Annotated in this window: 34 protein-coding genes; 15 read left to right on the top strand and 19 right to left on the bottom strand. The window is 60.7% G+C overall.

Features of this window, described 5'->3' with window-relative positions:
- Positions 1-134: 134 nt before the first annotated feature.
- Positions 135-728 (bottom strand): HD domain-containing protein, encoded by a 594-nt coding sequence (locus RO069_RS12860; RefSeq protein ID WP_328188022.1) that lies wholly within the window; start codon positions 726-728, stop codon positions 135-137.
- A gap of 214 nt (positions 729-942) precedes the next feature.
- The gene (locus tag RO069_RS12865) at positions 943-1497 is read right to left on the bottom strand and encodes a hypothetical protein (protein ID WP_328188023.1); all 555 of its coding nucleotides are present in this window, start codon (positions 1495-1497) and stop codon (positions 943-945) included.
- A 236-nt stretch (positions 1498-1733) separates the two neighbouring features.
- Here RO069_RS12865 and RO069_RS12870 point away from each other — a divergent pair, with 236 nt between their 5' ends.
- Positions 1734-3086 carry a TrpB-like pyridoxal phosphate-dependent enzyme gene (locus RO069_RS12870; RefSeq protein WP_328188024.1) on the top strand — a complete coding sequence of 451 codons (1353 nt, stop codon included), beginning with the start codon at positions 1734-1736 and terminating at the stop codon, positions 3084-3086.
- A 71-nt stretch (positions 3087-3157) separates the two neighbouring features.
- Here the strand turns inward: RO069_RS12870 and RO069_RS12875 are convergent, their stop codons facing one another.
- On the bottom strand, positions 3158-5308 hold the full coding sequence (locus RO069_RS12875; protein ID WP_328188025.1) for a TonB-dependent siderophore receptor: 2151 nt from the start codon (positions 5306-5308) through the stop codon (positions 3158-3160).
- Positions 5309-5399: 91 nt separating this feature from the next.
- Entirely contained in the window at positions 5400-6323 is a 924-nt protein-coding gene (locus RO069_RS12880) for an AraC family transcriptional regulator (RefSeq protein ID WP_328188026.1), read from the bottom strand.
- Between the two features lie 77 nt (positions 6324-6400).
- Here RO069_RS12880 and RO069_RS12885 point away from each other — a divergent pair, with 77 nt between their 5' ends.
- The 4 genes from RO069_RS12885 (at position 6401) to RO069_RS12900 (ending at position 12109) form a co-directional block, all read left to right on the top strand.
- Positions 6401-6781 carry a CidA/LrgA family protein gene (locus tag RO069_RS12885; RefSeq protein WP_328188027.1) on the top strand — a complete coding sequence of 127 codons (381 nt, stop codon included), beginning with the start codon at positions 6401-6403 and terminating at the stop codon, positions 6779-6781.
- Positions 6774-7499: an LrgB family protein gene (locus RO069_RS12890; protein ID WP_328188029.1), complete on the top strand. Its 726-nt coding sequence runs from the start codon at positions 6774-6776 to the stop codon at positions 7497-7499. Before RO069_RS12885 ends, RO069_RS12890 begins: the two co-directional genes overlap by 8 nt.
- Positions 7500-7779: 280 nt before the next feature.
- On the top strand, positions 7780-9255 hold the full coding sequence (locus RO069_RS12895; RefSeq protein WP_328188031.1) for a diguanylate cyclase domain-containing protein: 1476 nt from the start codon (positions 7780-7782) through the stop codon (positions 9253-9255).
- 208 nt (positions 9256-9463) lie between these two features.
- A complete protein-coding gene (locus RO069_RS12900; RefSeq protein WP_328188032.1) occupies positions 9464-12109 on the top strand; it encodes a sensor domain-containing protein in 2646 nt (881 codons plus the stop codon).
- A gap of 38 nt (positions 12110-12147) precedes the next feature.
- Here RO069_RS12900 and RO069_RS12905 read toward each other — a convergent pair whose 3' ends face one another.
- From RO069_RS12905 to tmpT, 5 genes are all read right to left on the bottom strand, one after another.
- On the bottom strand, positions 12148-13707 hold the full coding sequence (locus RO069_RS12905) for a SpoVR family protein (protein ID WP_328188033.1): 1560 nt from the start codon (positions 13705-13707) through the stop codon (positions 12148-12150).
- Positions 13704-14999: a YeaH/YhbH family protein gene (locus tag RO069_RS12910; protein ID WP_328188035.1), complete on the bottom strand. Its 1296-nt coding sequence runs from the start codon at positions 14997-14999 to the stop codon at positions 13704-13706. The genes RO069_RS12905 and RO069_RS12910 overlap by 4 nt, the downstream gene beginning before the upstream one ends.
- A gap of 29 nt (positions 15000-15028) precedes the next feature.
- Complete coding sequence (locus RO069_RS12915; RefSeq protein ID WP_328188036.1) at positions 15029-16951, bottom strand: PrkA family serine protein kinase; 1923 nt, start codon at positions 16949-16951, stop codon at positions 15029-15031.
- Between the two features lie 356 nt (positions 16952-17307).
- Entirely contained in the window at positions 17308-19665 is a 2358-nt protein-coding gene (locus RO069_RS12920) for a DUF6351 family protein (RefSeq protein ID WP_328188037.1), read from the bottom strand.
- 170 nt (positions 19666-19835) lie between these two features.
- Positions 19836-20495 (bottom strand): thiopurine S-methyltransferase, encoded by a 660-nt coding sequence (gene tmpT / locus RO069_RS12925; protein ID WP_328188038.1) that lies wholly within the window; start codon positions 20493-20495, stop codon positions 19836-19838.
- 62 nt (positions 20496-20557) lie between these two features.
- Between tmpT and RO069_RS12930 the strand changes: the two genes are divergently transcribed.
- The 5 genes from RO069_RS12930 to RO069_RS12950 all read left to right on the top strand — a co-directional run bounded on the left by RO069_RS12930 (position 20558) and on the right by RO069_RS12950 (position 33201).
- Positions 20558-21487 (top strand): D-2-hydroxyacid dehydrogenase, encoded by a 930-nt coding sequence (locus tag RO069_RS12930; RefSeq protein WP_328188039.1) that lies wholly within the window; start codon positions 20558-20560, stop codon positions 21485-21487.
- Between the two features lie 363 nt (positions 21488-21850).
- Positions 21851-22324: a hypothetical protein gene (locus tag RO069_RS12935; protein WP_328188041.1), complete on the top strand. Its 474-nt coding sequence runs from the start codon at positions 21851-21853 to the stop codon at positions 22322-22324.
- Positions 22325-22400: 76 nt separating this feature from the next.
- A complete protein-coding gene (locus RO069_RS12940) occupies positions 22401-31376 on the top strand; it encodes an Ig-like domain-containing protein (RefSeq protein WP_328188043.1) in 8976 nt (2991 codons plus the stop codon).
- 14 nt (positions 31377-31390) lie between these two features.
- The gene (locus RO069_RS12945) at positions 31391-31693 is read left to right on the top strand and encodes a hypothetical protein (RefSeq protein ID WP_328188044.1); all 303 of its coding nucleotides are present in this window, start codon (positions 31391-31393) and stop codon (positions 31691-31693) included.
- A 167-nt stretch (positions 31694-31860) separates the two neighbouring features.
- Complete coding sequence (locus RO069_RS12950; protein ID WP_328188045.1) at positions 31861-33201, top strand: YihY/virulence factor BrkB family protein; 1341 nt, start codon at positions 31861-31863, stop codon at positions 33199-33201.
- On the opposite strand, the gene RO069_RS12955 is transcribed toward RO069_RS12950, so the two are convergent.
- From RO069_RS12955 to RO069_RS12980, 6 genes are all read right to left on the bottom strand, one after another.
- On the bottom strand, positions 33166-34224 hold the full coding sequence (locus RO069_RS12955) for an HDOD domain-containing protein (protein ID WP_328188046.1): 1059 nt from the start codon (positions 34222-34224) through the stop codon (positions 33166-33168). The two genes, RO069_RS12950 and RO069_RS12955, sit on opposite strands and share 36 nt — an antisense overlap.
- 140 nt (positions 34225-34364) lie before the next feature.
- Positions 34365-35111 (bottom strand): 16S rRNA (uracil(1498)-N(3))-methyltransferase, encoded by a 747-nt coding sequence (locus RO069_RS12960; protein ID WP_328188047.1) that lies wholly within the window; start codon positions 35109-35111, stop codon positions 34365-34367.
- 73 nt (positions 35112-35184) lie between these two features.
- A complete protein-coding gene (locus tag RO069_RS12965) occupies positions 35185-36534 on the bottom strand; it encodes an adenosylmethionine--8-amino-7-oxononanoate transaminase (protein ID WP_328188048.1) in 1350 nt (449 codons plus the stop codon).
- A gap of 561 nt (positions 36535-37095) precedes the next feature.
- Complete coding sequence (locus tag RO069_RS12970; protein ID WP_328188050.1) at positions 37096-37842, bottom strand: amino acid ABC transporter ATP-binding protein; 747 nt, start codon at positions 37840-37842, stop codon at positions 37096-37098.
- 12 nt (positions 37843-37854) lie between these two features.
- Positions 37855-38520 carry an amino acid ABC transporter permease gene (locus tag RO069_RS12975; protein WP_328188052.1) on the bottom strand — a complete coding sequence of 222 codons (666 nt, stop codon included), beginning with the start codon at positions 38518-38520 and terminating at the stop codon, positions 37855-37857.
- A 79-nt stretch (positions 38521-38599) separates the two neighbouring features.
- Positions 38600-39358 (bottom strand): transporter substrate-binding domain-containing protein, encoded by a 759-nt coding sequence (locus tag RO069_RS12980; RefSeq protein ID WP_328188053.1) that lies wholly within the window; start codon positions 39356-39358, stop codon positions 38600-38602.
- 97 nt (positions 39359-39455) lie between these two features.
- Here RO069_RS12980 and RO069_RS12985 point away from each other — a divergent pair, with 97 nt between their 5' ends.
- Genes RO069_RS12985 through RO069_RS12995 form a run of 3 tightly spaced genes read left to right on the top strand, consistent with a single transcriptional unit; the run spans position 39456 to position 41186 of the window.
- On the top strand, positions 39456-40172 hold the full coding sequence (locus RO069_RS12985) for a hypothetical protein (RefSeq protein ID WP_328188054.1): 717 nt from the start codon (positions 39456-39458) through the stop codon (positions 40170-40172).
- Positions 40173-40189: 17 nt separating this feature from the next.
- The gene (locus RO069_RS12990; RefSeq protein WP_328188056.1) at positions 40190-40765 is read left to right on the top strand and encodes a hypothetical protein; all 576 of its coding nucleotides are present in this window, start codon (positions 40190-40192) and stop codon (positions 40763-40765) included.
- 31 nt (positions 40766-40796) lie between these two features.
- Positions 40797-41186 carry a hypothetical protein gene (locus RO069_RS12995; protein ID WP_328188057.1) on the top strand — a complete coding sequence of 130 codons (390 nt, stop codon included), beginning with the start codon at positions 40797-40799 and terminating at the stop codon, positions 41184-41186.
- Between the two features lie 158 nt (positions 41187-41344).
- Here RO069_RS12995 and metF read toward each other — a convergent pair whose 3' ends face one another.
- The 4 genes from metF to RO069_RS13015 form a co-directional block, all read right to left on the bottom strand.
- Positions 41345-42214, bottom strand: a complete 870-nt coding sequence (gene metF, locus RO069_RS13000; RefSeq protein ID WP_328188059.1) for a methylenetetrahydrofolate reductase [NAD(P)H] — start codon at positions 42212-42214, stop codon at positions 41345-41347.
- A 12-nt stretch (positions 42215-42226) separates the two neighbouring features.
- The gene (gene ahcY, locus RO069_RS13005) at positions 42227-43621 is read right to left on the bottom strand and encodes an adenosylhomocysteinase (protein WP_328188060.1); all 1395 of its coding nucleotides are present in this window, start codon (positions 43619-43621) and stop codon (positions 42227-42229) included.
- Positions 43622-43817: 196 nt separating this feature from the next.
- A complete protein-coding gene (gene metK, locus RO069_RS13010; RefSeq protein WP_328188061.1) occupies positions 43818-45008 on the bottom strand; it encodes a methionine adenosyltransferase in 1191 nt (396 codons plus the stop codon).
- Positions 45009-45142: 134 nt separating this feature from the next.
- Positions 45143-46156, bottom strand: a complete 1014-nt coding sequence (locus RO069_RS13015) for an ArsR/SmtB family transcription factor (RefSeq protein WP_328188063.1) — start codon at positions 46154-46156, stop codon at positions 45143-45145.
- 194 nt (positions 46157-46350) lie between these two features.
- On the opposite strand from RO069_RS13015, the gene tkt reads away from it, so the two are divergent.
- Both tkt and gap read left to right on the top strand, forming a co-directional pair.
- Positions 46351-48351: a transketolase gene (gene tkt, locus RO069_RS13020; RefSeq protein WP_328188064.1), complete on the top strand. Its 2001-nt coding sequence runs from the start codon at positions 46351-46353 to the stop codon at positions 48349-48351.
- Positions 48351-49376: a type I glyceraldehyde-3-phosphate dehydrogenase gene (gene gap, locus RO069_RS13025; protein ID WP_328188065.1), complete on the top strand. Its 1026-nt coding sequence runs from the start codon at positions 48351-48353 to the stop codon at positions 49374-49376. The genes tkt and gap overlap by 1 nt, the downstream gene beginning before the upstream one ends.
- Positions 49377-49516 lie beyond the last annotated feature (140 nt).

Below are 49516 nucleotides of genomic sequence, written 5' to 3' on the forward strand. Positions count from 1 at the left end.
CTTGATAGCCGCGTTGCGCCGGCTCGATTTGGAGCCACCAAACCTTCGCCACCGCGCCTTGCTCTCAAGGCTCTCAGTGGCTCAGTAGATCAGCGAATTGACCGCACGGCACATCGACAGGCCGCAGGCCTGGATCAGGACATGGTCTTGTACAGTGAGCGCTTGGGCTTGGCCATCACCCGCTGCACCATCGGCTCAAAGAACTCCAGGGGCAGCACCTCACCATCCGGGTTGAAGGCGGGGGAGTCGTACTTGCTGACAAACTCCAGCGTCCGCTCGTAGTAGGGGTGATCCCGGTACTGTTCCCGCAGGTTGCGGTCCATGCCCAGGTGATGGAAGAAGTAGTAGCCCTGGAAGATGGCGTGGTGCTTGACCATCCAGTGATTCTCCTCGGAGATGAACGGCTCCAGGATGGCGGCGGCAATGTCGGCGTGGTTGAAGGCGCCCAGGGTGTCGCCGATATCGTGCAGCAGGGCGCAGACCACATATTCCTCATCCTTGCCGTCCCGGTAGGCGAAGGTGGCCGTTTGCAGGCAGTGGGTCAGCCGGTCCACCTTGAAGCCACCGAAATCGCCGTCGAGCAGCCTGAGGTGATCCAGGATCCGGTCCGGATGACCCTTGGCGAATTCCCGGTAGCACTGGCCGATCTTGTCCCAGTCCTCCTGGGTGCTCTCTTTCATGTCGGTGAAGGTGGCGCGCTCTTCCGCGCCGACGGTCATATCGCTCATGCCTTGACTCCTCATCAGTAGACGTCCTTTATTGTATTTGTTGGCGTTTGCCTGACCCGGCGTCGTGGCCGGGTGCATTGAGTCATCCCTGGAACACCATATAGCGAGTGTACGCTCGTTTTCTGTGAAAAATCCATTATTGCACAGGGGCAGGGAGAGGCAATTGGAGGATGGCTGGAAAAAGCCCCGCGCTGGCGGGGCCTGATGGTCAGCTTCAGAATTCGAAGGTCACGCCGCCGAGTACGCCGGGCTCGCCGTCATACACATCCAGTTCGGCGAACAGCTTCAGGTCGGGCTCGATGGCATAGCGGGCCGTGCCGGTGAGGCCGACATAATCCAGGTCCCCGGTGACCACACGGCCGCCAACACCCAGTTCCAGGTCATTCGTCAGTTGATGGCGAAGCCCCGCCCGGAAGCCCAGGCCGGTATCGTCCACGTCGCCACCGCGATCCCACTCGTATTCCTGGTACTCCAGGGTGACGCCGCCCCAGATATCGGTTTTGGCGTCCAGGCCATGACGGTAGCCGCCACCGGCGTGCAGGGCCGTCAGGTCCACGTCGTCGGTCAGGAACTTGAGGCCGCCAAAGGCGAAGATGTTCTCGTGCAACAGCACGGAACCACGGGTATCGAGCCCAATCAGGTCCTGCGACTCGAAATCCGGGTAGAGGGCCAGCCCGCCTTCCAGGTAGTTGTAGCTCAGGTTCTCGGCGAAGGCCGCCGCAGGCAGCAGCAGGGTGGCAGCCGCCAGTCCGCGAAATCCATTGTTCATAGTACGTCCTCGGGGTTGCGTTTACGGTCTTTGAAGGTCCGTGGGTCAATCCTGTTTCCGTTCGGAAACTGACGTCGAGATTAACAGAGCGCCGGGGTACGGTTGGCGAATATTTGGTAATGAAGTCAGCCACTAAAGGCCCGGGTAAATGGCGGGATGATCGATATGGGGCAGTTTCGGGGCGCGCCTGCTATGGTAATGTTCAGTATCCATCCAAGGTGGCAAGGACCTGAACAATGACAACAAAATACCTTCTTGACGAAACCCGCATGCCCAAAACCTGGTACAACCTCCAGGCGGATTTCCCGGAACCCATGGCGCCGGTGCTCCATCCGGCAACAAAGCAGCCTGTCGGCCCCGCGGACCTGGAGCCGCTGTTCCCGATGGCGCTGATTGAGCAGGAAGTCAGTACCGAACGGGAAATCGAGATCCCCGAGCCGGTGCGGGAGGTCTACCGCATGTGGCGGCCAGCCCCCCTGTACCGGGCCCACGGTCTGGAGAAAGCACTGGGCACCACCGCGAAGATCTTCTACAAGTACGAGGGGGTCAGTCCCGCCGGCAGCCACAAGCCCAATACCGCCATTCCCCAGGCTTTCTACAACAAGCAGGAGGGGATCAACCGATTGACCACCGAGACCGGCGCCGGCCAGTGGGGCACCTCACTGGCGTTCGCCGGCTCGCTGTTCGATATGGATGTGAATGTGTTCCAGGTGCGGGTGTCCTACGACCAGAAACCCTACCGCCGGGCGGTGATGGAAACCTACGGGGCGAAGTGCGTGGCGTCGCCTTCGGAGATGACGGAATTCGGGCGCAAGGTGCTGGCGGAGAACCCGGCCCACACCGGCAGCCTGGGCATCGCCATCTCCGAGGCGGTGGAGCTGGCGGTTCAGGACCCGGACACCAAGTATGCCCTGGGGTCGGTGCTCAACCATGTGCTGGTCCACCAGTCCATTATCGGGCTGGAATCCATGGAACAGATGGCAATGGCGGACACCTGGCCGGACGTGATTGTCGGTTGCACTGGTGGCGGCTCCAACTTTGCCGGCATCGCCTTCCCGTTCATGGGGCATGCCCTGCGGGGCGGGGAGAAGAGCCGGGTCGTGGCAGTGGAGCCCTCCGCCTGTCCGACCCTGACCCGGGGCAAATTCGCCTATGATTACGGCGATACGGCCCATATGACGCCCCTGACCAAGATGCACACCCTGGGCTCTGGCTTTACGCCACCGGGCTTCCATGCCGGCGGCCTGCGCTACCATGGCATGGCGCCCATGGTGTCCCATGCAAAAGAGCTGGGTCTGTTCGAAGCCACGGCCTATACCCAACGGGAATGTTTCGAGGCGGGTGTGCTCTTCGCCCGGGCCGAGGGCATCGTGCCCGCTCCGGAAGCCAACCACGCGGTCAAGGGCGCCATCGAAGAGGCCCTGCGCTGCAAGCGGGAAGGCACCTCCGAAACCATCCTGTTCAACCTGTGCGGCCATGGCCATTTCGATATGGCGGCCTACACCTCGTATTTTGCCGGGGAGCTGGGGGACTACGAGTACGATGATGCGGAACTGGGCATGGCCTTGTCCGGGTTGCCGAGCGTGTGACCGGCAGAAGCCTGCTTCCAGAAAAAAGCCCGCCGGTTGGCGGGCTTCATGGTTCTGGCCTTGGAATGAGGTCAGAAGGTATAGGACACCTTGGCCTGAACGGTCCGCTCCTCGCCAACCCAGCAGTTCAGTTCGTCGAAGCAGCTGTAGTACTCCTCGTTGAACAGGTTGTTCACTGACAGGCCGACTTCGGTTCCGCTGAGGCCCGGAGCCGCATGGCTCAGGTCATAGGTCAGCGCCAGGTCCACCAGGTTGGCGTCCGGTACCTTGCCGGCGGTGTTGGTGGCATTGAGTTCAGACTCGCCAATGTGGCGGAAGCCGGCGCCCAGGGTCAGGCCCGCTACACTGCCGTCGAAGAAGCTGTAATCCGCCCATGCGGAGAGCATCTGTTCCGGAACCCAGACGGGCGTATTGCCTTCCAGGCCGGTGTTGTCCTCGGTCACTTCCACATCCTGGTAAGTATACGCTAGGGAGAGCAGCAGGTTGTCGATGGGCTGGCTGGAGCCTTCGATCTCCAGCCCGCGGGAGCGGACTTCGCCCGCCTGGATCTTGTCGTAGGCGGTGCCGTTCGGGTCACGGGTCGGTACGTTTTCCTTCAGGATATGGAACAGGGCCACATCGATCCGGTGCCGGCTGTCCGCTGATGTGAATTTGGTGCCCACTTCGAACTGCTTGCCGGTGGAAGGATCGAACTCGTTGCCGTTGCGGTCGCTGCCTTCCAGGGGCTCGAAGCTCTCCGCGTAATTCACGTAGGGGGAGAGGCCGTTGTCGAACTCGTAGAGGGCGCCGGCACGGTAGGACCAGTTGTCCTGCTCCAGTTCGTTGTCCACCGGGGCGCCGTACTTGGTGCCTTCCTCGGTGCCCTTGAAGTCGTCCCAACGTGCACCACCAATCAGCACCAGCTGTCCGATGCGAATCTGGTCCTGCAGGTAGACCCCAAGCTGTCGCTTGCTCAGTTCGAAGTCAGAGGTGAGCTGGGTTCCGGACAGGTTCATATCGGGATCGATCTGGGTGTAGTCCGGATTGTAGAGGTCGATGGACGGAGCGCTGCCGTCAACACCGTAGACGTAGGTGTCTTCGTAGCGGACGTCGGAATCCAGTTCGATGTAGTCCACGCCCACCAGGACATTATGTTCCACGGCGCCGGTATTGAAGCGCCCGGATACCTGGTTATCCACCGTAAAACCCGTGGTGGTTTCATCGGTGAGGTAGGCTTCACGGTTCAGCGTGCGGCCATCCGCTTCCAGGCTGGTGCTATAGGTATTGGTCTGGTAGGCGTCGGCATCGGTGAACCGGAAGTTCTGCAGGAAGTTCCAGTTGTCGTTGAAGTTGTGGTTGATCTTGTAGCCGGCCATCAGCACTTCCTTGTCGAACTCGTTCCAGTTGGCGTCGCCGGAGAAGGCGTCCTGGTCGAGATGGCCGTTGGGGTTGTCTCCGAACAGTGTGGAGGCGGGCAGGGTGGAGTACATGCCCATTTCCGGATCTTTCTGGTAATAGAGATTGACGTTGACCAGGGTGTCGTCGGTGACCCGCCAGTCGACGGATGGCGCGAACAGGTAGCGTTCCTCCTCTGTCGTGGCGGCCTGGTTATCCTGGCTACGCCCGAGGGCCACCAGGCTGTAGGAAAGGTCGCTGTCGCCGATCTGGCCGGTGCTTTCGAAGGAGGCCTGTTTCAGATCCTGCGTGCCACCGGTGACTTCGATACGATTGAAGGATTCCGTGGATGGGCTCTTGCCAATCAGGTTCACCATGCCGCCCGGGGGCATACTGCCATACAGCGATGACGTAGGGCCCCGGAAGACTTCCACCTTGTCAACGGCAATCAGGTCGACCTGCGGCTGGAGGTTCCAGTCGTTGTACAGCAGTTGCAGGCCGTCATAGTAGTTCTGGTAGTTGATAAAGCCCCGGATGCTGAACAGGTCCAGCCGGTTGACGGAACCACCCCGCAATTCCGTGTTCACGCCGGGTACATAGCGCATGGCTTCCGCGACGGATTCCGAGCCGCGCATGTCAAGGGCGGTCTGATCGACCACGGTAATGCTCTGCGGTGTTTCCCCGGGTTCCAGGGCGGTCTTGGTGGCGGTATTCCGATAGGTGTCACTGTAGACCGTCAGCGGGGCCAGTTCGGTGGAGTCGTTATCCTGGGCCATGGCGCTGGGCACGGCGATTCCGGCAATGGCCAGCGACAGCAGGGAGCGATGGAAGAATGTCTTGGATGGCATGAACATTACCTGCATTGCGATGAAAATGGGGGCGTGTCGTTACTGCACGCGTCATGATAATCATTCGCATTGTATTTTGATTAACAGGTGTTCACTTAACCATTTGGTGCATGGGCAGGGTTTTGCCCTCGGCGGGCCGGATGGGTACCCAGTACTCGACGGTAATCTCATCCGCCAGTTCCGGGTCCGGTCGGGCGGGGTAGATTTCCAGATCGAAACCGTAGCAGCCCTGGTAGCCGGAGGCGGGCAGCCAGTCGCTGAGGAACCAGGACAGGGTCTTCTCCAGGTCTGTCAATGGTCCCTGGAAGGGCACCACGGCATATTCCTGGGCGGGTACCGTCAGCCGTGGCAGGTCAGGCAGTTGCTGCCAGGCGGATGCTTCGATACAGGCCCAGTAGGGGAAGCAGTGGTCGCCGGCATCGCCCGACACGTCCATCACCCCCATCCGGGCGACGTCCTTCGGCAGACTGTGGCTGGCGCCCAGGCGTTGCCACAGGTCCGGTATCCGCTGGGCAAAGTCCGGGGTGGGAGAGTAGATACCATGGATGTGACAGGACATGCCGACTACGTCGAAAGCCGGTCGTGACTCCACGCGTATCCGGGTCCGGTAGGGATTCTGGTGGAGCGGGGGCGCGGGTAGCGGTTCCACCGGAATGGGGGCCCGCAGGTGACAGCGGACTCCACGCTTGCGGTACTGGCCCGGAGAACAGCCGAAGTACTGCCGGAAGCTGCGACTGAAACTGATATCGGATTCGAAGCCACAGGCCAGGGCGATATCAAGTTGGCGGTCTCCGGTGCACAGCAACTGCTCGGCCGCCTTGCTGAGCCGGAGTTCGCGGATATAGTGGGCCACCGAGGAACCGGTATGGGCGGCGAACACCCGCTGGAACTGCCACCGTGACCAGCCGCCGAGGGTGGCCAGGGAAGCCACGGTCAGAGGCTGGTCCAGGTGGCTGTGGATGAACCGCAGCACCTGCTCAATTCTTGATTGCGGTGTCTGTGTATCCGGTACCATTAACGTCAGCCTGGGATAGGGACATCGGAAGCTGCATGATAAACGACAATGTTTCTCATTTATAATAGGGTCTGCCTATGATGTTTCTGAATGGAATTACCTGGCTCCTGGTGTTCCAGTTGGCGGGGGAGGTAGCTGTGCGCCTGCTGGACTGGCCAGTGCCGGGGCCGGTGCTGGGTATGCTGATGCTGTTTATCGTGTTGCTGGTGGCGCGTCAGGTACCGGCGTCCCTGGACACGGCTTCAACGGGGTTACTGGCACATCTGTCACTGCTGTTCGTGCCTGCGGGGGTGGGTATCATGGTTCACGCGGACCGGCTGCTGGCTGAATGGCTGCCGATTGTAGCGGTGCTGCTGGTGACTACCCTGCTGACCATGCTGTTTACCGCCGGGGTGATGCTGTTGGCAAGCCGATGGCTGGCGCCAGGTTATCAGCGGGAGGGTCAATCCCATGACTGAGCCGGATCTCGCCGATATCTGGGTCTATCTGTCCGCCTCGCCGCTGCTGGGGCTGACCATGACCCTGGTGGCCTACCTGCTGGCGTTTCGCCTGTACCAGCGCAGTGGCGGCTCTCCCATGCTGAACCCCGTGCTGGTGGCGGTGGCGATGATCATCCTGGTATTGCTGGTCACGGGTATTCCCTACCGGGACTATTTCGATGGCGCCCAGTTCGTCCATTTCCTGCTGGGCCCGGCCACGGTAGCGCTGGCGGTACCTTTGTTCCAGCAGTTGTCGAGGTTGCGCCAGCTCTGGCTGCCGGTGGCCATTGCCATCGTATCGGGCGTGGTGTTCGCGGCAGGCAGTTCCATTGCGCTGGCCTGGCTGTTGGGGGCCAGCACCGAGACCCAGCTTTCACTGGCGCCCAAGTCGGCCACGGCGCCGGTGGCCATGGGCATTTCCGAGACGATTGGCGGCCTGCCGTCGCTGACAGCGGTACTGGTCGTGGTGACCGGCATTGTCGGGGCGGTGCTGGGCACCCGCCTGTTCCAGGTGTGCCGCATCCGGGATGACAGTGTCCGGGGCATTGCCATGGGGGTGGCGGCCCACGGCATCGGTACGGCCCGCGCATTCCAGGTCAACAACACCATGGGAGCCTTTTCCGGCCTGGCCATGGCCCTGTCAGCGTTCGCCACCGCCCTGATCGTACCCTGGCTGGTGGACCTGATTGGACTGTGACGGTTCCGTAGGGCTTCGGGGCAGGGATGCAGCCGGATTGGTGCTGTGGAGAAATGCGCCAGACCAGGGGCTGGGTGAACGGGAACACTGGCAAACTGTAAAAGGCTGTGAAAACACTATCCCAGCATTTCGCTCGCGTCACAAACGGGCTAATCTCCTAAGTCCCACGTATTAATGATTCAAGCCCGGCACCTTTGTACGTCTCCTGGCGACTCTGGATCGACCGGGCTAGTCTGACAGACATAATAACAATGCGAGTAGTCGCTGATTGGAGTAGCGAATGGCAGGGGATGGTTTTAAAGAGGGCCTGCAGAGAAATCTTGGGACCTTACTCAATTCCTCGCCGGATTGCATTCTTGTCTGCGATGTGCGGACGCTGCAGTACCTGTACGTGAACCAGACCACCTGCGACATGACCGGGTACAGCACTGATGAACTGCTGACCATGACGGCCCCGGAGTTGACAGGGCAGTCCCCCGAGCACGTTCGCGCCGTCTATGAGAATGCCCGGCAGGCAGCGGAGAGAGGCTACACGGACGAACCCCGTTTGCTCGTGAACAAGACCCGATCACGCAGGGGCTGGTGGCAGGCCCATTTTCGCCATCGGATCATTGAAGGCCGCGAGGTGGTGGTCATCGTCTCCCGCGAGGTTACCCGCCGGTTGCTGGCCGAGCGGGCGGCCGCCCGCACCCAGAAGATCTACGCGGCCCTGAGCTCCACCAACGAAGCCATCATTCGCCTGTCCTCCCGGGAGGAACTGTTTCAGGCTGTCTGTGATGCGGCTATCGATAGTGGGGGGCTGACCACGGCGGCGATCCTGATGCCCAGGCCCGGTTCGGACATCCTGGAAATGAAGGCCATGGCCGGCTACGGTCGCGAGGTGCTAAAGGACACACTTATCTCGATTGATCCAGACAAACCGGAAGGGCGCGGGCTTAATGGAAATGCGTTTCGGACCCGTCAGCCATGCGTGTCCAACGACTACTTCAAGGACCGCCGAACCGGTCCCTGGCACCGGCAGATGCGTAGTCGGACGTTGCTCAAGGCTGTTGCCTCGGTACCCATCGTGCAGGATGGGGAGTCGATTGGCACGTTGCATCTGTGTTCACGGGAGAAGAATGCTTTTGATGAGGAGATTGTCGGCCTGCTGGTGAGAATGGCGGACAACATTGCTTTTGCCCTGCGCACCATCGAAAGTGAGGAAGAGCGCCGTGAGGCGGAGGAGAAGGCTCACTATCTGGCAACCCATTGTGGGCTGACCGGCCTGCCCAACCGGAATCTGCTGTCCGATCTGCTGGATCAGACCATTGCTTCAGTCAATCGTACGGGCCATAACCCTGCCCTGATGTTCGTGGACCTGGATAATTTCAAGGAGATCAACGATACCTGGGGCCATGATATGGGAGACCGGGTGCTTGAGAGAGTGGCGATGCGTCTTCAGGACATGTTGCGTGAACACGATGTGCTGGCCCGCCTTGGTGGCGATGAGTTCGTGGTGCTGGTGCAGGACATTGACCGTCGTGAGCACGCGGTCCGTGTTGCGGAAAAACTGTTGGAAGCCCTGCGGGAGCCCGTTGTCGTGGATAACCTGTCGCTGACGATCACGCTGAGTATTGGCATCAGTCTGTATCCGGACCATGGCAAAGATCATAAGGCCTTGATGAAGGCCGCCGACCTGGCCATGTATCAGGCCAAGGAACGGGGCAAGAACACCTGGGCGATCTCCGGCGACAAGGAGATAGAGAATTCCGCCTGATGGGGACTCCTGTTTCTCCGAAACGTTGAGGCAGTGCTCCCAGGCCCCGGGAGGTCTGTCACATTGCCGTAGGCGGCCCTGTACGCGGAAATTCGTGACGGATAGGGTGGTTTTGGCTGGAAAAGATTCTGGTCGTGGCAAGATCAGGGTTGGTGCGGTATCCCTCCCGGTCAATCCGGTTAATTGATCCCCCAAAGCAGGAGTAATGATGGGGCAGGATACAATTGATAACAAAAAGAATCAGGCGCCCGAGTGGGGTGTTTTACAGGCAATGCTTGGGTTTGGGGTTGACTGGATCTGGGAGCAGGATGCCAATGGACGGCTGATCCGGCTTGAGGGTCGCCATCTGGAGGGAGATGCCAGCGCCTCTGCCGACACCCTCCTTGGCCGTACCAGGCAGGAACTGGGCTTTGAGCCGGTTGGGGACTCCCTTGGGGAAGGTCCGTTGACGCCGTTCCGGAACCGGGTGCTTTCCCGGGTACTGCCCGATGGTGGCGTACGCTATGTCGAACTGGCCGGCGCACCGGTGCCGGATGTCGACGGGCATGGCCCGGGGCTTCGCGGAACCGGACGGGACGTCACCGCCGAGGAGCTGCGTCGCGCCATGACCGAACGCTTCCAGGCCACGATGGACGCCTCTCCGGACCTGATCTTCATTTCGGACCCGCAGACTCACCGCTTCATTTACGTGAACGATACCGCCTGTGAGGTGACGGGATATCAGCGGGAAGAGTTGATGAACCTCAAGGGCTATCATCTGACGGGCCGCACCCGTGAGGAAACCGATGAGCTGTTCCGGCAGGTGCAGTCGGCTGGACCCGAAGGTGTGACTGCCGAGCCGCATATGGCTGGCAGCAAGGACGGCAAACGCCGCGGGTGGTGGGAGCCCCACCACCGGATGGTGCGGATCGATGGCCGGCCCTGGATCATTTCCGCGTCGAGGGAGGTAACCGATCGGGTGCTGGCGGAGGAGTCGGCCCGCCATGCCAAGCGCATGTACGCGGCCCTGAGTGCCACCAACGAGGTCATCATGCACGCCGAAACGCCGGAGACGCTCTTCAACGAGGTTTGCCGGGTCGCGGTGGAGCACGGGGAACTGGCGGCCTCCCATATCCTTCTGTTCAATCAGGACAGTGGTAACCTGGACGTCGTGGCGATGGCCGGCACTGGTCAGGACAGGACACGTCGCGCGGTTATTTCCACGGACCCCAACCGTCCGGAAGGGCTGGGCATTGCTGGCACCGCCTTCCGCCTGGGACGCCCCGAGGTGACGGACGACTTCATGAATGATCCCCGCACCCGGCCCTGGCATCACCTGGCCGAAAAAACCCGGCTCAAGGCCGCCGCAGCGGTGCCCATTCTCAATGAGGGCCGCCCCCTGGGGGTGCTCTATCTCTGCGCCAGTGAACGTCGGGCCTTTGATGCCGAGACCATCGCGCTGATGGAGAGGATGGCGGACAACGTTTCCCATGCCCTGCGCACCCTGGAGCACGAGGCTGACCGGAAACGGGCCGAGGAGCGGGTCAGGTACCTGGCAACCCACGACAGCCTCACCGGGCTGCCCAACCGGGCCATGTTCGAGGAACTGCTGGAACGGGCGGTTGTCACCGCTCGCCGCTACGGGCATCGGCCGGCGGTAATGTTCATCGATCTGGACCGGTTCAAACTGGTGAACGACAGCCTGGGCCATGCCGCCGGAGACCAGTTGTTGCAGGAGATGGCGCGGCGTCTGAAAGCCGTGCTACGGGAATCCGACATCCTGTCGCGCCTGGGGGGCGACGAGTTTGTGGTATTGCTCCATAACGTGGCGGTCCCCGAGGATGCCGCCATCGTGGCCCGCAAACTGCTGGACGCGGCCCTGGAGTCGGTGAACGTCCTCGGTCATGATTGCCGGGTAACCGCCAGTATCGGGATCAGTGTCTATCCGGACCATGGCGAGGACCAGCCGACACTCATGAAGAACGCCGACACCGCCATGTACCTGTCCAAGGAGAAGGGCAAAAACACCTACGAGTTCTACGTGGACGGTATGCAATCGCTGTCCAACGAACGTCTGGTGCTGGAGGCAGCACTGCGTAACGCCCTGGTCAACCACGAGTTCGTGCTCAACTACCAAGCCAAGCTGGACCTGAAGAACAATCGCATTACCGGTGTCGAGGCCCTGCTGCGCTGGACCCATCCGGAGTTGGGCGAAGTGCCCCCGCAGCAGTTCATCCCCCTGTGCGAGGAGAACGGCGCCATCATTCCCATTGGCCGCTGGGTACTGGAAACCGCCTGCCGGCAGAACATGGAATGGCAGCGGGACGGGCTGCCTCCGGTCAAGATGGCGGTGAACATCTCCGCCCGGCAGTTTTCGGATCCGGAACTGCTGGACCACATACGTGATGCCCTGGACAAGAGCGGCATGGAACCGTCATTGCTGGAGCTGGAGCTGGAGCTGGAGCTGACGGAAAGCATGGTGATGCTGAACCCGGATCACACCATCCAGACCCTGACGCAGCTCCGGGAGATTGGCGTACGCACCGCGCTGGACGACTTTGGCGTGGGGTATTCGTCCCTGGCGCAGATCAAGGGCTTCCCCATCGATACCCTCAAGGTGGACCGCTCGTTCATCCGCAACCTGCCGGAAAGCGACCACGACCGGGCCATTACCGAGGCCATTATCAATATGGCCAGGACCCTGAGCCTGACGGTGATCGCCGAAGGGGTGGAAACCGAAGCCCAGGAGACCTTCCTGCGAGGTATCTCCTGCGACGAGTCCCAGGGCTTCTATTTCAGTCGGCCAACGTCGGCGGATGCCTTCTCGGCGTTGTTGCGTAACCATGGGGTGACCATCCCCGAGAGTGGGGGATAAACGGCCCCGCCCGGGAGCCCGGGGCCGTTCAGAGGCAGTTATTCGTCATCCAGCTCCTGGGGCGGGCAATGGTACTCGGCCACTACCGTGCCTTCGTCGACGCTTTCCAGGTGCACATCGAACCCCCACAGGCGGTGGACATGCTTGAGCACCTCGCTGGCGTCATCCCCCAGGGGCACCCGGTCCACGGGAATGTGGCGGAGGGTCAGTGAACGGTCGCCCCGCACATCCACGTTCCACACCTGGATATTGGGCTCCCGGTAGCTGAGGTTGTACTGGCGCGCCAGTTTTTCCCGCAGGGGGCGGTAGCCCGGGTCGTCGTGAATGGCGGTCACCCGGTACACATCCTCCTGGTCATCGTTCTCGATGGAGAAGAACTTCATGTCCCGCATCACCTTGGGGGACAGGAACTGCTGGATGAAGCTCTCGTCCTTGAAGTTGCGCATGGCGAAGTGCACCGTTTCCAGCCAGTCGCCACCGGCGATATCCGGGAACCACTCCCGGTCCTCATCGGTGGGGTTCTCGCACATGCGGCGCAGGTCCGAGTAGATATTGAAGCCCAGGGTGTAGGGGTTGATGCCGGAGTACCAGGGGCTGTTGAACGGTGGCTGGTAGGTCACCGCCGTGTGGCTCTGCAGGAATTCCAGCATGAAGCCGTCGGTCACGTGCCCTTTCTCGTACATGCGATGGAGCAGGGTGTAGTGCCAGAACGACGCCCAGCCCTCGTTCATCACCTGGGTCTGGCGCTGGGGATAGAAGTACTGCCCCAGCTTGCGCACGATGCGGATGATTTCCCGCTGCCAGGTTTCCAGCAACGGGGCATTCTTCTCGATAAAGTACAGGATATTTTCCTGGGGCTCGGAGGGATAGCGCTGACGGCGCCGTTCCCGCTCATTGTCGTCGTCCCCCATCTTGGGGATGGTGCGCCACAGGTCGTTGAGCTGTCTCTGGAGGTACTCCTCCCGCTCCTTCTGCCGGCGACGCTCCTCGGCGGCGGAGATGGGCGGTGGCCGCTTGTAGCGGTCCACCCCGTGGTTCATCAGGGCGTGGCAGGAGTCGAGGACTTCTTCCACGGCCTCCACGCCGTAACGTTCTTCGCACTCGGCCACATAATTGCGGGCGAACACCAGATAATCGATGATGGCGCTGGCATCCGTCCAGGTGCGGAACAGGTAATTGCCCTTGAAGAAGGAGTTGTGGCCATAACAGGCATGGGCGATCACCAGGGCCTGCATGGGTAGGGTGTTCTCCTCCATCAGGTAGGCAATGCAGGGGTCGGAGTTGATCACGATCTCGTAGGCCAGTCCCATCTGGCCCCGCTGGTAGCCCTTGGAGGTGCTGAGGAACTGCTTGCCGAAAGACCAGTGGTGGTAGCCCACCGGCATGCCCACGGAACTGTAGGCGTCCATCATCTGTTCGGCGCTGATCACCTCGATCTGGTTGGGGTAGGTGTCCAGGCCGAATTCCTCGGCGCACTTGGCGATTTCGTCGTCGTATGTCTGGATGAGGTCAAAGGTCCACTCGGAGCCCTTGGATATCGGATCCGGGCGGACCTGCTCACGATTGGGCAGCTTGGGGTGCTCGATCGTATCCGTCATGCCGCTTTCCTCTCGAACAACTGGCGGAACACCGGGTAGATCTCACCGGGGTCCGCGATCTGCTGCATGGCAAAACTCTGGGGGAAACGCTCCATGATCTTCTCGTACTCGTACCACAGCATCTGGTGATCCTGGGGCGTGATCTCCACATAGGAATAGTACTGCACCAGCGGAATGATCCGCTCGGCCAGGATTTTGCCGCAGATGGGCGAGTCATCGTTCCAGTTATCACCGTCTGACGCCTGGGCGGCGTAGATGTTCCACTCGTCCGGCGAATAACGGGACTCGATGATCTTGTGCATCAGCTTGAGGGCGCTGGACACAATGGTGCCCCCGGTTTCCCGGCTGTAGAAGAACTCTTCCTCGTCCACCTCCTTGGCGCTGGTGTGGTGGCGGATGAAGACCACGTCGATCTTCTTGTAGTTCTTCTTCAGGAACAGGTACAGCAGGATGAAGAAGCGCTTGGCGATGTCCTTGTGGGTCTGGGTCATGGAGCCGGACACGTCCATCAGGCAGAACATCACCGCGCTGGTGGCCGGCCTGGGCTTCTTGACGTGCTGGCGGTAGCGCAGGTCGATCTCGTCGATGAACGGAATGCGCCGGACATTGGCCTTGAGCCGGGCGATCTCCGCCTCCAGGGTCTCGATCTGGTCGGCGTGGCTGAAAGCCGGGTCCAGGTCGTCCGGGGCCTCCTTCAGGGCCGCTAGCTGTGCCTCCAGCTCGCGAATCTTCCGGCGACGGGCACCACTGAGGCCCAGCCGTCGGGCGTGGGCTCCACGCAGGGAGCGCACCACATCCAGCTTGGCCGGTATGCCATGGGTGGTAAAGCCGGAGCGGTGGTAGGTGAAGGCCTCGGTGTCCTTGAGCTTCTTGCGGGCCAGGTTGGGCAGTTCCAGATCGTCGAACAGGAAGTCCAGGAACTCGTCCTGGGTGATCTGGAAGGCGAACTCGTCCATGCCCTCACCGTCGGGGCTGGCCTGGCCTGAGCCTGAGCCGCCACCGCCACCCCCTTCCGGTTTGGGGATCTCGTCACCGGCCACGAACTCCTGGTTGCCCGGATGGACCACCTCGCGCTTGCCACCCTGGCCGTGGTGGAAAATGGGTTCCTGGATGTCCCGGGAGGGAATGCTGACGCTCTCCCCCCGTTCGATATCGGTAATGGAGCGCTTCTGCACCGCATCCGCCACCGCCTTCTTGATGTGATGGCGGTAGCGGCGCAGGAACCGTTCCCGGTTCACCGCGCTCTTGTTCTTGCCGTTGAGACGGCGGTCAACAATGTGGGTCATACCCATAGTGTCACTCCCATCAGGTCAGAAACGGGTCAGTGCGACTTTCTGACTCTGAGGTACCACTCCGCCAACAGCCGGACCTGCTTCTCGGTATAGCCACGGTCCACCATCCGTTCCACGAACTGCTTGTGTTTCTTCTGGTCTTCCTGGCTGGCCTTCGGGTTGAAGGAGATGACTGGCAGCAGGTCTTCGGTGTTGGAGAACATCTTCTTCTCGATCACGCTACGCAGCTTCTCGTAGCTGAGCCAGGAGGGGTTTTCCCCCTGGTTGTTGGCCCGGGCCCGCAGCACGAAGTTGACCACCTCGTTGCGGAAGTCCTTCGGGTTGCTGATGCCGGCGGGTTTCTCGATCTTCTCCAGTTCGTCGTTGATGGCGGATCTGTCGAGGATCTCGCCGGTCTCCGGGTCCCGGAACTCCTGGTCCTGGATCCACAGGTCGGCGTAGGTCACGTAGCGGTCGAACAGGTTCTGGCCATACTCGCTGTAGCTTTCCAGGTAGGCGGTCTGGATTTCCTTGCCGATGAACTCCACGTAATGGGGTGCCAGGAACTCCTTGATAAAGCGCAGGTAGCGTTCCTGCACCTCGGTCTGGAACTGCTCCTGTTCGATCTGCTTCTCCAGCACGTAGAGCAGGTGCACCGGGTTGGCGGCCACCTCGGTGGTGTCGAAGTTGAACACCTTGGACAGGATCTTGAAGGCGAAACGGGTGGACAGGCCGTCCATACCCTCGTTGACGCCGGCGGAGTCCCGGTATTCCTGGATCGACTTGGCCTTGGGGTCGGTGTCCTTGATGTTCTGGCCGTCGTAGACCCGCATCTTGGAGTAGATGCTGGAGTTTTCCGGCTCCTTGATGCGGGACAGGATGGAAAACTGCGCCAGCATGTCCAGTGTGTCCGGCGCGCAGGGGGCGCCTGCCAAGGAGCTGTCCCGCAGCAGCTTGCGGTAGATGTCGATTTCCTCGGTGACGCGCACGCAGTAGGGCACCTTGACGATATAGACCCGGTCCAGGAAGGCCTCGTTGTGTTTGTTGTTACGGAAGGTCTGCCACTCCGACTCGTTGGAGTGGGCCAGGATGATGCCGTCGAAGGGCACCGAGCCCATGCCTTCGGTGGTGTTGTAGTTGCCTTCCTGGGTGGCGGTCAGCAGCGGGTGCAGCACCTTGATCGGCGCCTTGAACATCTCCACGAACTCCAGCAGCCCCTGGTTGGCCTTGCACAGGCCGCCGGAGAAGCTGTAGGCATCCGGGTCATCCTGGGAGAAGTCTTCCAGCATGCGGATGTTCACCTTGCCCACCAGGGCGGAGATGTCCTGGTTGTTGTCGTCGCCGGGTTCGGTCTTGGCCACGCCGATCTGGTCCAGCACCGACGGGTATTTCTTCACCACCCGGAACTGGCTGATATCGCCGCCGTATTCATGCAGTCGCTTGACCGCCCAGGGGGACATGATGGACTTGAGGTAGCGGGCGGGGATGCCGTATTCCTCTTCCAGGATATGGCCATCCTCCTCCGGGTCGAACAGGCCCAGGGGGGATTCGTTCACCGGCGAGCCCTTGATGGCATAGAAGGGCACCTTCTGCATCAGGCTCTTGAGTTTTTCCGCCAGGGAGGACTTGCCGCCGCCCACGGGGCCCAGCAGGTAAAGGATCTGTTTCTTCTCTTCCAGGCCCTGGGCGGCATGGCGGAAGAAGGAGACGATATTTTCCACGGCCTCTTCCATGCCGTAGAACTCGGAGAATTCGGGATATCGCTTGATCACCTTGTTGGAAAAAATGCGCGACAGGCGCGAGTCCCTGGATGTGTCAACGAATTCGGGCTCGCCAATGGCAAGCAACATGCGCTCGGCGGCGGTGGCATAGGCCGCGTGATCGTTCTTGCAGATCTCCAGATATTCCTCCAGGGAGTACTCCTCTTCCTGGGTTTGGTCATACCGGTCTTTGAAGTGCTGCAATATGCTCATGGGTAACCCTCGCTTGCTAATGAATCAGCTCGACTACACGCAATATTCCCCGTTGTTGGCCGCCGCGGGTGGGCGTTTCTGTTTATGGTTGAATGGAAAAGACAAGGCTATCACCGGTAATGGACCGGAGAGCTGTTTCCGGTCGTCCGGTACGGCCCCCACCAGCAGGGGCTCTGTTTTCAGCTTAGTCCACCGCTACGGAGTTGGACAGTGTGCAGGGTTACCAGTTCGGCAAAAATCAGCTGTTTTTTGCAACGGTTTTGTAACTGGTTCCGCTTTTGTGACTGGTCTGGTGACAGGTTTTCGCGAAGGAGGTGGGGGACGCCCTGCACCGTTATGGTGCAGGGCGTGAGCCGTCAGAGAGTCGGACGTCCGAGGTCCGGTTCGCGGTAGTCGCATACCCCGTCGGGGAAGATCTCCTTCAGACGGTCGGCCTGTGCACCGGTAAAGGTGATGTTGCCATAGGTGCCGTCGTCCAGTGCAGTGTCCACCGGCTTCAGGGCGCACTTGAAGATGCTGCCTTCGATGGGGCCGCCTGCCTCGATCCGGGAAGTGGTGTAGGTCTCGAACTGCTGCGTGCAGGTGCCCGCCGGGCCGTCGTCGAGGATACCGCTCCAGACCCCGTCACCGGCGTCGATCAGCGATCCGTCGGTATTGAAGCAGGCGTCCACGGCTTCGTCGGGTCTGTTTTCGGCGATGCTGAGATCAGGATTCTGCTGGATGTTCATGATCCAGTCATGAAGCACTTCCAGGGCCATCCAGGTCTGGTTGTACTCCTCTCTTGGCTCGGGCTCGTCCGGGTCGGAGTAATCGGTCGGCCGGGTATCGGTAAACCAGATGACCTGATTGCCGGCATCGCCCATGCGGTTGATGATGCGCTGGCGGGCGGAGAAGGACTGGTGGCTGTTGTGCATGTCCAGCACCTCCTCCAGGTAGTGCCGCCAGTCAATCACCGGCATGTTCAGTTCCCCGTCGAATACCAGGCCGGAAGTGTAGGCGGCGTTTATGGCCTCGATGTCTGCCTCCGTACGGGGGGCGGGGGCGATGCCATCGGGGCTGAGCATCATGTTGCGGCGGCTCCAGGGGTCGAAGTTGGCCGGCGAGAAGTCACCCAGGAACGGGAAGCCTTCCTGGACCATGTCGTTGGGGTGTTTCCAGCCGCCAATCCGGGCATTCAGCTTCAGGAACTCATCGGTGGTGATGTTGCCTTCCACCAGCGCGTTGAGGCCGTACTGCACGCCCACGTTGTCATACACGGTGCGGGGATTACCGTTCCCGTCGAGCCCATAGATGTTGCGGGCGTCGTCGTAGTGGGTCCATTGGACGTCGTCCATCACACCCGGGGGCTGCATAAGTTCCTGGTTACGGGCCTGGCCGTAGTGGGGGTTGAGTACCAGGGCGGTCAGGCCGCGCCAGGCCGGGATGCACTCGGTCATGCCGGGGGCGGTGCCGTAGCCCAGGGCTCGCTTGGCATCGGCGAACGGATCCGGGTAGTTGTCGGTGGCATTCAGGCCCACCAGCCAGCTTCGGTTGCTGGTGATCCACCATTTGGGATTATCGCCGTCGGTGACGTCCATGTAGTGCTCCAGCAGCTCGCAGTCACCGATATGGATCACCTGGGTAATCATGTCCGGGTAGGAATACTGTGGCACGCCGCCGTCCAGCAGGTCGGGATGGTTCTGGGAATAGACGTACTGCTGGATGCCGCCGCCGGAGCCGCCAATGGCCACGGTGTAGTCCGGCACGCCGAAGCGCTTGATAAAGTGTTCCTTCACCATCAGCGCGGTCTCGCCGCCTACCTGCAGGTTGTAGTGGGTGCTGGTCCGGGTGCCGGTGGAGTAGATGACGGCATAGCCCTTTTTCAGCACTTCCGGCTCCAGGGCCCGGCCACTGATGCGGCCCTGGCTGTGACCAACGGCAACGCCTCCTTCGAAGTGGAACAGCAGTCGCCCGTTCCAGTGGTCGGTGGAGGCTTCCCAGGGCGCGTCATCCGCCTCCGCCAGGGTGGCAAAGCTGTAGATGAACCGGTTAATGGTGCCCCTTTCCTGGCGGACGATAAAGTCCACGGTACGACCGTCGGTCAGGGTAGTGCGGGCCATGTCATCGGGGCGTACGCCATCATCGGGAAGCGGCGCCCATTGGCCATCCGTGGTGCGGTAGATAAAGGTGACATAGGGCTCGATGGAACAGTCACGGCTGAGGCCAATCTGGCTACCACTGCTGTCCAGAACCGGGAAACCGGTATCGCCGTCGGTATCCACCAGGGGCTGTTTACCCAGTTCGGTGGTTACCGTGCACACGAAGGGGTACTGCTGGGGGCCGGAAAAGATCGGTCCGGTGATGGGGTGTGCCGTCAGGTCAACGGCTGCCAGCGGGCCCTGTCGGCGGTGGTGCAGTTCAAGCCGGTTCTCGCCCTGTTGCAGGCCGGTCACCAGGACCTCATGGCGGTCTTTACCCGCCCGTATCTCGGGCTCAATGGGCTGCCCGTTGAGCCAGAATTCCAGGTGCCGGAGCCGAGAGGCGACCGCCGGCGTCGACTTGATGGGGCGGTCCTTGAACAGCACCTGCACCAGTACGTCATCGCCGGTGACCTGGTCTGGGGCACTGGACAATACCTTGAGATCATAATGGGGGTTGGCCGCATGGCCGGTGATCGCCAGCCCAGACATGGCCAGCAGAAGAATCAGGCAGTGAATGCATCGTCTCATTGGCATGGTGAAGCTCCCTCTATGTTAATTTTTGTTACAGGGGTGCTTCACCAGCATGGTAAAACATGTACAAAAAACAAACGCACAGTATGGGAAAGGCCCGATTTCAGCGCATCGAGCCCGCTACCGATTTCCTAAACTCTTGAAAGAAGATCGAAAATTATCGCCAGGAGCGTTTAGTTTTTTTTGAGATAAAAAACGCTTTCGGTAGCGCCTTTTTGCAGTCCCTTACGCTTTGCAAAGGGGTTGTCCCGCCCCATGGCCTGGCTCAGGATATGGCGGATCTCGTAGTCTTCACCATAGAGGTCATGGACCTCCTGATCGCTGACATTGAACGGCGGGCCCTGCATTTCACTGCTGTCGTAATCCAGGGTGATCAACAGGATTCGGGTGCTGTCCGGGATCACCGCGGTCAGGTGCTCCACATAGTCCCGGCGCATCTCCGGGGGCATGGCAATCAGGGCGGCCCGGTCGTAGACCATCCGCACGTGTTTCAGGTCATCCGGCACCAGCTGGAAGAAATCCCCACACCAGAGTTCCAGGTCGTCGTGGCGGAAGATGGTAAAGGGCTCGCCCGGGTGGACCTTCGCCTTTTCCTGCGCTTCCTCGAAGAAATCCTTGCAGGCGACCTTGCTCAGTTCCACGCCGATAACCGGATGCCCTCGGTCGTGGAGCCACCACATGTCATGGGCCTTGCCACACAGGGGGACAAATACCGCCTCGGTGCTGTCACCGGAAAACTCGGGCCAGTGGTCGTGGAGGTATTTGTTGACGGTGCCCTCATGAAAGCCGATCTCGCCCTTTGCCCAGCGGGTGTGCCAGAATTCATGCTCCATGATGCGTTTCCCCGTTCAGTTGTGGACGATGTTTCTCAGAGCATAAGACAGGAGTCAGAACAGTGAAAGCCGTATTCCTTGATGCCAGCACCTTGGGCGACGATGTCTCCCTGGCACCGATTGAAGCGGTGACCGGGCCGCTGACCTGTCACGACCGTACCCGTGCCGATCAGGTGATTGAGCGCCTGCGGGGCTTCGACACAGTGCTGGTCAACAAGGTCGTACTTGGCCGGGAGCATTTCGAGGCCTGCCCGGAGCTGAAAACCATCGCCGTGGTGGCCACCGGCCTGAACAACATCGACCTCAAGGCAGCGGAAGACCACGGCATCCACGTGCTCAACGTCACCCGTTACGGTCGCTCCACCGTGGCCCAGCACACCATGGCCCTGATCCTGGCGCTGGCCACCCGGCTGATGGATTACAGCCGGGATGTACAGGAAGGGCGCTGGGAAAAAAGCGATATGTTCTGCCTCATGGACCATCCCATCATGGAGCTGGAGGGCAAGACCCTGGGGATCATTGGTTACGGTGACCTGGGGCAGGGCGTGGCCAAGCGGGCGAAAGCGTTTGGCATGAACATTGTCCTGGGCTGCCGTCCCGGCCAGGAACCGGGTGAGGTGGACGGCTATCCTCGCATCCCCCTGGACGAGTTGCTTCCTCACGTGGATGTGCTTTCATTGCACTGCCTGCTTACGGAGGATACCCGCAACCTGATCGGCGCCGACGAACTGGAACAGATGAAGGACACAGCCCTGGTCATCAACACCTCCCGCGGCGGTCTGGTGGACGAACAGGCCCTGGCCCACGCCCTGCGCGCCGGCACCATCGGCGGCGCCGGCTTCGATGTGCTCACCGAGGAACCACCCCGCCACGGCAATCCGCTGCTGGCAGACGATATTCCCAACCTGATTGTGACCCCGCACTCCGCCTGGGCCAGCCGCGAGGCGCGGCAGCGGATTGTGGAGATTATGGCGGGGAATCTGGCTACGTGATTGTTGATTCTCTGGGCTAGATATCTGTCGTCACCTGAATCAATCAAAAAATTACTGAATTTTACGTTTGCTGGTGGGAACACAAGGTCTTTGTGGGCTATCGTGACGCCTAAACAATAAGTAATAAAACATCAGGTGCCACTTCAAAGGATACATCTCAGGGAGTTGTGATGTCCCCCGACCGGTTCTTCGTCAAGAGAAAGAGTCCGATTTCCGGCTTTGCGCCATCTGCCAGGAGCGGTAGCCGCGGTTGTGTACACACTCTGTCAGCCTGCTCTGATATGCATTGGTTAAATTAAGATGTTGACCCTCGGTAGGCCTCGCTTGCACTTAACGGTGGCAGCAGGGTGTATCGCATCACTGTTGACCCTGTTCCTGCTGCCCTCCCTGGCATTTAGTGATTCCGGCACCTCGACCGGATTCGAGTTCTCGAATTTTTCGGAATCAGTGAGCGTCCAGGCACGAGGCAGCAGGTTCTTCCTGAATGGGGATATCGTGGCAACGCTCTCCGGAGATCTGATCGTGAAGACGACGCCGGATTCAACGGAGGCGGATGTCAAAGAGGTGTCGTCTTCCGTCACGACCGCTCGCTTACTCTACTCGGGACAGGCCTTCAGTTATTTCCTTGTCTCCACGACGCATCCGAATCTGGCAAGTGCGGTTGATGTCCTGGAAGGGGCTGACGGGGTCTTGCTGGTCCAGCCGGATATCCTCCAGTTGCAGACGCCCAGCTCATTGCTGGCTGCCCCAAACTTCCGTGGCTACCTGGATCGCTCCGGGGTCGCCTCATCGCGGCGTGAAAGCAGGGGAGGCGGAGTTTCGGTGGCCATTTTTTAAGAATCAAGGAGTTTACATGGGTGCCATTTCCCATTCTGCATTCGCTTTTATGAGCTACAAATGCGGCCTCTCACGAATGCTGTTGGCCACAGCAATAGTGTGGGGGGCAACGCCGGCTTTCGGAGCCACCAGCCCTGGCCTGGTCCAGGGTGTTGATGCCTTAGAGGCCGACGAAAGCAGGACTAGCGAAGCACTCGCCCAACCGGTCGGGTTAAACTTCACGCCCCACCCGCTCAACTCCGTAAAAGACGAAGTCGTCGTTATTGACACCTCTGTCGAGAACTGGCGCATGCTAGTACGTGGCGTCCCCGCCGATGCGACAGTTGTGCCTGTCGCTTCAGGCGACGATGGCCTGGACGCTCTGGCCGATGCCCTGCGTGGGCGTTCCGGCATTCGCGCCCTCTACATCATCAGTCATGGTGAGTCCGGGGCCCTCCGTCTCGGCGCTAGCCGAATCGACGCAGGCATGCTCGAGCATCGGGCCGACGCCATTGCTACAATCCGTGGCGCACTTTCCGTCGATGCTGATATTTTTCTGGCCGGCTGCAACCTGGCACAGGGCGAACGTGGGCGACGTTTCATAAATGAGCTGGCGGCGGGCACCGGTGCGGATGTAGCAGCGTCCACGAATATCACAGGTGCTCAGGATCGGGCCGGTGACTGGGTACTCGAGTATGCGACGGGAGAGCTGGCTTCGAGCAGCGATCTGACCGCCAATGCGGTTTTGGCGGGCTCGGCGTTGGAAAACTATGACGGTGTGCTGGCTACGCAGTTCGAGTCGTCACTCAATGCCGGTGCTAACCCGTTGAGCGGTGTCCCGAATTGGGAGGTTATTGTCGGGGATTTCGATACAGATGGCGATGTGGATGTTCTGGCCTACGATGACAACACCTATAGCTCGGCGACTTTCTATCAGAATGATGGTAATGGCGGTTTTACGGCAGTCACCGGAGAATCGGACCCGTTTAATGACGTAACGGATTATTTCTTCGTGTCAAGCAACGTCTACGTGGCTGATTTCGATAATGACGGCGATGTTGATATTTGGGATTTCAGAGGTGATACCGGGGGGGACGGTACATCAAGATATTATGAAAATACCGGTGGGTCGACCTACACGAGTAGTCTTAGTGGAGGTAACAATCCGCTGAGTGGCGTTCCGGATATTGGTACCGGTGTGATTGTCGGGGATTTCGACACGGACGGTGATGTCGATGTCCTGGCATTTGATGACGACACCTACAGTTCGACGACTTTCTACCAGAATGATGGCAGCGGCGATTTTACGGCGGTAACCGGCGCATCAAGCCCGTTTGAGGGCATTGACGCGGTCGACCAGTTCTATGCATCGAGCAACGTTTTTGTGGCCGATTTTGATAATGACAGTGATGTCGATATCTGGGACTATCGAGGTGAAACACAGGGCGACGGCAACTCGATTTATCTGGAGCAACTCGAGACCCCGCCGCTAATCCTGACCAGCACACCAACGGATGACGCTACGGGTGCGTCCACCAGCGACAGTATCGTTATCACATTCGATGAGTCTGTCCAGCTTGGCAGCGGCAACATAGAAATACGTCACGTCGCTGACGATACACCCGCCTCTACCGCAACCCTCTCCGGTGGCACTGTGACGGGGGGCGATGCCACTGTGTCCCTGTCGACGACCAATACAACAAACGACACCCTGACCATCAATGCAGCTTTGCCCGGCACGACGGATCTTTATGTTCATATCGATCCGTCGGCCCTGTCCGATACCGCCGATGGTGCCGCCGCTCTGAGCCTGAACGACAACCCGGACACGCTGAACTTTGCCACCGGGACGGCCAACGATGCGCCTACACTCGATCTGGACACCGGCGCGGCCGGTAGCGACCACACCGCTGCCTTCAGTGAAAATACTGACCAGGGAACCGCGAATACCGATGGCGTGACAGTAACGGGCGCAGTCGCCACCAGCGATTCGGATGGCACGGTCGAAACCGTCACACTGACATTGGATAACCCTCAGGGTGATGCCGGTGAGGGCCTGGATGTTGATACGGCTTCGCTGGCAAGCGCTCTGGGTTTCACCACTTCGGCCAATCAAATCACCATTACCCGAAACACCGCCAGCAATGCTGAGCTAGTTGCGGCGATTGAGGCGGTTCGCTATCAAAACAACAGTGACAATCCCGATACTACGGGCCGCACTGTGACCATCGAAGCAACGGACGACGGTGGGGCGAGCACTAGTGCCACATCGACCGTTACCCTGGAGGCCAGCAACGACGCGCCAGTCCTGACGGCTGGCGGCAGCGATCCCAACTTCAGTGAGGGCGGCAGTCCTGTCGGCCTGTTTTCAGGCACGACCTTTTCCACCATCGAAAGCGGGCAAACCCTATCCGACTTGACGCTCACCATCGATAATCTGGCCAATGGTGTTTCGGAAATTTTAAGCGTTGATGGCAGTTCGATTACGCTGGTCAACGGCGAGACCGGGTCTACGGCAAACAATGGGCTGAACTTCTCCGTATCCATGGTGAACTCCACGGCTACGGTGAGTTTCTCAACTGCAACCCTGTCAAACTCGCAGGCTAAGACATTGATTGACAACCTTTCCTACGGGAACAGCAGTGTCAACATCAGTCCTTCCACGCGCGCAGTGACGTTAACCTCCATTACCGACAACGGCGGAACCTCCAACGGCGGGGACGACACCACCGCGTTGAACATTGTTTCAACCGTAAGCCTGGCCGACAATGTGGATCCTATCGTGAGCGATGCGAACATCAGCCTCAGCGGTGGCACAGGAAACAGCGGCTCCTATGTCCTTGGGGATACCGTCACCGCCAGTTGGAACAACACGGCCAGCGGCGACAATAACAGAGACATTATCAACACGGTTACCGTCGATTTCTCCGCCTTCGGCGGCGGATCGTCTGTCACGGCCACGAGTACGAGCGGCACCTGGAGCGCCTCCTATGGCATTGATGGAAGCTCCGTATCCGGAAGTGACCTGAACGTATCCGTGAGCGTCACCGACAATGCGGGTAACGCGACCACCACCACCGATAGCAGTAATGCCACGGTGGACAACGCGACACCCAGCGGCCACAGCGTCAGTTTCGACGATGGCACCATCAGTGCGGCCGAAGCAACGGCCACCAGCTTTACTTTCGCCAGTGCCGAAGTCGGCGCCGATTACAGCTATACCATTTCCAGCGGCGGTGGCGGCACCCCGGTGTCCGGCACGGGCACCGTCGCCACCGCCAATGAGCAAATTGCCAATCTTGACCTTAGTGGCCTGTCCGAGGGAACGCTGACCCTTTCGGTCACTCTCACAGACCCCGCCGGTAACACTGCCAGCTCCGTCACGGACACCGCGACGTTGGACAGCACAGCGCCCAGCGGCCATAGCGTCAGCTTTGACGATGAGACTTATAACAACAGCGAAACAGGCGCAGCCAGCTTTACCTTCAGTAGTGCCGAAGTTGGCGCGGAATATAGCTACACGGTGTCCAGCAATGGCGGTGGTACACCAGTGGTTGGCACCGGGACCGTATCCGGCGTTAGTGCGCAGATCGTGGGGCTCGACCTCAGCAGCCTGTCCGATGGTACCTTGACTCTGTCCGTAACCTTGACGGACACCGCTGGCAACTCGGCCGTTGCCGTGACCGATACCGCTACGCTGGATGCCAGTGCGCCCAGCGGGCAGAGCGTCAGTTTTGATGATGCCACCTATAACAGCGGCGAAGCCGGATCGGCCAGCTTTACCTTCAGCAGCGCTGAAGTCGGGGCCGATTTCAGCTACACGGTCTCCAGTAATGGCGGTGGCACACCGTTGACGGGCACTGGTAACGTGGCTAGCGCTGGGGAGCAGGTCGGTGGTTTGGATCTCAGCGGCCTGTCTGATGGCACGCTAACGCTGTCCGTAACCTTAACGGACACTGCCGGCAATGCGGCCACGGCCGTGACCGACACGGCCACGCTGGATGCCAGCGCACCCAATGGCCAGAGCGTCAGTTTTGATGATGCCACCTTGAATGGCAGCGAAGCAGGCGCCGCCAGTTTCACCTTCGGAAACGCTGAAGTGGGGGCAGACTACAGCTATTCGATCTCCAGCAGTGGTGGCGGTACACCGGTCACCGGTTCCGGCACCCTGGCCAGCGCAGGCGACCAGGTTGCGGGTATTGATCTGAGTGGCCTTGTCGATGGCACCTTGACGCTGTCTGCCGAACTCACCGACAGCGCCGGCAACACGGCAAGCCCGGTTATGGATACAGCGACCCTGGATACCGCAGCGCCCACTGGGCATACCGTCAGCTTCGACCAGTCGGATGTTGGCGCGGCTTCGGTTGGCTCAGTGAGCTTCGCCTTTGCCAGTGCCGAAGTCGGGACTGAGTACAGCTACACCATTTCCAGCAGCGGCGGCGGTACGCCCGTGACCGGCACAGGTACGATTGCAGGTGCCGGTGAGCAGGTCACCGGCGTCGACCTGACCGGCCTTGGTGAAGGTACGATAACGCTGTCTGCTGTGTTGACGGATACCGCTGGAAATGCAGCAGCGGCCGTTACCGATACGGCGTCCCTGGATACCACCGCTGCAGCGCCAACCCTGGCCACAGCGGCGGGTGACCCGGTCAATGCCCCGTTTGACGTGACCGTGAGCTTTACCGAGTCGGTAACCGGTTTCACTGCTGACGATATCGCGGTGACCAACGGTTCGGTCAGCAACTTCGCAGGCGCCGATGCTGACTATACAGCCACCGTGACGCCGACAGTCGATGGCACGGTGACCGTGGACGTGAGTGCTGGGGTGGCCCAGGATACGGCTGGCAACGACAGTACGGCGGCGAACTCATTGGTTCTTGAATACGATGGCTCGACACCGGTGCCTGCCATTACCGGTGGCGATGCAGGTACGACCGTTAACGGGCCGGTTGACGTCACGGTCGACTTTGGCGAGCCGGTGTCCGGCTTTATGCCCGAAGATGTGTCTGTGACCAACGCCAGCCTGGGTGGTTTCACGGACGAGGGCAACGGCAGCTTCAGCGTCACTGTGACCGCTTCGGGTGATGGCGAGATAACCCTCTCGGTACCCGCCGGGGTAGCCGGAGATGTCGCTGGCAACGATAACGAGGCCAGCAACACCTTCACCCTTACCTACGATGGCAGTGGCCCCATGCTGCAATCTTCCACCCCGGGCAATGGCGATACCGATGTGCCCTACGACTCCAGCCTGATGCTAGTCTTCGACGAGCCGGTGGTGGCAGACAGTGGCCAGCTCACGTTGCGGGACCTGACAGACGGGCAGGACCATAGTGTGCTGTCGATCACCGATGCCCGGGTGACCGTGGCGGATAAGCAAGTCACCGTGGTGTTGGATGAGCCCCTGGTTCCCACCCATGAATATGCTCTGCGGGTCGATGCCGACAGTCTGCTGGACGAAGCCGGCAACGGCTGGGCCGGGATTCAGGACGATGCAACGTTGCACTTTACCGCCGGCAACCTGGCGCCGGAGGCAGGCAGTGACAGTGCCACTCTGGGCCAGGATACCCGTCTGGCACTGGATGTGCTGGCCAACGATGTTGATGAGGAAGGGCGCCTGAACCCGGCCAGTGTCCGCGTGGTTACAGCGCCGGCCCACGGTCGTGTCGAGGTGGAGACCGCGACCGGTGCCGTCACCTATCAACCGGAGGCGGGTTATACCGGTGCCGACAGCTTCACCTACGTGGTGGAGGATGAGTTTGGTGGTGAGTCCAACCCGGCCACGGTCAGCCTGACGGTTGAGCCGGCCGGTCTGCCGCCCGTGACCCGTGGCGACACCGCAAGGGTAGCACCTGGCGGTACCGCCACCCTGGCGATGCTGGACAATGACCGTGCCGGCGCCACGGATGTGGCACTGGACCCACAGAGCGTGGCGCTGGTCCTCCGACCGCACCACGGCACGGCAGAGTGGGCCAACGGTGAGCTGACCTACACCGCCGATGAAGGCTTCGAGGGTGTGGAACGCCTTGCCTACACCGTGGCGGATACCGATGGTGTCCGCTCCGCTGCGACTCCTTTGTTTATCAACGTCTCCGATGGCGGGACAGCGCCGGTCGCCCGTAATGACTCGGTGTCCACCGACGTGGCAACCGCAATGCCGGTGGAGGTCCTGACCAATGATGAGGCCAGTGGCAGCGCACTTGCCAGCGCGACCGTGGAACTTGGCCGTCTGCCCGGCCATGGTATGGCCGAAGTAGACCCGGACACCGGCGACATACTCTATACGCCGGATGCGGACTTCCGCGGTGAGGATGTTTTCCACTACACCGTGCGGGATGACCGGGGCCTGGTCTCTGATACCGCGTCGGTTACGGTAAGCGTCGGGCTCACCGGGGCACCGCTGGCCCGCAATGACCAGGTTTGGACGCTCGGCGGTGCCGCTCTGGCCATCAATGTGCTGGGTAATGACCGGGGCCTTGATGGCGAACTGGATCCGGCCACCCTGAGCCTGGTAGACAGTCCCGCCCAGGGGCAGGTAACACTGGACACGGCGGCGGGCCTGTTCCGCTATACGCCGGATGAGACCTTCAGCGGGCCGGATAGCTTCACCTACACTGTCCGGGACGAGGGTGGTCAACTGTCGGCACCGGCCACGGTGACTGTCACCGACCAGCCTGGTAACAACCGGCCCCTGGCCAACGACCGTTACCTGGCCGTGGCTGAGGACAGTGAAGCCAATCTCTCACCGCTGAGCAACGACCAGGACCTGAACGGTAACCTGGCCGTGGACTCCCTGCAGGTCAGGCAGCAGCCCCTGAACGGCACCCTGACGACAGGCGGGGATGGCACTGTGTCCTATACGCCAGCGGAGGATTTCTACGGCGAAGATCGCTTCACCTACACCATTGCGGACGACACCGGCCGCAAATCCGAACTGGCTGTTATCCGGCTGGTGGTTGCCCCGGTAGCGGATAAACCGCTGATCAACGGTACGCCGCAGACCACGGTTCCGGCAGGCACCGCCTTCCGGTTCACCCCGACCGCCACGGACATTGATGGCAACCCACTGACCTTCTCGGTGGACAACCTGCCGGCCTGGGCCAGTTTCGATGAGTCCAATGGCCGCCTGCAGGGCACTCCGGACCTGGAGCAGGTGGGCGCCAGCGAGCCCATTGTGATCACCGCCAGCAATGGTGAGGAAGAAGCGAGCCTGCCCGCCTTCCGGATTCAGGTCACCGACAATGCCGGGGGCTCCGATGACGGCGGTGACGATCCAGTCTCCAGCCCGGTGCAGCCGGGCGAGGACGAGACCAGTGACCGTCAGCTGGTGGATCCTGCCGATCCGGTGCTGAATACCCCGGCGTCCGGCTGGCCGTCCTATACCGATGAGCAGCCTTCCCGCGCCCGCTATGACATCGAGTACGTGGATGCCACCGGCGTGCCCAGGAATGTCTCTGTCGTCCTCGATGACCCGTCTGCCCCGCTGCCCGCCACGAACAACGACGGTAACGGTGGCCAGACCCTGACCTTCAGCCAGAACGATGGCAGCGAACAGGTGGTGCGGATCGACCCGACCGGCGGTACCGAGGTCAGCAGCTTCCGCCAGGGTGGCGACGCCGAGCCGGGCAGCCGCCTGGTCAGCCAGGCCCGCGACCTGGTCGTCACGGCACTGCCCCAGGGCGGCATGCGCAGCGAGGCAGTCTTTGGGGATGAAGGTCCCGGTCAGACCCGGGTCGTCATTGACCAGTCGCCCACGGGCGAAGTCACCGTTGCCTCGGTCTATACGGACGCGGACGGTAACGACCAGACGACGGCTGTGGCCTTTGACCCGGTACCGGCGAACCTGATGCTGGCAGCCGATGGAACGGTTACTGTGACCAGTGGCGCGGTGGGCGGCAATGAGGTTGCCGCACAGGAATACCGGATTACCCCAGGGGGTGAGGTCAGCATTCTCAGCCGCCGCAATGCCCCGTCAGACGGCGTGTTGTCCTCGGCTATCGCGGTTCGCTCCGCCGGTTCCACGGGGGCGGTGGAAGCCGATGGCTACACCATGGTGGACCTGCCGGCGGGTGCAACGTCCCAGGCGGCAGAGATTACCGCGGACGGTCGCGTGCAGTACCAGGAAAACGGCAACCTGGTGGATCTCGCCCCGGGCTCCGCCATTGCCCTGGGCAGCGACGGTGTAGAGGTCGTCTCCCGCAATGCCGACCCCGACCGTAATGGCCTGGGCCGGGCGGCGGAGATTGTCTCCGGAGCCGGCGGCAGCCAGAACCTGGCCCGTATCGAGATCACAGATGTGGAAAGTGGCAATGAGAACCTCCGGGTGGAGGAAGCGGATGATGGCGACGGCTTTGAGGTCAGCCAGACACTGCCGGACGGGGGCGGGGTGTTGTCATCCCGTATCCGCCTGGATGGCAGCTCGCAGCATCGTCTGGCGGGGCGTTCCGCCCAGTCAGACAACGAGATGACGGTCCGCCTGCCGGTGAACCTGTCCATTCGCTTTGCCGACCGGGTGGTGGCCGTGGCCGACTCGGGTGACGCTGCGATGCTGGCGGAACTGCTCGCCAGCGGCGAGGTGCGCCATGAAGTGGCCATTGGCGGCGAGTCCACCCGCGCCAGCAGCCGGATCCCGGGAACCCGCACGGTGATGGAGGAGGGTCCGGATGGTAGTCCGCAGATAACCACCCGAAGCGCTGCTGAAGGCCGCACGATGACGGTGGTTGCAGACAGCCTCGGGCGGGCCCGGCATTCCCTGGTGAACCGCGCCGGTATGGAGTCCCGGGCTGAGTTCAATGCGCCGGGAGCTTCTACCACGATTGATGAGGACGGCACCATCCGGGCCCGCTCAAGGCTGGGTGACGGTGATCGCTGCGCCTGGGCGGAGACCTTCGGCAATGGCGAAACCGGCACCGGTTTCGGGTACTACGACAGTGATGCGGTCCGCTGCATCGGTATTGATGCCCCCACCAGTCTGGATTCCCTGTTCGAGCCCGGGGCCAGTGTCACGGTGGATGACGATGACAGTGGCGCCAGCATTACCGTGGAAACACCGCTGACCCGACCACTGCGGTTCTGACTGGAGGAAGCGATATGAAAGAGACTCGTATTTTTAAACAAAAGGCGCTTCTCCGACCTCTGTTGGCGCTGGTACTGACACTGGGCCTGACGGCCTGCTCTGATGGTGGGGGCGGCTCGCGAGACAGTGCGGTCGCCACTGTGGAGATCCTCAATACCGGTGATACCGCCGAAGTCTTCGAGGGTGATGAGCTGGAAAAAATTACCGACGAGGCACGGATCGAAGTGCGTCATGAGGAGGTCAGCAACCGCAAGTATGTCACTGTGTTGTCCGGAACCGCCGAGTTGGTGCGGGGGGACTACTACGAAAATAGATAGAATGGATTACCGGGGGGGCTCGACTCCCTCCCGCATTTCTCCCACGTCTGATTTTCAGCCATACTCTTCTTCAATCACTCAAGAATCGGGGACCTGAAATGCGATCCGGGACCTGCCCGTCTCTCGTCGTCCTAACAGAGGTATCCGGAAGCAACTAAGGATTTCGTGTGGCTTCATTCCAGTTCAAAGAACGACTCAACCGCGCCGAACAATGGATCCTGGCCAACCCCAACCCGCCCCAGCACTGGCCCTGGACCTGGCTGTACAAGGCCGGTCGCACCGCCTACGCGGTGGCCCGTGACGTGATCAGCGGTCAGCTCACCCTCCATGCCATGAGTCTGGTGTACACCACGCTACTCAGTATTGTGCCGTTGCTTGCCCTGAGTTTTTCCGTACTGAAGGCCATGGGGGTGCATCAGCGTATCGAGCCGTTCCTGTACCAGTTTTTCCAGCCCCTGGGCCCACAGGGGGCGGAGGTGGCCGACCAGATCCTGACCTTTGTGGACAACATGAAAGTGGGGGTGTTGGGGTCTGTCGGGTTGGCGTTACTGGTGTACACGGTGATAGCCCTGGTCCAGAAGATCGAGCGGTCTTTCAACATGATCTGGCGGGTGCCGGAAATGCGCTCGCTGGCCCAGCGCTTCTCCAACTATCTGAGCGTGATCATGATCGGGCCCTTGCTGATGGTGTCCGCCATTGGTATTTCGGCGACCATTTTTTCCTCGGCATTCGTACAGCGGTTGATTGAGATCGAGCCCTTTGGTTCAGCGGTGCTGGTGGCCAGTCGGCTGATGCCGTTCTTCCTGGTGGTGGGGGCGTTCACCTTTGTCTATGTCTTTATTCCCAATACCCGCGTCAAGCTGCGCTATGCCTTGATTGGCGGGGTGATTGCCGGTGTCTCCTGGCAGGCGGGCGGGATGATCTTTGCCTCGTTTGTGGCCGGCTCTACCCGGTACGCGGCGGTGTACTCCAGTTTCGCCATTGGCATCATCCTGCTGATCTGGACCTACATTAACTGGATGATCCTGTTGCTCGGCTCCAGCATTGCCTTTTATCTGCAGAACCCCGGCAATGTCTCCCGGGGGCGTGAAGTGGACCCCTCCCCCGAATTGCAGGAGCAAGTGGCCCTGGTACTGATGTGGAACGTCTGCAAACCCTTTGCCGAGGGCAGGCCAGCGCCCCAGCAGGAGACACTGGAGCGGGATATGCGGGTTCCCGGGGAGATAACCCGGCGCATATCCGACAAGCTGATTCGCCAGGGCCTGTTGTCCCTGGCCGGATCGTCCGGTGATCACCTGGTGCCCGGGCGCGCGCTGGAGTTGATCCGGGTCGGGGATGTGCTGGATGTGGTGCGGGCCGATGAGGAAAGGGTGGTCAGCCGCCTGCCCCGGGTTCTGCCGCCGGAACTGGTGCCCAGGGTTACCGCCGACCAGACCCGGACTTTCGCTGAGCTACTGGTCTCCAACCAGGCCTCAGCGGCTGGAGAGCCCCTCACTGAGAAGGCGTGACAGGATCTGGCGCACCCTGTCCAGTTGCTCCTCGTTGATGGACAGCAGGGGCAGCAGTTCGTCAATTCCCAGGTTGCGCTGGTGCGCGTCCCGCAATACTTCCCGGGTACCCAGGACGATGCCGTCGTTCAGCGGTGAGTGCTCCTGGTCGGGCGCTGGGCGTTCCGCGGTCAGCAGCAGGGCGTGATATCCCGGGGGCAGGCCCCAGGCGTGGGCAATTTTTTGCGCGGTTGCCCACTCATAGCGCTGCATGGCCTCATGGAAGATATGTGGGGTGGGGTGCTGGTCAGGGAATCGCTGGTCAAAAATGCTCTGTACCTCCCGCCTCAGGGTCAGGTAGGACAGCGCTGGAAGCAGGCCGACCATGAAGTAGCTGGTGCTTTCCTGCCGGTTGTTCAGGGCAATGAGTTCGGCGGCACGGGCGCAGGTGAGCCCCCACCGCCAGACCCGCTGGGAAAAGGTGGATTCGGCGGAATTTCGGGCCGCCAGCATGGGGCGCATCACCGAGGCGGAGGCGACGTTGCGGATGCCGTCGAGGCCCAGCAGGAATACTGCCTGGTCAACGCTTTCCACCGGGTGGTCGCTCACCTTGAAGAACGGGCTGTTGGCGACCTGGAGTACCTGGTTGGTCAGGGAAGCATCCCCCAGGATGATATCGGTCACTTCCTTGCGGGAGGTGGCATCGCTGGCCAGGGTCCGCATCAGGGTAGGCAGCGTCAGTGGCTGACGGGGCAATTCGTTCAGGGTGTCGTCCCGGAGGCGGGTGTCGAGTTCCCGCAGGACCTTGCTGGTCAGGGGTAACGGTTGCTCAATCTGCCGGGGGCTGCTGTCCAGAAGCCAGCAGAACAGGTGATCGTCCAGCCTTGCCCTCGGTGGGCGACAATCCGGAGTATCCACAACCCCTGGACTGAGCAGGCCGCTCCCGGTGGGTTGGGGGCTGCCCGCCGACATCGTGGAGTGGGCACCATGGCCGGAGTGGCTGGGGAACAGCCTATGTCTAATCCAGGAAACGATACCTGGCATCCGGTGCTTCTCCTTGAATCCGTCAGGGCGTCGTGGCTGGTGGGCCAGTTCACCCCTTATGCTGTCGCAGTATAGTACAGTCCGGCGTTAGGGGCCGTTGGTGAGCTTCACCGATATACCGTCCAATTGGGACCAGAGGCTTATTGCCCAGGCCCCCTGAAATCCCCCCACAGCCATTGGCACAGGGTCAGGGCCGCCACCGGTGCGGTTTCGGTCCGCAGCACCCGGGGGCCGAGAGCTGCAGGCGAAAAGCCGCTTTGCCGGGCCGCGTTGACTTCCGCTTCCGACAGGCCTCCTTCCGGCCCGACCAGCAGCGCTACACCGTTCTGGGGCGGGGCCATGTCAGCCAGCGGCTGCTCGGTGCGGTGGTGCAGGACCAGTCGCAGGTCGCAGGCTTCGCTTTGCCGGAACCAGTCGGATAACGTGCACAAGGGGGTGATGGTGGGTACCGTCGCCCGTCCGCATTGCTCGGCGGCGCTGATGGCGACCTGTTGCCAGTGGCGGATACGCTTGTCTTCCCGGTCGCCCTTCAGGCGCACGTCGCAGCGCTCGCTGGTGAGGGGCACGATGGTATCCACCCCCAGCTCCGTGCTCTTCTGCACCGCGTAGTCCATACGGTCGCCTTTGGAGATGACCTGACCCAGCAGGATCTTCAGGCGTGGTTCGCAGGTGCTTTCCTCCTTCGCCAGGATTCGTGCGCTGACCCGTTTCTTGCCCACGTCGTCCAGCTCGGCCGGGTAATTGGCCCCATCGCCGTTGAACAGCACCAGGGGCTGGTCCGGCTGCATGCGCAGCACTTTGCCGACGTGGTGGGCGGCACTGTCATCCAGGAAAACCGTCTGGCCTTCCTGTAACGGGGCATCAGTGAAGATTCGCGGATTGCGCACGGGCGTTTCCTGTTGGGAAGATCGTCATCGGGAGCGACAGGTTACCGAAACCTGTCACCCCCTGACCAGACTCCTAGTCCCGTACTGCGATATCGATGCCTTCGGTGGCCACCTGGGCCAGGTGACGGATCTGGTTCTCGGTGATGGTGTACGGCGGCATGAAATAGACCACGTTGCCCAGCGGCCGCAGCAGGGCCTCCCTGGTAAGCGAGTGCTTGTAGACCCGGATGCCACGGCGTTCCTGCCAGGGGAAGGGCTCCTTCGTCTTCCGGTCCCTGACCATTTCGATAGCCATGGTCATGCCATGCTGGCGGATATCGCCCACGTTGGGGTGATCCGCCAGATGGGCCACGGAATCCGCCATGCATGTCGACAGGGCCCGGTTGGCATTGATGACGTCGTCATCCCGGAAGATGTCCAGCGTGGCCAGGGCCACGGCGCAGCCGATGGGGTTGCCGGTGTAGCTGTGGCTGTGCAGGAAGGCCCGCAGGGTTTCGTAGTCGTCGTAGAAGGCGTTATAGACGTCATCGGTGGTGAGCACCACGGACAGCGGCAGGTAGCCAGCGGTTAGGCCCTTGGACAGGCACATGAAATCCGGGCTGATGCCGGACTGTTCACAGGCGAACATGGTGCCGGTGCGACCGAAACCCACGGCAATCTCGTCGGCGATCAGGTGCACACCGTAGCGGTCACAGGCTTCCCGCAGTTTGGTGTGGTAGATGGGGTGATGCATGCGCATGCCGCCGGCGCACTGGATCAGCGGTTCCACCACCACGGCACAGATTTCGTCGTGCTTCTCGGCCAGCAGTTGCTCCATGGCCTCGAACTGGCGCAGGGCGTATGCCTCGTCGGTCTCGCCCGGTTCCTTGTTGAAGGCGTCCGGTGACGGCGCGGTGAGCACTTCCATCAGCAGGGGCTGGTAGGTGTCCTTGTACAGGGCCACATCGCCCAGGGCGAGGGCACCGAGGGTTTCCCCATGGTAGCTGTTGGACAGGTTGACGAAGTTTTTCTTGCCCGGCTTGCCGTGGTTTTTCCAGTAGTGGTAGCTCATCTTGAGGGCGGCCTCGATGGCCGATGAGCCGTTGTCGGCGTAGAAGCACTTGTTGAGGCCCTCCGGGGTGACCTCGATCAGCCTTTCGGACAGTTCTACCACGGGTTCATGGCTGAAGCCGGCGAGGATGACGTGCTCGAGCTTTTCGATCTGGTCGCGGATGGCGCCATTGATACGGGGGTTGGCGTGGCCAAACAGGTTGACCCACCAGGAGCTGACAGCGTCGATGTAGCGGTTGCCTTCGAAGTCTTCCAGCCAGACCCCTTCGCCTTTGCTGATGGGGATCAGGGGCAGGGATTCGTGGTCCTTCATCTGGGTGCAGGGGTGCCAGACGGATTTAAGGTCACGGGCGACCAGGTCGGCATTGCGCATGGTGGGCTCCGGTTCTGTTTGCTTGTTGGTGGGTTTGTCTCTGTTAACCAGATTGAATGATACAGTTAACGGCGCTTTCTAGGAAGGTGGCAGTTTCTTGTTTGTAGATTGATTGTTTGGCGGGCTGGCCGCGTGGTACAGGGGAGGCTTTCTCCACCGCAATTCACGGTCCATCCCTGGACCGGCCTTGCTCCGCGCCTTCCCTGGCGCTGTTGCGAAATCCTCCCCTGTACCACCCGTCCGACGGACCTCTAGGAGGACTCATCAAAGATCAAAGAGCTGCCATGACGAGGTTGTGTTGTTTTGTTTGGTTGATCGGCGGTGGCGAGGGGAAAGTATTGATGGCACTCCGGGGGTGAGCGTGCGGAAGGCGGTAACTCACCTGTCAGAGCGGACTGGGGGTGGATGGGGTGATTTCGCAGCAGCGCCATGGATGGCGCGGAGCAAGGCGGGTGCCAGGGACGGCCCCTGAATTGCGGCGGAGAAAGCACCCCATCCACCCCCAGTCCAGCCCCCACACGTTGAGGGCCCAGCTTTAGATGGGGGCTTCCAGGCTGTTAGTTAGTGCTTCAAAACCCGGGAAAGGAAAGACTGAGTCCGCTCATTCTGAGGATTATCAAACACATCCTGGGGCTTGCCTTCCTCCACAATCTGTCCCTGATGGATGTAGATCACCCGGTCGGCCACCTCGCGGGCGAAGCCCATCTCGTGGGTGACCACCATCATGGTCATCCCTTCCTTTGCCAGTTCCCGCATCACATCCAGCACCTCGCCGATCATCTCCGGGTCCAGGGCTGACGTGGGCTCATCGAACAGCATCAGCCGCGGTTCCATGGCCAGGGCCCGGGCAATGGCCACCCGTTGCTGCTGGCCACCGGACAGGTGGCTGGGGTACTTGCTGGCCTGGTCGGCGATACCTACTCGCTGAAGCAGGCGCTCGGCGGTACCGTTGGCCACCACCTGGGACTCGTTCTTCACCTTCATCGGCGCCAGCATGATGTTCTTCTTCACTGTCAGGTGAGGGAACAGGTTGAACTGCTGGAACACCATGCCCACTTCCTTGCGGATCTCATGGAGGGATTTCTGGTTGCCCCCCTTGGGCTCCAGGGGGTGGCCGTCCACTTCCAGCTTGCCGGACTCATACTCCTCCAGTCCGTTCACACAGCGGATCAGCGTGGATTTACCGGACCCACTGGCGCCAATAATCACCACGACTTCGCCGGTCCTGACGGTCAGGTTGATATCCTTCAGGACATGGAGCTTGCCAAAGTACTTGTTCATGTCCTGGATTTTTACGATCTCGGTCATTGCATCCGCTCCTTAAACCGACGTCAGACCGCGCCGCTCAACAAAGCGCAGGACCAGTGAGAGAGACAGGGTGATCATCAGGTAGAGAATGGCGACCACGAAGTACACCTCGAAGGCGGTAAAGGTATTGGCAATGTAGATCTGACCCTGACGGACCAGTTCACCGACACCGATGACCGAGAACAGCGACGTATCCTTGATGGACACGATGGCCTGGTTGCCAAGGGGCGGAATCATCCGGCGGAAGGCCTGGGGCCAGACGATGGACCAGAAGGTCTGGGTGCGGGACAGGCCCAGGGAAAGCCCGGCTTCGGTCTGCCCCTTGTCGATGGACTGCACGCCCCCGCGGACCACTTCCGAAATATAGGCCCCTGAATTCAGTGCGATAGCCGCGATGCCCGCCACCAACGGATGGATCGGAGAACCAACGAGATCAGGCAGGCCGTAGAAAATGAACAGCACCTGAACCAGGATGGGAGTGCCCCGGAAAACTTCTATATAGGCGGTGGCCGGCCATCGGAAAATCGCATGCTTGTTGATGCTCAGCAGCCCGAAAATGATGCCCAGGACAAAACCGATGAACAGGCCGCCGAACGAAATCAACAGGGTGTAGGGAATCCCCTCAGCGAGATAGGGGATCGAATCGATGGCTGCCTGCCAGTCAAACTCGAACGCCACGTGGTAGTTCTCCGTTCAGTTCAATGGAAATAGCCGGGCCCCTGGGGCCCGGCTTGACAGTCGCTACTGGCAGGACAGGTTACATATCGTCCGGCATGGGGCCGAACCACTTCTCATAGATCTCTTTGTAGGTACCATCTTCCTTCATGCTGGCCAGGGCTTCATTGACGTCGTCGACCCATTCGCTGCCATCGACCAGCGCGATGCCATATTGCTGGCCTTCATACAGCGGACCAACGGTTTTGACCTCACCCTTGCCCTTGGTCTTCGCGAAATAACCAACGTTCGGCGCGTCGTAGAAGACAGCATCAACAGAGCGGGACATCAGGGCCATGTACATATCGGAGCTGCCCGGGTACGGCGTAACACCGTCGTCATTCTCGAGCTCCTGCACCAGATAGTCGTAGCTGGTGCTGCCGATCTTGGTGCCGACCTTCTTGCCTTCAAGGCCTTCGAGAGCCTCGACATCCTCGTTCCCTTCACGGACCAGAATGCGCAGACCGGAGTCGTAATAGGGATCGGAGAAGTCGACGATTTCTTCACGCTCCTCAGTGATCGTGATACCCGCAATGGCGATATCCACGTTGCCGGTCTGCAGTGCCGGAATAATGCCGTTGAAGTCCATGGTCTGCAGGTCGTACTCAAACCCGGCCCGTTTGGCCACTTCCGCGATGATTTCCATGTCGAAACCGATCATCTCGCCGGTTTCCTGATCCATCATTTCGAAGGGCACAAAGCTCGGATCCGTCACCACCTTCAGGGTCTCCGCAGAGGCCACATTGGCAGTGAAGGACAGCGCAGCAGCCACGCCAAGGGGTTTCAGCCAGTTGGTGTTCATGGGATCTCCTTTCAGATTAGGAACATACGCCTAAGAGCATAGACCAGTTACAGATGTTTTGCAGGTGGCTTGCCATGAAACTGAAGGAATCATCTGAATGTTGTCTATCAGCACTGGCACCGTGTTGCGACGCGACCTGGCAGCCCTATGGCTTGAATCAGGGCCTGAAACCCCTTATGGTCATGTGACTTTGCCCATGGAGGGATCCCAAGTGCAACGGAGCAATGCACGCGTACCTTTTCTGTTTATCATCGCCAGCCTACTGGTCCAGGCGGCGCCTTGTGCGGTCGCGAGTCAGTCACTGCAGGGCGATGTTCAGGAAAGCCGCTATACCAGTCCTTCCGGTCATATCCAGTGCGACATCAGCAAATACGATACTTCTCCCGGCTTTTTCATCGATGAGGCCTTTGACCCTGGTGAATCCGAAACTCTGAGTTTTGGTATGGACGCAGGAACTCATTTTGAGATCTGGACAATTCGGCGACAGCGAGAAGGGCGGGTTGAGTATACGCCCATGTCCAAGGATGGTTTCCCTGTCACTGGAGAAACGTTTATCCCCTATTTCTACAGTGAGCTCCCCTACGAGATAGGAAGCGTTGAACAGTTTGTGATGCACCAGGGGCACGGTGAAGTGCTACGCGTTCAGATGGACGAACAGACCCAACTACACGCCTACTGGCTCGATCAGGGCCAGGGCTGGCTGAACAGTATCCAGTTTGTGCCGACGCTGGCGGATTCACAGGAAGACGCACTGGAGCTGGAAGCTGTAAAAAGTGCGCTCGGAAACGTTCTCGAGCACTGTACCTTCAAATAGAAAGTGGAGATAAGGACATGTCTGAGTATTTGAATTTGCTTCCCTACGAAACGCCGGAAAGCCAAAAGGAAGCGGCCCTGATGCTTGCGGAGATTATTGAGATTCCGGAACGGGTTGTTCCGCGTGATGCAGACTACAATCAGGTCGTGGCGGCGATGGCTGGCTTGATTCTGTACCGCCATATCGAAACCCACCAGAGGCGGGAAGTCATGCAGATCATTGACCAGTACAAGAACTCTCATCGCCCTTTTTATGGTCAGTTACAGGGTAAGGTTGCTCTCGTTATTGCACAGCCGCGATGGGAACGCTGGTCGCTGACGAACGACGAACTGGAAGAAATTGTTGAGTTCCATAGAAAGTTCGGGCGTTTTAGCAGTGTGGCGGGGATCAATCCGGGTGCCTATGGAGTCGGTGCCAGTGTATGGCAAATGATTGCTAACGGCGTAACCAGAGGCAACGTTGTGGGATTCGCGGCTTCTGTTGTTCTGACCGGAATCGGTGAAGCTTCATACTCCACTGGCGAGACAGCGAATCGTGAACTAGAAAGGAGAACTCGGCGCACACCGGTTAATCCTTCCTCTCCAGTAAACTGAAATAACGATTATGCCGGTAGGTGGCGGTGAAATGACGTTAAGAGCCTGGTGGGGAGACCTCCTGTTCTTTGTCCTGATGTTCCTGGGGATATCGGCGTTGATGCTATTGGTAAACGTCATAACCAATACCTGGAACGGGGTATCTGGACACGCGCTGGCGACCGTCGTGGCCGGCTTGCTGCTTGTAAAGTACCGCTGGGGAAATTCGGTACCGAACTACGCTGTAGTGATGGTTTTTTCGGTAATCGCCGGTTTCAGTACGGTCATCTACTTCTTTTTGTTACAGCTTCTCGCGGGCTTGAGTTGGTGGTTCTCCTTTGATCCGCTTAGGGGATACGAACTTGCCCTTGCATTTGCAGTTAATGCTCTCGTTTTTGCGGCAACGATGTGGATTCGAGGGCGGATGGCGATCAAACGATGAATGGTGATTGTTGCCGGCTGGTGTCAGTGACCGACAGGCATGAGTGTATTCAGGGCCGGTAGTCGGGCGCGCTTGTTGAAGGGCCGTCTGGGTAGGGAAAGCCCTGCCAGCCATCGTTCAGCGGAGGCTGGCAGGGCTCCAAAAGGTCTGGGCTGTAATCAGAACGAAATCTTGTCCCGGTTGGCCAGGCCCAGGTTGTTCCAGATCTTCAGACTGGCGTCCGCCTGGTTCAGGGTGTAGAAGTGCAGTCCCGGGGCGCCGGCGGCCAGCAGCCGTTCGCACATGTCGGTGACCACATCCTCGCCGAACCGCTTGATGCTCTCGGAATCATCGCCGTAGGCTTCCAGCTGTTTGCGGATCCAGCGGGGGATTTCCGCGCCGCACATGTCGGAGAAGCGCACCAGGCTGGAGAAGTTGACGATGGGCATGATGCCCGGCACCACCGGAATGGTGATGCCCATCTTTTCCAGCCGGTCGATGAAGTAGAAGTAGCTGTCCGCATTGAAAAAGTACTGCGTGATGGCGCTGTTGGCACCGGCCTTCACCTTGCGGGCGAAGTTCTGCAGGTCTTCCTCGGCGTTGCGGGCCTGGGGGTGGAATTCCGGGTAGGCGGCCACTTCCAGGTTGAAGGTATCGCCGCTGTACTCCCGGATGAACTCCACCAGCTCGTTGGCGTAGCGTAGTTCACCTGCCGCCCCCATACCCGAGGGCATGTCGCCCCGCAGGGCGACGATGCGGTTGACGCCGCTTTCCTTGTAGATATCCAGCAGCTCGGCAATTTTTTCACGGGTACCGCCCACGCAGGACAGGTGGGGGGCCGTGGAAATGCCCTGGTTGTGCAGGTTGAGCACGGTTTCAATGGTGCGGTCTCGGGTGGAACCGCCGGCGCCGAAGGTGACCGAGAAGAAATCCGGGTCCACCTCGGCGAGCCGGTTGCGCACTGTCTGCAGCTTTTCCCGGCCCTGGTCGGTCTTGGGCGGGAAGAACTCGAAGCTGAAGCGGCGCTTGAACTGTTGTTGTGATTCCATCTTGCTGTCCGATCAGTATTTGTAGCTTTCCGGCTTGTACGGGCCTTCGACCGGTACACCGATGTATTTGGCCTGTTCCGGGGTCATCTTGGTGATCACGCCACCAAAGCCTTCCACCATGGCCCGGGCCACTTCCTCGTCGAGCTTCTTGGGCAGCACTTTGACGTAGACGCCGTTGGCCTTTTCGGCCGAGGGCAGCTCGGCAAAGCGACGCTCGTAGAGGTACATCTGCGCCAGCACCTGGTTGGCGAAGGAACCGTCCATGATCCGTGACGGGTGGCCGGTGGCGTTGCCCAGGTTCACCAGACGGCCTTCGGACAGCAGGATCAGGTGGTCATTGGCCGCCTTGTCGCGGTAAACCACGTGGACCTGAGGTTTGACCTCGTCCCACTCCCAGTTTTTCCGCATGTAGGCGGTGTCGATCTCGTTGTCGAAGTGGCCGATGTTGCAGACCACGGCGCCGCTCTTGAGGGCCTTGAGCATGTTGGCGTCACACACGTTCATGTTGCCGGTGGTGGTGACCAGCAGGTCGGTATTGCCCAGCAGGGCCTTGTCGATGCTGTCTTCGGCGCCGGTGTTCTCGCCATTGATGTAGGGAGACACGACCTCGAAGCCGTCCATGCACGCCTGCATGGCACAGATGGGGTCGGCCTCGGTGATCTTGACGATCATGCCTTCCTGGCGCAGGGAGGCGGCGGAGCCCTTGCCCACGTCGCCGTAGCCGATTACCAGGGCCTTCTTGCCAGCCATCAGGTGGTCGGTGGCGCGCTTGATGGCGTCGTTGAGGCTGTGGCGACAACCGTACTTGTTGTCGTTCTTGGACTTGGTGACCGCGTCGTTAACGTTGATGGCCGGCACCTTCAGGGTCTTCTCCCGCAGCATTTCCTGCAGGCGATGGACGCCGGTGGTGGTTTCCTCGGTGACGCCGTGGCACTTGGCCAGGATGTCCGGGTACTTGTCGTGGAGCAGGGCAGTGAGGTCGCCGCCATCGTCCAGGATCAGGTTGGGTTCCCAGCCTTCCACGTCGGCGCCCACGGTGCGCTCCAGGCACCATTCGTACTCTTCCTCGGTCTCACCCTTCCAGGCGAAGACCGGCACGCCGCTTTCGGCAATGGCTGCGGCGGCCTGGTCCTGGGTGGAGAAGATGTTGCAGGAGGACCAGCGGACGTTGGCGCCCAGTTCCACCAGGGTTTCGATGAGCACCGCGGTCTGGATGGTCATGTGGATGCAGCCCATGATGTTGGCGCCCTTGAGGGGCTGCTCGGCCTTGTACTTGTGGCGCAGGGCCATCAGGGCCGGCATTTCGCCTTCGGCGATGTTGATTTCCTTGCGGCCCCATCCGGCCAGGGAGATATCGCGGACTTTGTAGTCGCTGGTGGTGTTCAGTTGTTCTGCCGGAGTGCTCATGGTGTTCTCCTGTCGAATATTTCGTGTCTGGCGTTTCGGAAGACTTCAGGTTGGGTGCCTGGCTCCGGGGTGGGGGTTCCTGCTCCGCTGCAATTCACGGTCCTTCCCTGGACCGACCTTGCACCGCACCATCCATGGTGCTGCTGCGCAGGAACCCCCACCCCGGAGCCTCTCTAACCTTCGGGAAGTCGCTCGGTTAGATTCCGGCTGCGTCTTTCAGTGCAGCCGCCCGATCTGTCTTCTCCCAGGGGAATGCGGTAAATGTCTTGCCGCCCACGGTCATCTCGAACGGCTCGCGGCCGAAGTGGCCGTAGGCTGCGGTCTGCTGGTACATCGGGTGCAGCAGGTCCAGCATGTTGGTGATGGCGTAGGGGCGCAGGTCAAAGTGCTCCCGAACCAGCTGGATGATTTTGTCATCGCCGATCTTGCCGGTGCCGAAGGTGTTCACGGAAATGGAGGTGGGCTGCGCCACCCCAATGGCGTAGGACACCTGGATCTCGCATTTCTCTGCCAGGCCGGCGGCGACGATGTTCTTGGCCACGTAACGGCCGGCGTAGGCGGCGGAACGGTCCACCTTGGACGGATCCTTGCCGGAGAAGGCGCCGCCGCCGTGGCGGGCCATGCCGCCGTAGGTGTCGACAATGATCTTGCGGCCGGTCAGGCCGCAGTCGCCCACGGGGCCGCCGATCACGAACTTGCCGGTGGGGTTGATGTGGAACTGGGTGTCGCTGTGCAGCAGTTCCGCCGGCAGCACGTTCTTGACGATCAGTTCCATCACGGCGTCTTTGAGGTCGGCCTGGGTGACGTCTTCGTCGTGCTGGGTGGACAGCACCACCGCGTCGATACCGGTGACCTTGCCGTTCTCGTAGCGGCAGGTGACCTGGCTCTTGGCGTCCGGGCGCAGCCAGGGCAGCAGGCCGCTCCTGCGGGCTTCCGCCTGGCGCTCCACCAGCCGGTGGGCGTAGGTGATGGGGGCCGGCATCAGTACCTCGGTTTCGTTGCTGGCGTAGCCGAACATCAGGCCCTGGTCGCCGGCGCCCTGGTCTTCCGGTTTCTGGCGGTCCACACCCTGGGCAATGTCCACGGACTGCTTGCCGATGATGTTGATGATGCCGCAGGTATCGCCGTCGTAGCCCACATCGGAGGAGGTGTAGCCAATGTCCTTGATGACGCCGCGCACCAGGTCTTCCAGGTCCACCCAGGCGCTGGTGGTGACCTCACCGCCAATGATGGCCACGCCGGTTTTGACCATGGTTTCGCAGGCGACGCGGGCGTGGGGGTCGTCGGTCAGGATGGCGTCCAGTACCGCATCGGAGATCTGGTCGGCCAGTTTGTCCGGATGGCCCTCGGAGACCGACTCGGATGTGAAGATGCTGTAGTCAGACATAGCACAGGCTCCTCTTGAGCTGGGTGGGCAGGTCCTGCCCTTTATCACAAATGACGATGTTGGTTCGGGTTGTTAACCGATACGTTCTATAATGGTAACGGATTTTATATCAAAAATTTTTGATATTCATTGTCTCATTGGGCCAGATTGTCCTGGTCGGGTTTCCGGTACTCCCGCACCTGCACCTGGAAGCCGTTGCGAAGGCCGATAAACATGGACTCCCCGGTTTCCAGGCCGGCGTCATTGGCCCAGGCGTTCAGTTCCTCGGGTTCGAAGCCCAGCCACAGGTCGCCGCAGTTCTCCCGGGCCCAGTCCTGGTCGTGGCTGCGCAGGTCGCTGATCACCAGGTAGCCGCCGTCGGTCATCAGCTCGCTGGCCTCCAGGAAGATATCCGCCGGGCTGGGAACGTGGTGCAGCACCATGTTGGCCACTACCAGGTCAAACCGTTCACTCCGGGGCAGCAGGGTGGCGGTGGTGCCCTCCACCAGCTCAACATTTTCCAGTTGTTCGTCGGCGCAGGTCCGTTTTGCCTTGCGCAGCATGTCCGCGGAATTGTCCACCGCCACCACACGGGGGCAGATATCGGCGATGACCGGCAGGAAGGCACCTTCCCCGGGGCCAATCTCCAGCGCCGAGCGCCATTGGTGCCGGGCCGCCCGTCCGCGAATCAGCTCGGCGGTGGGGTCCGCATACAGGTCGAAGGCGGCAATGAGTTCCTGCTGTTCCCGGAACTGTTCCGCGTGGCGGGCAAAGAACGCCTGGGACTGATCCGCCCGCTGGTTACGAATGGCTTCGATCTTTTCCTGCAGGTGGCCTGCCACCGGGATCTGGTCGATGGTGCGGAAGATCTGGCGGACCGCGTCGTCCATCAGGTTGGTGTGTTCGGTGTCCAGGTGCAGGGGGCGACGGTAGAAGATGGCGTTGCCCTCCCGCTGGGGCTCCAGCAAACCGGCTTTGTTGAGCACCTTGAGGTGGTGGCTCATGCCTGACTGGCGTACCTCGAACAGCTGGCTCAGTTCCATGACCCCGAAGGTATCCCGGCGCAGCACCCGCAATATCTCCAGGCGCAGCGGATCGCCGCAGGCCTTGTAGAGTGGGGCGAGGGCGTTGAGGCCCTGGGGTGGTTGTGGGGTGTTGAGACTGTTCATGGTGGCAAGTCTAGGGGGTGTTCAGCGCTTGATCAACATGTATATCAAAAAAAATTGATATACGACTTCAGCGGCTTCGGATATCCACACCGGCAAACGCGCGATGTTGATTTGCTCCCGTGGGCACTAATCGGCGAAAATACGCGCCTTTCTTTTTCCTCAATGTTTCCTGACCCAATACTGGAGAAACGTCAATGCCGTCCCGTAAAGATCTCGCCAACGCCATTCGCGCGCTGAGCATGGATGCGGTTCAGAAAGCCAAGTCCGGCCACCCGGGCGCGCCCATGGGAATGGCGGATATCGCCGAGGTGCTGTGGAACGATTACCTCAGCCACAACCCGGCCGACCCGAAATGGGCCAACCGTGACCGCTTTCTTATGTCCAACGGCCATGGCTCCATGCTGCAGTACTCGCTGCTGCACCTGAGCGGGTACGACGTGTCCATTGACGACATCAAGAACTTTCGCCAGCTTCATTCGAAAACGCCGGGGCACCCCGAATACGGTTATACGCCGGGCGTTGAGACCACCACCGGCCCGCTGGGCCAGGGTATTGCCAACGCCGTTGGCTTCGCGGTGGCCGAGAAGGCCCTGGCGGCCCAGTTCAACCGTCCCGGCCACAACGTCGTGGATCACTACACCTACGCCTTCCTGGGTGATGGTTGCCTGATGGAAGGCATTTCCCACGAAGTGGCCTCCCTGGCCGGTACCCTGGGTCTGGGCAAGCTGATCTTCTTCTATGACGACAACGGCATTTCCATCGACGGTGAGGTGGACGGCTGGTTCACCGACGATACGCCCAAGCGTTTCGAATCCTACGGCTGGCAGGTGATTCCGGCGGTGGACGGCCACGATGCCGACGCCATCCGCGCGGCGATCGAGAGTGCCCGTGCCAACACCGAGCAGCCCACCATGATCTGCTGCAAGACCATCATCGGTTACGGCTCCCCGAACAAGCAGGGCACCGAGAGCTGCCACGGCGCGGCACTGGGTGAGGACGAAATCCAGCTGACCCGTGAGAAGCTGGGCTGGAACCACGGCGCTTTCGAGGTTCCCGATGACATCTATCAGGCCTGGAATGCCAAGGAGAAGGGCGCCGCCGCCCAGAAGGCGTGGGACGATGCCTTCGCCGCCTATGAAAAGGCCGAGCCGGAGCTGGCGGCCGAGCTGAAGCGCCGCATGAACGGCGACCTGCCGGCAGACTTCGCGGACAAGGCCAATGCCTATATCCGTGAGTGCCAGGAGAAGGGCGAGACCATCGCCTCCCGCAAGGCGTCCCAGAACACCCTGAACGCCTTTGGCCCGGCATTGCCGGAACTGCTGGGCGGTTCCGCCGACCTTGCCGGATCGAACCTGACCATCTGGAACGACAGCAAGCCGCTGACCAGAGACGATGCCAGCGGCAACTACATCTATTACGGTGTCCGTGAATTCGGCATGGCCGCCATCATGAACGGTATCGCCCTGCACGGGGGGTTCGTGCCCTACGGCGCCACCTTCCTGATCTTCATGGAATACTGCCGTAATGCTGTGCGCATGGCGGCGCTGATGAAGCAGCGCTCCATCCTGGTGTTCACCCACGACTCCATTGGCCTGGGCGAGGACGGCCCCACGCACCAGCCCATTGAACAGCTCGCCAGCCTGCGTACCACGCCGAACATGAGCACCTGGCGCCCGGCGGATACCGTGGAGACCGCAGTGGCCTGGAAGGCGGCGCTGGAGCGGACCGACGGCCCCACGGCACTGGTGTTCTCCCGTCAGGGCCTGCCCCACCAGGACCGGAATGACAAGCAACTGGCGGATATCGCAAAGGGCGGGTACATCCTGTCCGACGACAAGGGCACCCCCGACCTGATCCTGATCGCCACCGGCTCCGAGGTCGGTCTGGCCCAGGATGCGGCGGGCAAGCTCCGGGAGCAGGGCCACAAGGTCCGCGTGGTCTCCATGCCCTCCACCGATGTGTTCGATGCCCAGAGTGCCCAGTACAAGCAGAAGGTGCTGCCCCTGGACGTTACCAACCGCATTGCCATCGAGGCGGCCATTGAGGACTACTGGTACAAGTATGTGGGCCTGGATGGCCGGGTGATTGGCATGAGCAGCTTTGGTGAGTCGGCCCCGGCGGGTGACCTGTTCCGTGAGTTTGGCTTTACCGTCGACAATATCGTCGACACCGCTGTTGATCTGCTGGATAACTGATGACAAAAGGCGCTCCTGCACGTATTGCAATCAATGGCTATGGCCGTATCGGCCAGTGTGTGCTGCGCGCCCTGTATGAGAATGGCTACCGCCAGCAGTTCCAGGTGGTGGCCATCAACGAGCTGGCGGACCTGGCGACCATTGCCCACCTGACCCGCTACGATTCCACCCATGGTCGCTTCCAGGGTGATGTGCGCACCGATGACGATGCGCTGGTGGTCAACGGGGATCGTGTGGAAGTGCTCCGGCATGCGGACCCTGCCGACCTGCCATGGGACCGGCTGGATGTGGACCTGGTGCTGGAGTGTTCCGGCTCGTTCAGTGACCGGCTGACGGCGGAGCAGCACCTGGCGTCCGGCGCAAAGCGGCTACTGTTCTCCCAGCCGGCGGAACCCGACGTGGACCGCACGGTGGTCTACGGGGTCAACGACCGGGACCTGACACGGGAGGATCGCATCGTGTCGGCGGCCTCCTGCACCACGAACTGCCTGGTGCCGGTGATCAAGGTGCTGGATGATGCGCTTGGGGTGGAACAGGGCAGCACGACCACCATTCATGCGGCCATGAATGACCAGCCGGTGATCGACGCCTATCACCATCAGGACCTGCGCCGTACCCGTAGCGCGCTGCACAACATCGTGCCAGTGAATACCGGCCTGGCCCGGGGTATCGAGCGCCTGCTGCCGCACCTGGAGGGGCGCTTCAACTCCGTGGCCATGCGGGTGCCGACCATGAACGTGTCCGCCATCGACATGGTGCTTAACGTGCGTGAAACCACCTCGGTGGATGCTGTCAATGCCGTGCTGGCCAACGCCGCCAATGGGCCGCTTAAGGGCATCCTGGGGTACACCGATGAGTTGCTGGCCAGTTCCGATTTCAACCACGACGCCCACTCCGGCATTGTGGATGGCGGCCAGACCCGGGTGACGGGAGGCTGCATGGTGAAGGTGCTGTGCTGGTTCGACAATGAGTGGGGCTTTGCCAACCGCATGCTGGATGTGAGCCGGCGTTGGTTGAGCCTGTGAATCAAGCGCCGGACTGAATGGTAGTTTACCCCCTCTCCCCTGGAGGGAGAGGGCCGGGGAGAGGGGGAGAGTCCCGCTAAGGGTATGCCTTTACCCCCCCCCTCTCCCTAACCCTCTCCCTCCAGGGGAGAGGGGAGGGA

The sequence above is a fragment of the Marinobacter sp. OP 3.4 genome (assembly GCF_036224885.1).
In the GTDB taxonomy this organism is placed as follows: Bacteria; Pseudomonadota; Gammaproteobacteria; order Pseudomonadales; family Oleiphilaceae; genus Marinobacter.

Bases quoted from the DNA above. Each gene is read 5' to 3' on its own strand.
- RO069_RS12860 (WP_328188022.1), bottom strand. From the start codon at position 728: ATGAGCGATATGACCGTCGGCGCGGAAGAGCGCGCCACCTTCACCGAC.
- RO069_RS12865 (WP_328188023.1), bottom strand. From the start codon at position 1,497: ATGAACAATGGATTTCGCGGACTGGCGGCTGCCACCCTGCTGCTGCCT.
- RO069_RS12870 (WP_328188024.1), top strand. From the start codon at position 1,734: ATGACAACAAAATACCTTCTTGACGAAACCCGCATGCCCAAAACCTGG.
- RO069_RS12875 (WP_328188025.1), bottom strand. From the start codon at position 5,308: ATGCCATCCAAGACATTCTTCCATCGCTCCCTGCTGTCGCTGGCCATT.
- RO069_RS12880 (WP_328188026.1), bottom strand. From the start codon at position 6,323: ATGGTACCGGATACACAGACACCGCAATCAAGAATTGAGCAGGTGCTG.
- RO069_RS12885 (WP_328188027.1), top strand. From the start codon at position 6,401: ATGATGTTTCTGAATGGAATTACCTGGCTCCTGGTGTTCCAGTTGGCG.
- RO069_RS12890 (WP_328188029.1), top strand. From the start codon at position 6,774: ATGACTGAGCCGGATCTCGCCGATATCTGGGTCTATCTGTCCGCCTCG.
- RO069_RS12895 (WP_328188031.1), top strand. From the start codon at position 7,780: ATGGCAGGGGATGGTTTTAAAGAGGGCCTGCAGAGAAATCTTGGGACC.
- RO069_RS12900 (WP_328188032.1), top strand. From the start codon at position 9,464: ATGGGGCAGGATACAATTGATAACAAAAAGAATCAGGCGCCCGAGTGG.
- RO069_RS12905 (WP_328188033.1), bottom strand. From the start codon at position 13,707: ATGACGGATACGATCGAGCACCCCAAGCTGCCCAATCGTGAGCAGGTC.
- RO069_RS12910 (WP_328188035.1), bottom strand. From the start codon at position 14,999: ATGGGTATGACCCACATTGTTGACCGCCGTCTCAACGGCAAGAACAAG.
- RO069_RS12915 (WP_328188036.1), bottom strand. From the start codon at position 16,951: ATGAGCATATTGCAGCACTTCAAAGACCGGTATGACCAAACCCAGGAA.
- RO069_RS12920 (WP_328188037.1), bottom strand. From the start codon at position 19,665: ATGCCAATGAGACGATGCATTCACTGCCTGATTCTTCTGCTGGCCATG.
- tmpT (WP_328188038.1), bottom strand. From the start codon at position 20,495: ATGGAGCATGAATTCTGGCACACCCGCTGGGCAAAGGGCGAGATCGGC.
- RO069_RS12940 (WP_328188043.1), top strand. From the start codon at position 22,401: ATGCTGTTGGCCACAGCAATAGTGTGGGGGGCAACGCCGGCTTTCGGA.
- RO069_RS12945 (WP_328188044.1), top strand. From the start codon at position 31,391: ATGAAAGAGACTCGTATTTTTAAACAAAAGGCGCTTCTCCGACCTCTG.
- RO069_RS12955 (WP_328188046.1), bottom strand. From the start codon at position 34,224: ATGCCAGGTATCGTTTCCTGGATTAGACATAGGCTGTTCCCCAGCCAC.
- RO069_RS12965 (WP_328188048.1), bottom strand. From the start codon at position 36,534: ATGCGCAATGCCGACCTGGTCGCCCGTGACCTTAAATCCGTCTGGCAC.
- RO069_RS12970 (WP_328188050.1), bottom strand. From the start codon at position 37,842: ATGACCGAGATCGTAAAAATCCAGGACATGAACAAGTACTTTGGCAAG.
- RO069_RS12980 (WP_328188053.1), bottom strand. From the start codon at position 39,358: ATGAACACCAACTGGCTGAAACCCCTTGGCGTGGCTGCTGCGCTGTCC.
- RO069_RS12985 (WP_328188054.1), top strand. From the start codon at position 39,456: ATGTTGTCTATCAGCACTGGCACCGTGTTGCGACGCGACCTGGCAGCC.
- RO069_RS12990 (WP_328188056.1), top strand. From the start codon at position 40,190: ATGTCTGAGTATTTGAATTTGCTTCCCTACGAAACGCCGGAAAGCCAA.
- RO069_RS12995 (WP_328188057.1), top strand. From the start codon at position 40,797: ATGACGTTAAGAGCCTGGTGGGGAGACCTCCTGTTCTTTGTCCTGATG.
- metF (WP_328188059.1), bottom strand. From the start codon at position 42,214: ATGGAATCACAACAACAGTTCAAGCGCCGCTTCAGCTTCGAGTTCTTC.
- ahcY (WP_328188060.1), bottom strand. From the start codon at position 43,621: ATGAGCACTCCGGCAGAACAACTGAACACCACCAGCGACTACAAAGTC.
- metK (WP_328188061.1), bottom strand. From the start codon at position 45,008: ATGTCTGACTACAGCATCTTCACATCCGAGTCGGTCTCCGAGGGCCAT.
- RO069_RS13015 (WP_328188063.1), bottom strand. From the start codon at position 46,156: ATGAACAGTCTCAACACCCCACAACCACCCCAGGGCCTCAACGCCCTC.
- tkt (WP_328188064.1), top strand. From the start codon at position 46,351: ATGCCGTCCCGTAAAGATCTCGCCAACGCCATTCGCGCGCTGAGCATG.
- gap (WP_328188065.1), top strand. From the start codon at position 48,351: ATGACAAAAGGCGCTCCTGCACGTATTGCAATCAATGGCTATGGCCGT.